The sequence below is a fragment of the Corynebacterium spheniscorum genome (genome assembly GCF_900113445.1).
Classification (GTDB): domain Bacteria; phylum Actinomycetota; class Actinomycetes; order Mycobacteriales; family Mycobacteriaceae; genus Corynebacterium; species Corynebacterium spheniscorum.
This window is the reverse complement of the sequence record NZ_FOPJ01000001.1, coordinates 230,686-288,356: the sequence shown is the minus strand read 5'-3', so window position 1 is coordinate 288,356 and position 57,671 is coordinate 230,686. Positions and strand designations below refer to the sequence as shown.

The following is a 57,671-nucleotide window of genomic DNA, read 5'->3' as shown; positions in this document are numbered from 1 at the left end:
TCCTTCAACAACTCGCGGAGCTGTTTTCTTCCCCGGTGCAGGCGACTCATGACCGTGCCTAAGGGGGTGTCCATGATTTCGGCGATCTCTTTATAGGCGAGGCCTTCGACATCGGCGTAGTACACCACCATGCGATAGTCTTCGCTGAGCTGGTTCATGGCATCGGCGATTTGCTGATCTGGCAGGCGTTTGAGGGCCTCAACTTCTGCGGATTGCAGGCCCGTGGAGTCATGGGAGCTGGTGGTGTACAGCTGGTGGTCGGTGATGTCCTCAGCAGAAGTTTGGGCTGGGCGGCGCTGCTTCTTCCGGTAGTGGTTGATGTAGGTGTTGGTCATGATGCGGTAGAGCCAGGCTTTGAGGTTGGTGCCGGGCTTGAAACTATCGAAGGCTTGAAAGGCCTTGATGTAGGTTTCTTGCACCAAGTCTTCCGCATCGGTGGGGTTGCGGGTCATCCGCAGCGCACCACCATAGAGCTGGTCGAGCAGGGGCAACGCTTCAGCTTCGAAGCGTTGGGCGAGATCAACATCCGCCATAGGTGCTCACAACCCCCTTTTATGGTGTTGAGATGGAGAAAGAATGTGAGCTTATTCTACTGAAGTGGGGTGCGGGGATGATCAGGTGGGGTGTGGGCTTTGGGGTGTGGGCTTTGGGTGGAAGCTGGAGTCGCGGCGAGGCGGTTTAGCTATGCGATGCTTTATTCCCCCCGATACTGCGGATGGAAGCCAGCACCATGTTAATGACCAGTAGGACAATGCTGATACCGATAAGCGAAAGCCCGGCTCCGATACCGTCTTGGGATGCCACCCCAAAGGAGGATGCGAAGGAAAAGGCGGTTGCAAAGCCACAGGCAATGAGCAGCGCAGCGAGTACTGCGGCAGAATATTTCGCTTGCTGTTTCCAGATGAGGAAAAGATCGCCGAGGATCACCATGACAGCGCAGCCGGCACCCTGCCAGTAGGCATAGTCAACATATGCCCCATACGTTAGGAAGTCCCGAAGATCGAAACCAGAGTTGGGACTCCAAGTAAACCAAACTGCCGCACAGATGAATCCCCAAAGGAAAGCCAAGGCACCTAATTTAAGGGGATTGTCGATGGTTTCAGTGCCATTGGCTTTCTTATCCATCCGCTTCGTGGATTTCAAGAAGATGAATAAGGCCACCGCGACGGGCAAAAAGGTCAGTAAAACTGTGCCGCTTAAGAAATCCTGCCAGCGGAAGGTGGAGAGCATGTTCAAAGTCCTAACTGTAGAAGGGCGGAGTCGTAGGAGAACTAGAGTTGTCCCAGGTGCGTCCCAGTCACAACCACCCAGTACGTATCCCTGAGGTCCCGGCACTTATAGCGCGCGACGTCATACGCTGCATAGCGGTCTGTACAGATGGTTTCCATGTCTTCGTGCAATTTGCGGTTACAACCACCGTATTTCCCCGGGCTGGCATCCATGCATAGGTCATGCCTTGCACATGCACCCCTGAAGTTCGCCTTAGTTCCACCCAGAAACACTGCATCCGGAGACTTAGTGCAGAAATCATGGCGAGCGTAGTGTTCGCGATGCTTATAACCGGACTGGCAAGCCCAGTAGTCGTAATGCGCAGGAATAGAGATGCCGCCATAGTCTGGGGTGGTGGAATCTGGAAGTGGGCATTCAGAAGCTGCTAGCTGAGTGTGCTTCAATCGTTGAAGCCCATCCCTCAAGGAAGCTTGGCCAGCGTCATCATCTGCAATGGAAATACCATGCGTTTCTATTACATCGAGCAGGAAGTTGCTTATGGGCTTGCCGTCGACAAGAGTGTCACCGGTATCAGCAATTTCTGCGGTGACGTCCATCGGCTTTTTGAGAATTCTTGGTACGTAGCAATGGGATAGTCATCACGGTGAGCTGCAGAGGAAGTCGGATATCCCCATTGGCCCTGTTCATAGCCACTCTTAGACCAGATGAGTAGGGGGACACCGCTGACGTCATGTGCGCCGTACTGAGGGTGCCAGAAAATCACGCCACCGAGGAAGTTGTTGTACCGCCCGGTTCCGTCAGCTGTGGCGGTCTCGTCATTGAGCGGATAACTAAGTGGTCCCAACTCTGCACCGAGCTCCACCCACTTATCGAAAATCGCGCCGCCGATTGCTGCCATGCCGGCTAAAGAACCCATAATGTGCCAATCTTGGAAGTCCTGACGACGTCCAACACCATCGGCCGCAACGTATTCATCACTGGTGGGGTACCCCATACGCCCGGCTTCCCAACCGTTACGTGCCCACACAGTGGCAAAGTGCGTTGACACGGAATGGGCCCCAGTATCCGGTTGCCAGTAGATGTGGCCGTTTAGAAACTCGTTGCGTCGGCCAACCCCATCCGGAACACCAAGTTCGTTTGACTTCGGCCACGTCAGGAAGCTACGTGGGCCGCCCATAGAGTCATATTTCTCTCTGATCGCACCGCATACCTGATAGGGACTCGGCCAGTAGGTACTGCAATGCGAGGCAGCCGAACGAAGTGAAGGTCCTTCACCAAGTGCAGCAGCTTGCTCTTGCGCTTCCTGGAGCTCCGCTAGATCTGCTTCTTCCTTGGTGAATCCGCCGGGGATCTCTTCCCGGTCAGAGCGCATCTTCCCCGGAATAATTTCGGCCTGCGGCTTTAAAGTCGGGTTCCAGTTCACACCGGCCTGATTATCAACATTGTTTTTATCGAAGCCTGGCTCCTGTGAATTCAAAGTTTCATCAGGTTGAACCTGCAACGAATAGCGATCTGCAAGTGAGACTTGCTCCGCATACGCCATTTGATCAGCGAGACTTTCACCGGTCTGGGCAAAACTAGGGGGCGCCAACGACAGCATCAACACTGATGCGGAAGCCCACACTAGAAGCTTCGGTTTTCCCATAGGGGTTGTTCCTAAAATGAACGATTTTGGATACGGGCAGGGGGTAGTTCAATGAGCATCCAAAAGCTCGATGCTTTAGTGGGCTGGCCACTGAAGAGTATCTGAGTAAAGGAGTATCGTCTATAGCTTTGCAAAACTACCTACCCCCAAATAGGTAAAATCCCGGCCAGAAACCTAAGAAAACTGATCCTCTTCGAGGACACTCCTACCCCCACAACATGAGACATGATGAGGAATAAAGATGAATCAATCCCCTACTTTGAGCTTGTTTATGCAGCTCAGCAAGATATTCATCTCTAAGCAATTGGCAGATACTCTATGATTTCGATTGACTGAAAAAATCGGACAATGGTACTACCTAGCGAATACATTGTTTCGTTTCTCGTACCTGAGAGTTTTCTTCACCCAAGGGGTTCCGCCAATCTCCCGTTCAAAAATGATTATTTAAGCTCCGACCCCCACTATGTCTTTTCTATACACTCCCCTCAGCGACCATTACCCGCTTAGTTATGGCACCAGGATTTTGCGCGATGCTCGTCAGGACGCTCCACAACCAATAGTCCTCGGTGACGAGTGAAGCGATACAAATCAGGCAGAATAGCTACTTATGGCGAAGAAGAAGTCCGGCCGCGCGGCCGCACCCACACAAGCGGTAAGAGTCCTCGTTGAAGCTAATGTGCCGCATAAGCTGCGGCACTTTGATGCTGGCTCTGATCATTTCGGACAACACGCGGCAGAAGCTCTAGCGGAGGAAGGCGTTGTTCCCGAGCAGATCTTCAAGACCCTGGTAATAGATGCGGGGAAGAAGAAGCTTGCTGTGTGTTGTGTGCCGGTCAGTGCGCGGTTGTCCTTGAAGAAAGCAGCTCAGGCATGGGGTGTGCCGAAGGTTGCCATGGCGGATCCGGCTGATGCCCAACGTTCTTCTGGTTATATTCCTGGCGGGATTTCCCCGTTGGGGCAGAAGAATCCCTTGCCAACTTTTGTGGATGCTTCGGCACGGGACTTTCCGATGATTTTTGTTTCCGGTGGGCGCCGCGGCCTTGATATCGCCTTAGCCGCTGATGACCTGGTCAAGCTTTCTCAAGGGGCTTACGCAGACCTCCAGGCTCAATAAAACCCGATCCTCGGGTTGGCCTCTGGGGCTTGGGCGGGGGTTGGAGTTTTTGGTCTTCAGGCACGTAGCTCGCCGGGGTTTCCTATGATGGGAGCCGTGAGTGCCCAAAAGAAGACCAGTGCTGCCCCCTTTGCGGCTCCCCAGGCGCGGGGACCGCTGCGGTGGGTTCAGTCCATCCCAGGGTCGAAATCCATGACCAACCGCGCCCTCATCCTTGCTGCCGGTGCGGCGGGACGTTCGGAAATTTTTGGTGCTTTACGTAGCCGCGATACCGACCTCATGATTGAGGCTCTGCGTTCCCTAGGGGTACGGATCCGGGCGGTATCCCCCACCCATGGCAGTGAAAGTGACTGCTTAATTATTGATCCGCCGAGTGAAGGGGAATATTCCGGGGGAACTGTTGACTGCGGTCTTGCTGGCACGGTAATGCGGTTCTTGCCGCCTTTGGCTGCACATTCGACTGGCACTGTGTTGTTTGATGGTGATCCGCAGGCTCGAACCCGCCCGATGGGTGCAATTTTGGATGCTTTGCGCAAACTCGGTGTGGAGATTGAAGGAGACTCGTTGCCTTTTAGCGTGCATGCGCGGACTGATCACACCCCACGTGGCGGCGAAGTGGAAGTGGATGCTTCTGGGTCCTCTCAATTCATTTCGGGGCTCCTGCTCAGTGCGCCTTTATATGAAGAAGGCATCACCATTAAACATGTGGGTGCTACCCTGCCGTCCTTGCCGCATATTGATATGAGTGTGGCAATGCTCCGGGAAGCTGGGGCGCAGGTAGATGCGAATCTTTTCGAGCACACCTGGTCGGTACAACCAGGTCAATTAGCGGGGCGCACCTGGCATATTGAACCGGATCTTTCTAATGCCACGCCTTTCTTAGCTGCGGCCGCGGTAACTGGTGGCAGTATGCGTATTCCGCATTGGCCGGCTCATACCACCCAAGCTGGTGATGCGATTCGCGATATTTTGAAGGACATGGGGTGCACCATCACCACCGAAACGCATGCTGATGGTCGACGTGACCTGATTGTGGTGGGCCCACGTGGTGGGCATCGGGCATTAAAGCCTGTGGACCTGGATATGTCTGCCATCGGTGAGCTCACACCCACTGTGGCTGCACTGGCAGCCTTGGGTACCGAGCCTTCACGCTTGCGTGGCATTGCGCATCTGCGTGGGCATGAAACAGATCGCTTGGCTGCGCTGAGCACCGAGATCACCAAGTTGGGTGGGCATTGTGAAGAGCTCGCCGATGGCCTGATTATCCGCCCGAAAGTAGAGGCCATGCATGGTGGGGTGTGGCATTCCTATGCTGATCACCGCATGGCCACCGCCGGGGCGATTATTGGCCTGGTGGTTGAGGGGGTGGAAGTGGCTGATATTGGCACAACTGCAAAGACCTTGCCGGGCTTCGAATTGATGTGGGCCACGATGGTCTCAGAAGGTTCACATCCAGAGGCAGCGGATCCGGAGGATCACCGCTAATGGCTGCTCGTCCCACTCATCTTCGCCGGGGCGGCAGGCAGTGGGACGAGTCTGACGTCCGTGTCCGCGCCCCGAAACGCACCCGCCCGCGCACCAAGGATCGCCCCAGCCACGATGACGCCCTGTTTGGGATGGTGATTACTAAAGACCGTGGCCGATGGGGAGTGATCTTGGATGATCGCCCCGAGGGCCCGGAAGTCACCTGCATGCGGGCCCGGGAATTAGGACGCACCGCCATTGTGGTGGGCGACCGCGTGGGCGTGGTGGGTGATACCTCCGGCAAGGAAGGCACCCTAGCTCGAATTGTGAAGCTGGAGGAACGCCACTCGGTACTGCGGCGCACAGCCGATGATAATGACCGCTATGAGCGCATTGTGGTGGCGAATGCGGATCAGTTATTGATTGTTACCGCGGTAGCTGACCCACCACCTCGAACAGGGTTTGTGGAACGTTCTTTAATTGCGGCTTTCGCCGGGAATCTCACACCTATTTTGTGTTTAACCAAATCTGATTTGGCGGATCCGGCGGAGTTCGCTGCAGAGTTTGATGGTCTAGATATTCAAGTAGTGGTGTGCGGAATTGATGATTCGCTCACACCGGTGGCTGATTTATGTTCCAATAAGATCACTGCCCTAGTTGGTCATTCTGGGGTGGGTAAATCTACGTTGGTGAATCGCTTAGTCCCAGATGCTGATCGCGCTACTGGTGAGGTATCTGGGGTGGGTAAAGGCCGGCATACCTCTACTACTTCGGTGGCCTTGCGCTTACCGGAGGAGATTGGTGGCTGGATTATTGATACCCCGGGTATTCGTTCCTTGGGCTTAGCCCATATTGACGCGGAGATGGTGCTGCAGGTATTTGATGACCTGGCAGCCGCTATTGAGGATTGTCCGCGTGGTTGTACTCATATGGGGCCCCCAGCGGACCCGGAATGTGCCCTGGATTTATTAAGCGAGCCCACCTCGCAGCGCCGGGTTGAAGCGGTGCGCCGATTATTGGAGGCTCTAAGAAGTAATGTCGACTGGGAGTAAGCCCACGCGCAATCGTGAAGGCGAGCGTCGTGGCGCCTTCTCCAGGTTGCCGCGCCCAAAATTACCTACCCCTCGGCTGCCGAAGAAGCCGGAGATCCTCAATGAGGATTTTATTGGCGCTGATGCTGAATTAGCGCGCGTTTCGATTAACCGGATGGCCTTGATTGCCGCCGGGGTGGGTGTGGTGACGGGACTTTTAGTTGCGTTATTGAACTGGACGGTTATTTGGACTGAGCGCGCCATCTACGGGGTGGATCATATTAACGCCAGCGCCCCAGCCTTGAACGTTTCCCCTGAACGCACCGGTGCCTCAATGCTGGTGCTAGGTTTTGTGCTGAGTTGGGTGATGTGGGCTTATCACCGCTTCGGCCCCAAAGCTGTGGCCGTTGGTGGGGCGATGAAAGCCCGACGCATGCCGGTGATTAAGACCCTCTCGAGTTGCTTTATCCAAGTAACCTCGGTGGCGGTAGGTGCACCCGTGGGGCGTGAAAATGCACCGCGGTTAGCAGGTGCATTGAGTGCTTCGCGGGCAGCGGATTGGTTGAAATTAGACCGCGAAGCACGGCGCTTAATTGTTGCTTCCGCGGCCGGCGCGGCCTTGGGCGCGAGCTTCCACCTGCCGTTGGCCGGAGCAGTTTTTTCCCTGGAATTGCTCTTGCGGGAATTAACGGCGCGCTCCATTGTGGTGTCGATGATGACTTCCGCTGTGGCGGTAGCTACCACCGGATTATTTGTAGAAAGCCACCCCATTTTCCGCACTGTGCCCTTGGATGAAACCGCCCAAACACTCTTTGCGGCCGGCATCATTGGGGTGGTTGCGGGACTGATCGGGCATCTTTTTGGTCAGGCTGCGCGTGTGGCAACAGAGTATTCTCCGGGACCGGGGAAGAAAATCTTATGGCAAATGCCGTTGGGCTATGTGCTGATCGCCTTAGCGGCGTATTCGGTACCGGAATATGGTGCCAATAATCGTTGGGCAGCAGGCGCGGTATTAGCTGAGGGGCTGCCCATCAAACTGCTGGTGGTGTTGGTGCTGCTGCGGATGTTCACCTATTTGGTGGCGCTGCGGGTAGGCACCATTGGCGGTATGTTGACCCCCGCTTTTGCCAATGGCGCTTTAATTGGGGCAATTATTGGTACCTTATTGCACCCCCTTTTGCCGCACGTTCCGGTTGAAGCTTTTGCGCTTTTAGGTGCCGCGGCTTTTCTTTCCACCGCAATGGTGGCCCCCATGTTTGGGATGATTGCGGCAGTGGAATTTACGGATATGGTGCCCCAAGGATATTTGCCGGTATTTACCGCGGTGGTGGCTGCCGCGGTGGCGGTGCGGATGCTGGGTATTGCGGCGGCACGCCGTGCGCCTTATGTCCAGGGTATGGATCCGGAAGAATCGCGTTCGATGAGTGAAGCGGAGCATAAAATCAGCGAAGATTCCCGCGCTAAGAAACGTAAATCAGAACGCGATAAGGAAGCCGCCCCAAGTTCGCGGGCCACGCCCAGGAAATCCGGGAAGATCGCGACCCGGAAACCTCCCGAGAATTCCCAAGAAGAATAAAAGAGGTGCGGCATGCCGAAGCCCCACGCTTAAGCGGAATAATTTCTGCTCAGCGTGGGGCTTTCGGTCTCGGATAAAGCTTAAATCCTGGTGAAAGAATTAAGCGTCGAGGCGGTGGTGGCGGCGTTCCGGGGTACGGCCGGTGAAGTTAGCGATGGCCTCCATAACGGTGGGGCGCAGACGCTTGAGCAGCACCAACCCGGTAGCGAGACCGCGGCGTTCGCCGTGCTCGTCCTCGCCGATGTGGAGCTGCGCCTCAACCTCGGGGTTGTCGGTGAAGGCACGGTTGGAGCGCACCTCCGGGGCATTATCGGGGCTGGCTGCCAGATATTTATTGGGCAGGGTCAGCTTGAGGAGGGTACGCTGCACCTTGGCGAGCTGCTTGGGGAAGGAATCGACGTTATAAGGAATATCGTATTCCTTGCACAAAGCCTCCACCTGGCGACCAATTTCAGCCAGGCGATTCGAGGGCATATCGGGGAAGATATGGTGCTCGATTTGGTAATTCAGGTTGCCGGACATAATGGTGAGCAATTTGCCGCCACGGAAGTTTGCGGAACCCAGCATTTGGCGCAGATACCATTCTGCGTGGGTTTCATTCTTGTACTGTTCCTTGGTGAAGGTTTCTGCTTCATCCGGGAAGTGGCCGCAGAAAATGACGGCATAAGCCCATACCGAACGAATGAAGTTCGCGGTGGCATTGGCGGCAATGGTGTGCTTGAAATTGGGGCCACTAAGCGCCGGGTAGAGAATATAATCGCGGCTCATTTGGCGGCCGGATTTACGCATTGTTTCCCAGAACTTCGGGGCAGTTTCTTCCCAGGTGGCGCGGCCGGTAGCGAGGCGGCCGAGCTCCACGTCATAAAAACCAACCGCCCACTGGAACATGGAGGCCAAGGTGGCGTTTACAACCGGCTGGAAGGCGTGCAGGGGGCTCCATTTGCGGTCGCGGGTAACGCGCAGGATGCCGTAGCCGACATCGGAGTCCATGCCGATGATATTGGTGTACTTGTGGTGCACATAGTTGTGGGTGTGCATCCACTGACTGGAGGGGCAGACGTTATCCCATTCCCAGGTGGTGGAGTGAATTTCGGGGTCATTCATCCAATCCCACTGGCCGTGCATAACATTGTGGCCAATTTCGAGGTTCTCCAGGATCTTGGAGATACTCAGGAGGCTGACGCCGGCCCACCACAATGGTTTTTTGTGGGAGAAGAGTAAGGCGATGCGGCCGCCGGTCTCAAACATGCGTTGGGTGCGGATAAGTCCGCGGATATAGCGCACATCCTTTTCGCCAAGGTCGGCTTCGACCTCGGCTTTGATGGCGTCTAAGCGGCGCCCGATTTCTTCAATATCATCATCACTGAGGTGTGAATATGCGCGAATGTTGTCAATAGCCATGGTGTGTGTTTCTCCTCAAAGGGGGTATTTTTTAGCGGTTTAGCAGTCGACGGTGACGTCGCCAGCGGCAACGCACACGCAGGTGCGGATGCGGGAACCGGGTTCGTGTGTTTCGTTGGTGCGTAGGTCGTGAACGAATCCGGCAGAAAGCTGTTGCACGCAGGTTTGGCAGATGCCCATTCGGCAGCCAAAAGGCAACATGATTCCCGCTGATTCCGCGGCCTCAAGGATGGTGGTGGCACCATCAGCTTCAACAGTGGTGCTTTTTTGAGCGAAGGTGATCGCCCCACCGGTGGCATCGCTGGCGCGATCCAGGGTGAAACGTTCAGTGCGGAGCTCAATCTCGCGTTCTTCAGCCCAGGTTTCTAGGCCATCGAGCAATGGCTGCGGACCGCAGGCATACACCACGCGTTCCCGAACATCAGGAACCAAGGTTTCTAGATCATCTGGGCTGATGCGGGGGCCATAAGCTTCATCCGTATCCTCGCCGGTGACGCGCAGGATGACCTTGGTTTCTGGGTAAGCGGCGACTTGCTCTAACACTTCGGCATAGAGCAGGTCGGAGCGGTGACGCACTGAATGGATGACGGTTACATCATTCATATCCTCACGGGACATGAGGCTGCGCAGCATGGCCACGATGGGGGTGATTCCGGTGCCCGCGGAAATGAAGAGAATCTTTTCCGGTACGGGCTCGGTGAGGTGGAAATCGCCGGCTGGAGCAGCGAGGCGAATGTGCATCCCCGGTTCGGCGAGGTTCACCAGGTGGCGGGACATGCGACCTTCGTCGATGGCGCGCACGGTGATGGTGAAGATGCCATCGTGGGTTTCGGGGGCGTCGGTGAGCGAGTAGCTGCGCCAAGTGTAGCGGCCGCCGATGAGGACACCGATGCCGATATATTGGCCGGCGTGGAAATCGACGGGGACTCCCCACCCAGGGCGAATGCGCAGGGTAACGGTCTCATCGGTGGGATAGCTAACGGCTTCGATCCGGCCTCTTAGTTCTCGGGAGGACCACAGTGGGTTGATCAAAACCGTGTAGTCATCCGGGAGAAGCGGGGTGGTGAAGCGTCGCAGGAATCCGCGAGTGCGCTTGAGCGCGTCTTTAGACTGCTTGGTCCTAGTGCGAGGTGTGCGGCCAGAGGCTGCCTTTTCGGCGGCGTGGCGCATACTGAGCGTGGACTGCGGCGATGTCTTCTTGGGCTGGGGTGAAGTCATGCGGTGCACCTGCATTTAGTTAGTCGAACAAAGCTTACTCCGGCGTAGCCTACGCTAGCGTAGCTTGCATGTCTAGTGCTTCCGTCCCAGAGTGCGCAAAAAGATTACCCCCAGAGCCCCGGCGCGAAGGCTGTGCGGGGACTGGGGGTTGGTGGTGGTGCGGGGCTCGCAGGTGCTGCTTGGGGCTGGCGGGAGTCTGCTGGTAGGGGCAGCTGGTAGGGGGCTTCTCCCCTAGCCTGCTAGCCCGAGATCCATAATCGCGGCTAATTCGCTGATGTCATACCAGGCCATAAAGTTATCCAGGGCATCTCCAACAATGAACTCGGCGTCTTCATCGCCTAGGTCCGCTGCTTGGATTGCTTCCATTGCTTTGGCGGTTTCGGCTTCGCTTTCGGCAATATCTATGTGCACGCATACGCAGTCTTTAAGCTCTACCTTCGCCGGATCTAGGCTGACCACGGAAATACCGAGGTCTTCCCGAATAGTGGCTTGCTTATTTGGGATGTCTGCTGAGATCACCACGCGACGGTAGGGGTATTCCGCTTCCTTGTTTTCTTCTATATCGCGCTGAAGCAAGCGGATGGAGGCCTCGGAGGCATCCACGAAGGCACCATGTTCAATCAGTTCGATCTCATCGGCGCTGTAGTCGCCCTTGCAGGCCTCCGCAGCGGAGAAGGCATAGCCCGGCGGAATGAGCTCTAATTGCTGCGTCTGAGCAAACTCGCGGAGCATGGTGAAGGTAGCAGGAATATAGATGCGCATAGTGCGGCTAGAACTCCCCTTCAATATCAAAAAGCCCGGTGATTTCTACAACCGCGCGATCGAATTGCTGGTAGTACACACCCACAAGGCCGGCTTCGACTGCGGCGCGCACATTCAAGATGGAGTCATCCACCAGCACGCAATCGTTCATCGGCAGGCCCATGGAATCAGCTGCTGCTTGGAAAGCTGCGGTTTCGGGCTTCTCGGCACCGATTTCGCCGCTGAGCAAAACCGCATCGACAATGCCGCGATATTCCCATTCGCGGATGGGTTCCGCGCTGGGACCGCCCGCATCATTGGATAAAATCGCGGTGCCGACTCCGTTCTTCTTGGCGGCAGCAAAAAGTTCGCGCCAGCGACGCTGGTCTTCTTCATTGCCGTCTAATACACCGACATAGTCGACGATAAGTCCACGCACGTACGTAGTCTCCTCTAATTGAAAATTCTGTTATGACGCTTAATCTTTAGGCTGCGCACCGCAAGAGTGAAATAAAAATTTTCCTTCTACTGCTGGCGCCTATAGCCACGTCCATGCCACAATACTAACTGTCTTTATGCGTTTGCCCAGTGTGCACCCTCTTAGAAAGAGTCCTGCATGCTGCAACAAATCCCGGGTTTCCGCTTCCTGATGGTCATTGATGAAGCCCCCATGCCCGCACCAGGTGCTTCGAGCACCCCAACACCGAGCGTTAGCGGCGGTGTATGTCACCTTGATGGTCAAGCGCAGAACTTGACCATAGTTACCCCCTCAGGGGCATCCAAAAGGCAGCTTCACCGCCTCATCCACCTGGCCTTGGAAATTTGCGTGGGCTTAAAACCGGAAACGAAATTAGCCAGCTTGGAACTTGGTCGCAGTGCGCGGGTGCATATTATGTCTCAGCTGCGGAAGCGCCACCCGAAGCACGCATCAGAGCAGGTCACCATGGTGCATTTAGATAGTTTGCATCTTCGCCCGCACCATAGTCAAGAGCTCCTGGAGGTCTTTGGTACCTGCACCATGGCAATTACCCGCGGCGCGGCAACTGGCCTAAAAACCCAGTCAGCTGCGCTGGGGCGTTCCGTGCATGCCTTTACTGCGACCTTATCCCCGCGGCCACACAGCATTGTTGGCTGGGCGCTATTAAGTTTCCGGGTGTTTTAAGGCGCTGGTGCCCCTACTCCTCCGGTCCGCAGAGCCTGTTCATGGCTACTTATGCGGAAAAAGGGGCCGCGGCGCTACTGTTAGCGTCACAGCCCCCTAATACGTAGCCTCTTGTGCTGCCTTAACTGCAGGGCGGACTAGGAGGGGTGCGCGGGGTGCGGCCACGGCCTCGAGACACGACGGGCCCCAAAGCTCCTAGGCGCCTTAGGCGCCCATCACCTGCTCGCTACTATCGTCCGGGCGCACATCGGTGCTGGTGGTGATCGTCGGGCCGGAGGTCTCCGGGTTATCGAATTGGCGGCGCAATAGGAAGAGCTGGCGAACAGTTTCTTCCTTAATGGCGTCCTTCATGGCATTGAACATATCGCCACCTTCTTTTTGGTACTCCACCAAGGGGTCACGCTGCGCCATTGCGCGCAGGCCAATGCCTTCCTTGAGGTAGTCCATTTCATAAAGGTGCTCGCGCCACTTCTGGTCAATCACCGGCAAGATCACCATGCGCTCCAAGTTACGCATCTGGGCTTCCCCACCAATGGCACTGACATTGCTTTCTAGCTGCGCATACTGCTCGTGCGCATCATCAAGCAAGGCCTGGCGCAGGTCATCGGCGCTCAGTTCACCAGCGGCACCATACTTGTCTTCGGCACGCAGAGTTTCCCAGCTGAAGCTGGGGCCATAGAGCGACTCCAGGGCATTCCAGAGTTCATCCAGATCCCAGTCTTCGACATAGCCCACGGCGGTAGCGCCATCAACATATGCGCTAATGGTCTCATCGATCATGTTCTGGATATGCCCGGAAATATCCTTGGCTTCCAGAATTTCGCGGCGCTCCGAGTAGATCACCTTGCGCTGCTCATTGAGCACCTCATCGTATTTGAGCACGTTCTTACGCATCTCAAAGTTCTGGTTCTCCACTTGGGTCTGTGCGCCCTTAATGGAGTTGGTGACCATCTTCGCCTCAATCGGCACATCATCAGGCACATTGAGGCGGTTCATCATATTTTCCATCGCTTGGCCGACGAAGCGAACCATCAGCTCATCACGCATGGAGAGGTAGAAACGGGTGGCACCGGGGTCACCCTGACGTCCAGAACGACCACGCAGCTGGTTATCAATACGGCGGGACTCATGGCGCTCAGTACCCAACACATAGAGACCACCGGCGTCGCGAACCTCATCAGCTAAAGCAGCGGCGCGTTCCTTCACACGCGGCAGTTCCACATCCCAGGCTTCCTGGTATTCCTCCGGGTTAGCCACAGGATCCAGGCCGCGATGACGCAAGTTAATGTCAGCAATGATGTCCGGGTTGCCACCCAACACAATGTCGGTACCGCGGCCAGCCATATTGGTGGCCACCGTCACCGCACCCGGCAAACCGGCCTGCGCAACAATCTCAGCTTCCTTTTCGTGGTGCTTAGCATTCAACACGGAGTGCTTAATACCGCGGGATTGCAGCAACCCAGAAAGATATTCCGAACGCTCCACCGAGGTGGTACCAACCAGCACCGGCTGGCCATTGGCTGCACGCTCAGCGATATCTTCTACTACCGCAGCGAACTTTGCTTCCTGGGTCTTATAGACGCGGTCGGTGAGGTCTTCACGCTGGTTCGGGCGGTTAGTCGGGATCGGCACCACATTGAGCTTGTAGATCTGGTGCAATTCCGAAGCTTCAGTTTCCGCCGTACCGGTCATCCCGGCGAGCTTGTCATAAAGGCGGAAGTAGTTCTGCAGCGTAATCGTGGCGAGAGTCTGGTTCTCGTTTTTGATCTCTACGTTTTCTTTAGCCTCAATGGCCTGGTGCATGCCTTCGTTGTAGCGGCGGCCACCCAGCACACGGCCGGTAAAGGCATCCACGATGAGCACTTCCCCATTGCGGACGATGTAGTCCTTATCGCGGGCAAAGAGTTCCTTCGCCTTCAGCGCGTTGTTGAGGTAGCTCACCAGCTGCGAATGCTCTGGGGCGTAGAGGTTATCGATACCTAGTTGGTCTTCGACATAGGCGACACCATCTTCAAGCACACCAACGGTGCGCTTGCGGTGGTCCACCTCGTAGTGGATGCCTTCTTTCATGCGCGGGGCGAGCTGCGCGAAGACATTGTAGAACTGCGAGGAGCCATCCACCGGACCAGAAATAATCAGCGGGGTACGGGCTTCGTCAATGAGGATGGAGTCAACCTCATCCACAATGGCGTAGTTGTGGCCACGCTGCACTAATTCATTGAGGGAGCGAGCCATATTATCGCGCAAATAATCAAAGCCCAGCTCATTATTGGTGCCGTAAGTGATATCAGCGTTATAGGCGGCGCGGCGCTCATCCGGGCGCATGGAAGAAAGGATCACGCCCACATCCAGGCCGAGGAAGCGGTGCACACGGCCCATCCACTCAGCGTCACGTTTTGCCAGGTAGTCATTGACGGTGACCACGTGCACGCCCTTGCCGGTGAGGGCATTGAGATAAGCCGGCAGCACACAGGTCAGGGTTTTACCTTCACCGGTGCGCATTTCGGCGACGTTGCCGAAGTGTAGTGCGGCACCACCCATGATCTGCACGGGGTAGTGCTTTTGGTCCAGCACGCGCCAGGAGGCTTCGCGGGCGACAGCGAAGGCATCAAGCAAAAGATCATCGACGTCTTTGCCATTAGCCAGTTCGTCCTTGAACTCCTGGGTCTTTGCCTTAAGCTCTTCGTCGCTTAGGGCGGCGTACCGGTCCTCCAGTGCGATGACGTCGTCGGCGATCTTCTTTAGTCGCTTGACAGTACGTCCCTCACCGACCCGGAGGAGTGTGGAGAGTCCAAACACGAGTTGTCGTCCTTAAAATGTAGCGGTGTTGTTCTAAATGCAGCGCAGGGTTGTGCTGCTCCTAGCGCTTGGCGCACCTCAAACTCAAGAGTCTGAGGGCACGCAAAGCAATCATCCCGCTATTCTACGCACACCACCACCGAGATGATGTGCTGATCCTAGCTAGGGTCACTAAGGCGCAGCTAAAAACGAAGAAGTAGCACTGCCCTCGCGGTCCCCCATGGCTTCCCCCATCACCTCCGCAACAGCTTCCCCAAGCACCCCACGCCAAGGCACCCGCACCTCTCCTTTAAAAACGAGAATCTCCCCCGCAGTGGGGATGGTCCTTGGTAGAGAACCTCCGCGGGGGAGAAAGGCTTCCGCGCCTGATGAACGCCTAATCAGCGCCTCATCAGCGCCACTAGGTCTAAGAATTACTTCTCAGCGTCATTGGTCAGCGCGATCAGGCCATAGTCGAAGGCGTGGCGACGGTACACCACAGAAGGACGACCAGTCTCTTCATCAACGAAGAGGTAGAAGTCGTGGCCCACCAGCTCCATCTCGGAGAGGGCATCATCAACACTCATCGGAGTGGCGGGGTGTTCCTTCGAGCGAACCACGCGGCCCGGCACCACATCATCGACCTTGTCAGCATAAGGATCAACGTCGTAGGGGCTTTGCGCGTTCTTCGCTTCCTGCGCCTCAGCGACCAGGTCAGCGGCAATCTCGCCAGTGGACTTGGGGGCGCGGTGGCCAGAGCGGGAGATGCTGCGGCGGGCCTTCACCTTACGTAGGGAACGCTCCATCTTCGCCAGAGCGGTTTCCAGGGCCGCATAGAAGCTGTCTTCCTTGGCCTCGGCGCGAGCAATGTGGCCCTTACCGGTGGCGGTGATCTGAATGCGATCGGATTGCGCCTCACGGCGCGGGTTGGGCTCATGCTGGAGCTCAACATGGAAGAAGGTCAGCGTGGGGTCGAGTCGGGCGATCTTCGCGAGCTTATTATTTACTCGCTCGGCGAAGTGTTCCGGAACCTCAACATTGCGGCCAGTAATGGAGACTTGGGTCTCCGGGCGCAGGCCTTCATTCTTCTCAGCAGGTGTAGTCACTTGCTTCTTCCTCCCATATTCGGCGGGACTGTGCACTCCCTATGGTACCTGGGTATGAAACATTCTCGCCACGGAGCCCCACTCCCCCCTGCACCCTCCTAATAGGCACCTGAGCTGGCATTTCACCGAGACCACCTGCAGGTTTCAACTACCCCCGCCCCCTTATCTAGGTGTTGAACTTCTAGGGTTTTCCCATACTCTTTCACGCCGAGTTTCGTCTCCCTTGACCTCAGCACCCCCACTTTTATGCCTCACATAGGCTCAACCCCGCCACCACATCCACCCCATGAAACCTCAACATATTCGCCGTCGCCTCCATCGTCGCCCCGGTAGTCACCACATCATCCACAATCACCACGTTCCCCAACTCCCGTGGATCCACCCCGGCCCCCAACCACCGCAGCTGCCCACTAAGGTTCTCCCGGCGCGCCATGACATCCAACCCCACCGAGTCCTTCACTTTTCGGCTATGCCGCACTAATACCTGGGTTTTTATGCCGCTGGCACGACAGCAATCTGTCACATGGTCCCCTCCCCTTGCCTTCATGCTGCTTTTCGAGCTCGGGGCTGGAACTAGGCAAATACTGTGCGGGAGCTCACCGCGGGACTGTAGACGAAGCACTCCCGCCTTAAGTAATGCGCCGACATGCTGCCGGATTCTTCGATGCGCGTTCTCTTTCATCGCCAACACCACTTCCCGGTGCGCATCGTTATAGGGCCCAAAGGCGTAGATGGGGATCTGCGGGTCCACCCTTGGGGTGATGCGCTGTGGAGGTCGCGCCAATACGTGTTGGCAGCGCTGGCATAGCCACACCCCCGCTGTCCCGCAGCCTGCGCATTGTCGCGGAATTATCAGCTCAGCCAGCTCATCGATCAATGCGATACCACCGGGGCTGAGCGCACACCTTGTAGGCCCGGTACTTCGCGCCAGAAGGAGCTATCTCCACCGGCGGCAGATAGTTGCAGCACCGCTCGGCCATCGGTGAGGTAAATGGTTTGGCTACTTGCAGCCACTGCTACCACCGGGGCACTGATATTGCCGCTGGGCAGTGAGCTTAATGCGGAACCATCTTGTTCCACCCGCCAGATGGGGGTTTCTGCTGCTGAGGTTCCTACCAGGATGGAACCATCCGGTTGCCAATCCAGGCTTAGTGCCTGCCCGCTAATATGCGGGGCGACTTCCTGAACGTTGGTGATCTTTCTTTCCCCGGCTTCTGGCCGCGAGATCACTGCGGTAAATACTCGCCCATCAATAATCATTGCTGCCCGCACACCGGTGCGAGATAGCCGGAATACTGAGATATCCCCATCAATGTCTTCTAGCCCGGAGCTATCTACTTCGGTAATGGCATAGCCACCGGTTGCCGAGCGCACTACCCGTACAATCTTCTTGGCATCCACTACGGCCCACACTGCGCTGGGTTCGTGCTCGAAGCTGGGGCGGGTGATGGATTTGCCGCTGAGAATCTCGGTTAATTCCCCATCAAGGGTGCCGCCCATTAAAGCTGAGCTGCCATCAGCGCGGCGCTGTACCGCGGCGATTTTATCCGGCGAGGCAATATCCACGGAGGTGATATTGCCGACGTGTCCAGCATCCCCGGTTACTGGTTCTGCCCCACCACCACTGATTTGTTGCACCGACCCATCCGTTAGCGCGTAAAGCGTGGATACAGATGAGGCTTTGGGGTTAAATTCCGCCACATCATCGGTGGTGAGTTTCGGGGTGTTTTCTAGCAGTGGTGCCCCATCACCTAATACTTGGTAGGGCCCGGGCACATTCGCCATGGCGAGGGTCCACACCAATCGTGCGGCAAAGCGAGTGCGTTCTGCTTCGCTTAGGCCCCCAAGCCCAGTGAATTGGTAAACCCCATCTTCTAAGCCCACAAAGCGTGCTTCCGGTGGGAGCTCATTATCCACTGCCGGGGCTAGCACCGTGGAGGGGCCTTCCATCATCAGTGAGATCAATACCGTATCTAAGGTGGAACGCCCGGCGAATACCCAGCGGCGATCACTTACTAATACCTCATCGGAGGAGTCGAAGAAATACACCTCATGTGGTTGGTATTGGTTGCGCAATTCGGTGCGCTCTAGCACCACCCCGGCAGGTAGCGAGGAGATCCGCCACTGCCCATCCACCATCCGCATTTCTACGGTTGCCTCATACACCCCATTTTCTGGGTGATAGGCCCCTCCGCTTGCTAGTCGCCCAATTACTGTGCCGCGTACCGCGAAGGTGCGTTTCTCGGCGGTGGAACCGGGCTGGGTGTTTAAGTCAATGCGATCGACCACCAGGGTGGATTCACGTGGATCCCACCCTTTAGAGGTTTCCGGTGTTAAAAAGGCGCGGGCTGCCTGAAAATTTTGGGTTGGTATCGCTGCGACCGTATAAAAATCGCGCAGTAGTAGGTCAGCTTCGCGCCCGGGTTCTGGTCCAATGGCGGTTTCTTCCGGGGAGGGCGCCACAAAGGTGCGCAGTACCTGGGCATCGGTATTCCGCGGCAAACTCGTACATGCGCTAAGCCCACCAGCCCCTAGGCTCAGGGCGATCGGCAGAGCCAGGAGGCGATAGTTCTTCATCTTCTACTCGCGTCCTTTCTCTACCTCAAGTAGTTTTTCTTCGGTTTCCGGGTTAGCGATCCGCGGCGGCGCCAAACTCATCCCCGGTGGTGGTTGGAAGATGTCGTGGATGGGGAATCCTTCCTCATCAACTTCTTCGCTGATTTCCAGCGGGCCAGGGGCTGCCAACATCATGGGTTCTTCTGTAATGGTTTCCCCTGGTTCCTTCGGCAGGATCAGCCGGAATTGGGATCCCACCCCAGGGTTGCCAATCGCATCAAGTATGCCGCCATGCAGCAGCGCATCTTCTCTGGCGATAGCTAGGCCCAGGCCGGTTCCCCCAGAATGCCGCACACGGGAGGCATCTGCCCGCCAGAAGCGGTTGAAGGCTAATTCTTCTTCCCCGGGTTTTAGCCCCACCCCATGGTCAGTGACGCTAATGCCCACCGCCCAGGAGTTTTCCGCCAGCCGTACCTCTACTGGGTTACCTTCGGAGTGGTCAATGGCATTGGCCAAGAGGTTGCGCAGGATTCTTTCCACACGGCGGGCATCACCGCTGATATACACCGGGGTTTCGGCAATATCGAAGAACACTGGAACATGCAGTTCCACTGCGAGGTGTTCTACTTGTTGCCAGGCGGCATTAATGGCGGTTCGCACGTCGAAGCGGGTTTCGGCGAGGTCCGCGACACCCGCATCATGCCGGGAGATTTCTAGCAGGTCAGCCAATAATGCTTCGAAGCGGTCGAGTTCGCGGATCATTAATTCCGATGCCCGCCGGGCGCTGGTTTCCAGGGCATCGGGGTCCGCAGCAATAAGGTCTGCGGCCATGCGCACCGTGGTTAAGGGGGTGCGCAACTCATGGGAAACATCGGAGGTGAATTGGCGTTGTAGGTCGCCATATTCTTCCAGCTGGGAGATCTTGGTAGAAAGTGATTCCGCCATGGCATTAAAGCTGGTGGCAAGGCGCGCCATTTCATCTTCACCATCAACCAGCATGCGTTCGCGTAGATGCCCGGCGGCTAAGCGTTGGGCAATGCGGGAGGCAGAACGTACCGGCGCGATGACCTGCTGGGTAGCTAGCCAAGCGATCCCCACCAAAAGCACCACCACGGTCACCCCGGCTGCGGAGAGTAAGCCGCGCATCAGTGCCAGGGTGGCTTCGTCTTGTTCCATGGATAGCACCAGGTACACCTGCAGGTCAGGGATATCTGAGTCACTGGGGCTGCCGATGACGAGCGCATGGTAGCTGGATCCATCGACGCGGTCGACGGTGGTGAATTGATAGGACACCAGCCCTTTAGAGACGAAGCTTTGGAGGCGTTGGGGGATGCGGTAGCCCTCCGGGGAGGTCACCGTTTCAATATCGTCATGGCCGGGTACCAGCAGTACTGGTTCATATACCGCGGCTGCGGCGGAAGCTTCGCTTGATTGGGTGGAGCGATTAGATAGCGCTGCGCGCGCTGAATTTAAACGCACCTGCAGGGAGTTTGATGATCCGGTGGCGTCGATTTGTTGTTCCACGGTGACGCGGGCACGGTCGATCTCCGAGCTGGCGATATCCAATTTGGTGTCCACCAGGCGGCGGGTCACCACCGAGATCATGACGATCCCCAGGATCGTCATGACCACAGCAGCAGCCAAGAGGATGGACCCGATCACGCGGATCTGCAAGGAGGTTCGCCATAGTTCCCAGATCCGGGTGCGGATGCGGTGCGTATAGGAGGAAATGGTGGTTACTCTCCCTGCCCGGTCTTATAGCCCACACCTCGCACGGTGAGCACAATATGGGGGTTTTCCGGGTCCTTTTCAATCTTTGCGCGCAGGCGCTGCACATGCACATTGACCAGGCGGGTATCAGCCGCATTGCGATATCCCCACACCTCGCGCAGTAATTCTTCGCGGGTAAATACTTCCTGCGGGCGCCGCGCCAAGGTGGCCAGCAGGGAAAACTCCAACGGGGTTAGCGAGATCTCTTGCTCCCCGCGCTTAACGGTGTGCCCGGGGATATCGATGGTGAGGTCCCCCACCTCAATAACTTCGGAGGGGTCAGAGTCGCTGCGGCGCAGGCGGGCACGGATCCGCGCGATGAGTTCCTTCGGTTTGAAGGGTTTGGTGATGTAATCATCGGCTCCGGATTCCAGCCCCAGCACCACATCCACGGTGTCGGTTTTGGCGGTGAGCATCACAATCGGCACGGTGGAGTTTTGGCGGATGGTTCGGCAAATATCCACCCCATTCATGCCGGGCAGCATGAGGTCGAGCAGAATGAGGTCGGGTTGTTCGCGCTCGAAGGTGGGGACGGCATCATTGCCATCCATCACAGCGACCGGGTCGAAACCTTCGGCTTCTAAGACGATGGTGAGCATTTCCGCGATGGCGGGGTCGTCATCAACGACGAGAATTTTCGGTGCCATGGGGTGCATCTTCTCCTGAGTGCGTGGGACGTGAGCGACGAAGTTGTCATCTGCTTTATACAGTACGTGTTATCCGCGCAGGTGCTTCAAAATTTCTTCCGCAGAATCGGTAACCAGCCAGGGGCTTAACCAATTTTCTTCGGCGAGCTGGAGGTAGGCCTCAAAGGTGCGGGTTTGCAGGGTGTTGTCGCGCTCATAGGCATCCCGAGATCGTGTGGAATCCGCGGTTTCCCGGTTTCGTGCGCGCTGCGCGGCCGTCTGTGGATCAGTGCTTAGCAGCACTTGGAGGCGAGGAGTCGGCAAAGAAAGCTCCTCGCATTCCAGCTCTTTTACCCAGTTGGCGATCGCCCGATCCCCACTTCGAGCCATAGAGTACGCAGCATTAGAGGCGATATAGCGATCGCATAATAAAAGCTCCTCGCTCTCGGCGTATTTCTGCAAGGTATCTAAGGCCCCGTGGCGATCCAAGGCGAACATGGTGGCCATCCCATAAATGGAGTCCACCAGGTCCCCGCAGCCGCCATGTAGTGCGCGCGAGGCAAGATCAGCGTGGATGGATTCGCCATAGCGTGGGAAGCTCAGCACCTTAATGTCAATATGCGCACTGAGGTTTTTCACCAGGGTGTTTTTCCCGGCCCCATCAATTCCTTCGATGGCGATAATCATCGCGTCCTGCTCTCTTAGTCGCGGGCGTTGGTTTTAGGACAATGCCTCAATATAGAGGTCGATATCGTGCTCGGTTTCCACCGCCTCTAAGATTTCCACGGCGGCTTGGTGGAGCTTTTCACTCCCCTGCCCAATGAGTTCGCGGATAAAGGGGTAGTTATCGGCAACCTCTGCTGCTGAGAAGGGGGCCCCAGCCCAGATGGCGGCCAGCGTGGCGGCAGCTAGCCCATTATTTTCTTCCACGCTGGTGCTGGTTTCACCTTCAGCCAGCAGCACGCACGCATCGGTGACGGTGGCTAAAATATCTTCTTCTTCATAAGTGGTGAGTTCATCGAGGAAGTCGACGTTGTCGTCATTCTCGAACACCTCAATGTCCCAGGCGCCCATAGTGGCTGCACTTCTCCTTCACTAGCTGTGCCGTGTCTGTGTCTTTCATACCTCAGATTAAACAAGGTGTCATCATGCACCCGCGCGTTGTGTGGTGTCCCCTGCGGGTTTCACTCTCCTCGATTCAGCGAAGCATGAACTGCGTAAATGGCATAACACGCCTGGAGGCCCCCTAGATCGGGTTAATTTTTCCTTAATCTATTGTTTTCATAGCAAGAAGACCGTACATTTCTTGCCACAAGAGTCAGGACCACCCGCAACATAGTCGCCCTCTTTTGGGGAGGAACCGCAGTAGCGGGGTTAGTGCAGAGCAGTGATGGAAGTTAAGCAAAGACATGCAGTGATCTTCATTGTGGTCGGCTGCTTGCTTGCCTTAACAATCGGCTGGTTTGTGTGGCGTCTCAGTTCCCCGCCCATAATCCACCAGGCGCGGCATACCCTCGCCGAAAGCAGCCGAAGCTTAAGCACCCACCCTGCCTCCCCGAGCTCGGGAAGCAAAATTTTCAGCACCTCCCATGTTGATATGCCCACCCCGGATCGTTTGGTTGAGGTGCAGCGTGATGATCCTTTTCTAGCCCCTCATGCCTATATTGCGCCGCGCGCGGTGCCCGCGGTTCCGACGCGGTTTTTTCGCCCGCCGAGCCAGGGTGAAGATGGGGTGATTGCTGCGCCTGCGCCAGCGAGCTCCGCGCGTGAGCAGAGTACCTCCGTGGCGCCGCCGCCGGTGGCTTCGACGAGTGCGAGTTCTTCTTCTAAGGTGCCGCTTCCGCCCGCGCCCACGCAGTCTTCCCCGATGGAGCCCACGCCGACGGAGCCTTCTCCTGTGGAACCTTCACCGACCGAGCCAACTCCTACGGAACCTGCGCCGACGGAGCCCCCGGAAACTACCGAGACCACGGAAAGCAGCTCGACGACGACTAGCACCCCGAGTCCGACGCCGAGTGTGAGCCCAAGTGCCACACCAAGCCCAAGCTTCAGTCCGAGTCCGACACCGAGTTTCACACCGACAATGACGACTTCCCCAACGCCGACTGTGACACCGACTGCGAGTGCAAGCCCGAGCGTGACACCTCAGACGAGCTAGGTGGTGGCGATAAAGAGTTCCGCGGTGGTGTCCGCAGCAATGTTTTTCGCCTGCGTTGCGGGGTCGCTGGCGGAAATCCATAGTGATTCGGTGGGCTGAATTTCTTTATCGCCCACACTGATCTGCCCGCGAATGCACAGCGCAATAACGGGGCCGGGGAAGTCGATAGTTAATTCTTCGCCGGGCTTTAAGAGGTGGCGGAAGAGGCGATATTCCTTAGCGGGGACCGGGTATTCCTGATGTGGGTTTTCGCCATCGCGGGCAACAATTGGCTCCGCCATGGAGTGGAAATCCAGGACTTTGACTAATTCCGGGACGTCCACGTATTTGGAGGTAAGGCCGCCGCGTAAAACATTGTCGGAATTCGCCATGATTTCTACACCCATGCCGCGAATATAGGCGTGCAGGTGGCAGGCGGCGAGGTAGACGGCCTCGCCGGGTTGGAGACGCACATGGTTGAGCAGCAGCGCCCCTAATACGCCGACGTCCCCGGGGTAACGCTCATTGAGCTGGATGATGTTGTTTAGGCAAAAGCCCATCCAGTCTTGGCGATCGCGGTGCGGTTGGGCGGCGTTAATGAGTGCCTCGATAAGCCCGTGGCGGACGGTGCCGGGAATGGTGATCCAGGTGGTAAATAGGGCCCGTAAATTCGCGCTCTCGCAGGCTGGGTTTTCTTCCAGCATGGTGAGATAGCGGTCCAATTCGGGGCAATTGAGCAGCTCAAATAGTTCCCGGGTTTTCTCCAAGGGACGGAAACCAGCCATGGCGTCGAATTCGGTTAACGCCACAATTAACTCAGGTTTATGGTTTGGGTCCTTGTAATTGCGATTCGGGGCACTTAGTGCAATACCGGCCGCGTTTTCTCGCTCAAATCCCTCGCGCGCAATGGCACTGGAGGGGTGCGCCTGCAGGGACAGTGGCTCATCGGCGGCCAGAATTTTCAATAAGAAAGGCAGTTCGCCGTGGAAAGCGCCGGCAACATCGCGCCCTAAGTAGTGCACCGGGTCGGTGGCGATCACATCATCAAGGCCGCGGGCCTTTTCCCCTACCCCGAGGGTTGCTGGGGCTGCTGGGTGCGCGCCGTACCAAATCTCAGCTTCGGGTTTTTCAGTGGCGGGTTCGCCACGCAGTCCAGAGATGAGGCTGCGTGAGCCCCAGGGGTAGGCCCGGGTACTTCCGTGCAGCTGCTGCATCTACTTTTCCTCCGCTTCTTCACCATCATAAATTGCCGCGGCGACTCCCCTGACCATCAAGGTCAGCGCTATTGCCAGCGGACTTAAAGCTTGTTCATGTACCTCAGAAGGTATTTCAATGCGGGCTCCTGCGGGAACATGTAATGCTTCCGCACCAGCATCAGCCAACGTCGATGACCAAACAACAACCCTCAACGGTAGCACCGCCGCGGGGCCATCAATCAGCGGATCATAAAAGATGTCATCGACTTCACCACTACGGGAGGCTTCGGCTTCCGCCACTAACACCTCGGATAATTCGACGGGTTCCACCAAACCACAGCTCATCGCCTTAGCCGCCCATTCGGCGGCCACGCAGCGTGCCACCGCCCGCGGGATCTGCGGGCAGCGGGGCTCGAAGGTGTGCAGTACGCGGTGTCCGCTTGCCGCCAAAGCTAATTGGCGTGCTGGGTTAAGAACCTCATCACGGTTGGGGGCGCAGCTTTCTAATTCCTGGTCCACAGCATCCGCGAGCTCACCGTAGTTTTCTTCTGACTTACCGCTGGCCTGGTGAATCAGTTGGTGCACCGCGATGACTACCCGGCTTAGGGAGATCTTTTCGGGGTGAGCGCCTCCGGCGGGAAGTTCGGCGCGCAGCACTGCACTGGGGAGATCATCTTCTGCCAAGCCCTGGCCACAGCCCACTACCACGGTGGGGCAACCGCGCTGCGCAGCGATGCTGATGGCTTGGAGGTGTTCTTCTTGCAGCTGTGGGCCGGCAGCACAGAGCACATCTAGGGGCCCGATATAGTCCGGGAGCGTGTGCGTGATGAGTACCGGGAGCGGGAGAGGCTCGTTAAGACTGATGGCGAGCTCGGCGGCGCGGCGGGCGCGTTCGGAGCTAACTAGGACCACGATGCTGCGCGGGTGGAGTTCCTTGAGGCCGAGGGGGTCACCTGACAGGCTGTTGCTGATGGCGCGGATGTGGGCGCCTTCGTGGGCGAGGTCGAAAAATTGGGCTTCTTCGGCAGCCTTGTGAGAATGGTCCACGGTGATCGGAGAGGTCCCTTCTATAACTTGCTGCGCGAATATCGCTTTTCTGTTTTCTTAACGTGCGCAAGCCCTGGAAGGTTCCCTCATCCGATTGGGTGGCTGGGGGTTGGTTAGTTGCGGATGATCCCGAGAATTTCTTCAACTAGGTGATCGACCTCGGTTTTTGTGGGTGCTTCCACGTTCAGGCGAAGCAGCGGCTCCGTATTGGAGGCGCGGAGATTGAACCAGGCTGGGGTGCCTTTAAGGCTGACGGTGACACCGTCGAGTTCATCGACCTCGGCGATGCGATCAGCAAAAGCATCCAGGACTGCTTGGGTGGCGGCACATTGGTCCGCCACGGTGGAGTTGATCTCGCCGCTGGCTGCATACCGGGTGTATTCGGCCATGAGTTGGGAAAGCTGCTGGGTGCCTTCACCTAGGGCGGCGAGAACATGCAAGGCGGCGATGATGCCGGAGTCGGCGTTATAGAAATCAGCGAAGTAGTAGTGCGCGGAGTGCTCGCCACCGAAGGTCGCGCCGGTTTCGGCCATGGTGGCTTTGATGAAGCTATGGCCCACGCGGGTGCGAATGGCGGTGCCGCCATTTTCGCTAATGATTTCTGGGACCGCTCGGGAGGTAATGAGGTTGTGGATGATCTTCGCGCCGGGGTTAGTAGCTAGGTAGCGTTTGGCCACCAGACCGGTGATGGCGGAGGGGCTAACGGGTTGGCCTTTTTCATCCACCACGAAGCAGCGGTCCGCGTCACCATCAAAGGCAAGACCAATATCGGCACCAACCTCTGGGGTGAATTTTTGAAGATCCACGAGGTTCTTGGGATCTAGCGGGTTGGCCTCGTGGTTGGGGAAGGTGCCATCGAGTTCGAAGTACAAGGGCTTTAGTTCGATGGGTAGGCCACGGAATACTTCCGGGACGGTGAGCCCGGCCATGCCATTGGCGGCATCCACGGCAACAACCAGCGGGCGGATATTCTGCAGGTCCACCAGTTCGCGGAGGTGCTGGGCGTAGTCGCTGAGGATATCGGAGCTGGTGATATTGCCCGGCTCCACATCAAGGTCATCAAGGCCTTCGACCAGATAGTTGATGATTTCTCGGAGGCCGGATTCTTGACCGACTGGGGTGGCTCCAGCGCGGCAGAGTTTGATGCCATTGTATTTGGCTGGGTTGTGGCTGGCGGTGAACATGGCGCCGGCGCTATTGCGGCTACCGGCGGCATAGTAGAGCTCATCTGTGCTGGCTAGGCCGATGATATCGACGTTGAGTCCACGTGCTGCGGCTCCTTCGGCGAAGGCTTGCGCGAGTTCCGGGGAGCTGGGGCGCATGTCATAGCCGATGCTGAGGTTGGTTTCTCCTTCGTGGCGGAGGAGCTCACCATAGGCTTCGCCGAGGTCTCGGACGAAGGGGACGGTGATGTCTTCTCCTACTACGCCGCGAACATCATAGGCTTTGATGATGCGCTGCAGTTCATCGCGGGTATAGGTGCCGGCTGAGATACTCATGGAGCGTGTGCTGTCCTTAAATTTGGGCCGAGAATAGTGTGGGTGAGATCAGGCGTGATTCTATCCTTGGCAGAGCAAAGCGCTGGTACTGCGTACTGTGGATTCAATAATCTCACAGTGAACTCCCAGTGCCAGCGCTTAAATAGGTGTGAGTTTTAATCTTCGAGATCTTCGGTGCGGATGAGCCTGAGGTGTGCGCGGCGGGCTTCTTTCTTGCGCTCGCGATACACCGGGTGGCGGCCGGGATCTGGGGTGGCTTGGAAATCATGGGGTTCCATGAGCCCTGAACCGTGGCGTTGGGGGCCAAGGCCGGCTTCACGGACGGCTTCGGCTAAGGCGGTGAGGTCATCATCATCGTCTTGTTGGATGGTGTCTACCCGCAGCATTTCCCACCCCAGCGGTGCGGTGATGCGCTGTGCGTGTTCTTCGCATAGGTCCCAAGAGTGCGGATCAGATTGGGGTGCCAAAGGGCCTACGACGGCGGTGGATTCAGCGTAGGCGTAGGTCAGTGTTGCGACGGCGGGTTTACCGCATGCGGGACGAGAACAGCGACGAAATTGACTCACGAATCAGAAGTCTAGATGTTAACTTGAGGTTTTTGTAGCCCACCCCCGGCGCGGCACCTTAAGTGCCTGGCATCGAGCGCCTAATCTAGGCCGCATGCACACCAGGGCTTTTCGGGATAAACGCGGGCGCGGTCTTCGGGGTCCGTTGCTTCCGGAAGGAGTGCCGCGGCGGCGCACCAGGGCACAGGCTTTTGACCGTGCGGTGTTGGAGGCCTATGCCCCGATCTATCACATGTTCCCGGAGCAATTAGCCGCTTTGGATATTGCGGTGGATACCGTCCCGCGGATGCGTTTGCGCGCTGATATGACGGTGCTGCCGGATGAGATTTTTGCGGATGGTCCGGTGCCTTTGGGCCGGATTATTCCGGCGGGGATTGATCGCCATAACCGTCCAACGCGGGCGCGTTTGGTGGTTTTCCGGATGCCTGTGGAAGAACGCGCCGCTAACTCAGCGCAGCGCGCTGAGCTTTTGCATGTGGTGATGACCTCTTTAGTGGCGACCCATTTGAACCTGGATCCGCGGGATATTGACCCGGATTTCCAGTGGTAGGGGATAGTTTTTAGCCTAGGCGACGCTTGAGGCGGCGGCGTTCACGATCAGAAAGCCCACCCCAGATACCGAAGCGCTCATCATGCTCTAGGGCGTATTCCAAGCATTCATCGCGGACTGAGCATGCTTGGCAGATGCGCTTTGCTTCACGGGTGGATCCTCCCTTTTCTGGGAAGAATGCCTCTGGGTCGGTTTGTGCACAGAGGGCTTGGTCTTGCCATTCTTGTTCCACTGCCCCGAAGAGATCGTCGAGGCTTAATTCCATGGCAGAGCCACTACGGATAACGGCGTTGTCAGCCATATCTTCCACGCCATCATCCTTTCCTTGGGGGCCTGCAAGTAACACTGGTGTGATTACACACCGATCCACTAGATATCGTCAACCCAATTGGGTGATCTTGGGGTGAGAAAATCAGAAAGAGCACGTCAATATTCACACCAGTCACACCACTTACATCAACCACTCTTCGGGGGTAAACAAAGGGGGTACTACATGTAGTGGTGTGCCTATGTTTTCATAACAAGGTCGGCGTGTCGCTCCACCTAAAAGCTAGGCATCTGAACTAAAGCGAATGCCGGTATCCGGGATGACCACACCCGGCCAAATGCGCATCCCGGCGCGCAGTTCGCAGCGTGCCCCAATCTGGGCGCCTTCGCCGATCACGCAGTCACTAATACGACAATTCGCGCCGATGGTGACCCCGGAGGCAATGATCGAATTTTTGATGATGGCGCCGGGTTCGATGGTGACTCCATCGAAAACCACCGTGTCATCGAGACGGCAGCCAGCACCGATCTCAGTTCCGCGGCCAACGGCGGTACCGCCCACGAGAATCACGCCATCACGAATGCCGGCGGTTTCATCAACAAGGGCTTCACCAGTGCGTCCACTCAGCAGCGGGGAACGTGCAATGCCGCGCACCAAGTCGGAGCTTCCGCGCACGAAGTCTTCCGGGCGTCCCATATCCCGCCAGTAGGCGGCATCGACATGCCCGAAGACTCGGGCACCTTCGACGAGGAATTGCGGGAAGGTTTCGCGCTCCACCGACACGACGCGGCCGGTGGGGATCTTGGCGATCATTTCTTTGCGGAAGACATAGCAGCCGGCGTTGATTTGATCGGTCGGCGGATCTTCGGTTTTTTCCAGGAAGTCGGTGACGCGGCCTTCGCTATCGGTGGGTACGCAACCGAAGGCGCTGGGGTCCGCTACGCGCACAAGGTGCATGGTGACATCGGCTTGGTGGGCCTCATGGGTGGCGAGAATGCCGCTGAGATCTGTTCCCGCCAACACGTCACCATTGAAGATCATGGCGTTGTCATAGCGCAGTTTGTCATAGACATTGCGGATGGCTCCGCCGGTGCCGAGGGCTTCTTTTTCTACGACGTATTCAATCTCAAGACCCATATCGGAGCCATCTCCGAAGTATTCTTCGAAGACTTCAGCCCGGTAACTGGTGCCGAGGATGACGTGGGTGATTCCAGCTTCGGCGATGCGGGCCAGCAGGTGCTTGAGGAAGGGGTAGCCGGCGGTGGGCAACATCGGCTTTGGGGTGTTGACCGTCAGGGGACGCAGTCGCGTGCCCTTGCCGCCGACCAGGATGACGGCGTCAGTGGTGTGTGCAGAACTCATCTCGGATTAATCCTCTTCCTTCTTGGCGCGGCGCTGCTTGGCGCAGCTCACCGCAATCAGGCCACGAACTTTCAGGCCCACCCATAAAGCGGCGCGCACTGGGGCTAGATACCAGGCGCTGAGTCGGTCAGCTTGGTAGCGATAGGCGCTGGCGTGGTGGGCGGGCAATACTACTTCCGGGTGTTTGCCTGCAGAATGTCCCTTGTCGTGACTAATTTCAGCGCGTGGGCAATACACATTGCTATAGCCTGCGCGCCCTAAACGATCTCCGAGGTCCACGTCCTCCATGTACATGAAGTAGCGCTCATCGAATCCGCCGATTTCCTCGAAGGCATCCCAGCGAAGCAATAAACAGGATCCGGAGAGCCAGCCACAGGTGTGCTCGCTATCCATATCGTGTTCGGCGAGATACGCCTGCGAGAAGGGGTTGCTCTTCCACACGGCACCTAAAAGGGCATGCCCGATGCCGTTTTTGAGGTTGGGAAGGTTGCGTGCTGAGGGATAGATGCTGCCATCAGCTTCCCGGATCAGCGGCCCGACGGCGCCAGCTTGTGGGTGGCGGCGGGCACAGGCAATTAGTTCCTCGACGGCGCCTGGGGTGAAGACGACGTCGGGGTTGCTGACTAAGAAGAACTCGGGATCGACCTGCCGCTGTTCTTTGAGGAATGTGGCGGCCATGTTAATTGCGGAGCCATAACCGATATTTCCGCCGGTGGGCAGGAAGGTGATATTCGGGCGGTCGGCTGCTTCTTTTTCTGGAACCCCGTCGGTGGAGCCATTGTCAGCGAGGATGATCTCCACATCGGTGGGTAGGGAGTCCAGGAAGGCACGCAGGTGCCGGCCGGGCGAGTAGGTCACCGTAATGACACCCAGGGGTTGCTGGGTACTCGATACGGGTTCTGGCTGAGGGGTAGTCACAACCTTCAGAGGGTACCGGTCACAGCCCGGAAAACCCCATTACGCCACTCTGGCAGAGCCCGTGAGGAGGCTAGAACTGACCAGGCAGGCCGGGGCGCCGCGGTGGGATATTCGGCGGTGGAGATGGGGCGAACGCGCTGTGGATCCGCGCCGATGGCTTGGAAGATTTCACGGGCTAACTCGCACCAGGTAGCTTGGCCGCTACCGACGAGATGCAGCAGCTCAGCGCTATTTTCCTCAGCTACTAGATCCCAGAGGGCGCGGGCTAAGTCAACCACGTAGGTGGGGTTGCCGTATTGGTCATCCACGACGGTGATTTCTTGGGCTGGGTCGCCGGTGGCTAGGCGGATCATGGTGCTGAGGAAGTCACGGTGATCTGGCAGCAGATTCCCGGAATATACCCAGGCGGTCCGAATGGTTGTGACCTCGGGGCGGCCGCGTAAGGTCAGTTCTCCGGCTAGTTTGCTGCGCCCATAAACGGTGGCTGGTAACCCAGTGGGGTCTTCTGGTTTTAGGGGGCGTTGAGGTTGCTCGGGGCCGAAAACATAGTCGGTGGAAATATGCAGGAGCCGGGCGCCGATGGTTTCGCAGTGTTCGGCAAGCAGTGCTGGGCCGATGGTGTTGACCGCTACGGCAGCCGGGATATTGCTTTCGGCTTGGTCCACCGCGGTATAGGCGGAGGCATTAATAACAACATCGCACGGGGTGATGGCTGTAAGTTGCTCGCGGTCGCTGATATCTAATTGTTGGTGCGTGTAGGCGCGGATATGAGTGTGTGGCGGCGCGCAAAGCTGTAGGGCTGTGCCGAGTTGGCCGGAGGCACCGAGAATGCTGACCTTCATAATGTGTGTTCGCGGCTCCTCAGAAAATGGTGGCAAAAGCTTCGCCGGTGGATCTGTGACTTAAGGATAGTGTCAAGGATTTTCGCTCCGGGTGCCACGCTAGGACTAAACTTCCCCGTGATGAGCTCACTTCACTATCGTTTTTTAGCTGCGCTCTAGTACCCACACCTAGCTCATATTCTCCCTAGGGAAGACATCTGTGACGAACCGATACCGTAACGCCCGCGAGATTCAGGCCCCGCCAGTCCCCCGCGCGGAGACTGCACAGGCCGGCCCTGCGTTCCTTAAAACCCTCATGGCGCTCTTAGCTGTACTCGTCATGGGTGTCAGTGGCCTGGGCTATTTCTCGGTTGGGCGGATCGGTAATGAGGTCACCAGCTCCGGAAAGCTGGAGTTGGGTGCTTCCGGCAAAGGCACGAAGGGACAAACCCTTGATGGTGCCGTGGATATTTTGTTGGTGGGTAGCGATTCGCGTTCTGATGCGCAGGGCAACCCGCTGACCCCGGAAGAGATTGAGCAACTACGTGCCGGTGATGAAGAAGGTATCGACAACACCGACACCTTGATGGTTATTCGTATCCCCAATGACGGGAGCTCCGCCACCGCCATTTCCATTCCCCGTGACACCTATGTGCACGAAGAGGGCTATGGGAATATGAAGATCAATGGCGTCTATGGGGTGCATAAGCATGCTCGCGAAGAAGAATTAGTCGCCGAGGGGAAGCTCACGGATCGCCAGATCCAATTAGAAGCCAAACGCGCTGGCCGCCAGGGCTTGATTCGGGCTATTGATAAGCTCACCGGCGTTTCCATCGACCACTATGCCGAGGTTGGACTTTTGGGCTTCGTGCTTCTTACCGACGCTGTGGGTGGTGTCGAGGTGTGCTTGAACGAGCCGGTAGAAGATGAGTTCTCCGGCGCTAATTTCCCGGCGGGCCGCCAAACCCTCAATGGTGCTGATGCTTTGTCCTTCGTGCGCCAACGCCATGGTCTACCCCGCGGGGATTTGGATCGTATTGTGCGCCAGCAGGCGTATATGGCTTCGCTGGTAAACAAGGTGCTGGCCGCCGGTACGTTGACCAATCCTTCGAAACTGTCGGATATGGGTGCCGCGGTGGAGCGCTCGGTGGTCATTGATGAAGGCTGGGATGTGCTGTCCTTTGCCACGCAATTGCAAAACCTTGCTGGCGGCAATGTCACCTTCACAACTATCCCGGTGACTTCGATTGATGGTGTCGGCGACTATGGCGAATCCATCGTGACTGTGGATAAACACGAGGTGCATCGCTTTATGAAGACGCTGCTGGGTGAGGATGATCAAGCCCAAAGCGCTGCTGATAAGAAGAAGGCTGCCGAAGATGCCAAGGATGAAGCACTACGCAGTGCCTTGGCGGACAAGTCGCTGCATGTGCTTAATGCCGGGACTACCCCAGGTACCGCAGGCCGAATCGCTGCGCACCTTCATGACAAGGAGCTCTCGATAAGCGCCATCGCCAACGCTGAACCTGGTGTTTATACCAAGAGCCAGGTGGTAGCGGCTAGCGCCAGCGATCCGGCGGCGAAAGCTTTGGCGGATTATTTGGGTGTTTCGGTGACCACGAATGCTGGTTTGGATTCACAGACCTTGATTGTGGTGGCTCATGATGATTACCAGGGCCCATTGGGGGATCAGGCCATCGATGAGACTGACCTGCAAGCGGAACGCGATGAAGTTGGGCAGCCTGGTACTGCCGGTGCGGTGGAGCCTGGCCCGAAGATTGATGCTGGCGGCGACGGGCCCCGCTGCGTGAATTAACTGCCTACGATGGGAGGGCATGGACTTGCTTTCCCATCTACTTAAGGCCGATCCTTCTAGTCCCCGTCTGACCATTTATGACGAGAAGGTGGGGGCGCGCCTGGATTTTTCCGCATTGACGCTGGATAACTGGGCGGCGAAGGTCGGCAATATGCTCAATGAGGAATTCGACCTGGAAGAAGGAAACCGGATCCTCATTGATCTGCCGGTGAATTGGCACACCGTGGTGATTGTTTTGGGGGCGCTTGCTGCCGGCGTGGACGTGGATTTAACCTCCCCAGCATCACATACCGAAAGTGATGCTGAAGTGGTGTTCACGAGTTTGGATCGCGCAGATATTTATCAGGATGCGGAGCTGGTGATTGTCACCGAGGATCCCTTCGGCCGCGGCGTGGTAGAAACCGGGGGTACCTTGCCCGAAGGTGCGGTGGATTTTGGCCCTGGGGTGCGCTTCTTCGGAGACCAATACCCCTACCCCACTGCGAAGCTCCCAGAGATCCTCAATGGACCCATCGAAGCAACCGAAGGTGCTCGGGTGCTGGGAACTGGCTGGTCAGAATGGGCCGGGTTTAGGCGGCAGGTATTAGAGCCGCTTGCGGTTGGTGGGTCCACGGTGATTGTGGCTGGCATGGTGGGCACCGAGCGGCTTAGCGAAATTGCCGAGGCGGAGAAGATCGATATCAGGCTGTAGCAAGGGGTGTGTTGTGGGGGTTATTGGCGCCGCCTTGCTGTGAGGTGCACTGGTAGTCTTCGAAAGCATGGCAACGGTCACCTATGAGAATGTCAGCATCCGCTACCCCGGCGCGGAAAACCCCAGCGTAAGTGAGCTGAATCTGGAGATCGCTGATGGCGAGTTCCTGGTTCTAGTGGGGCCTTCAGGTTGCGGCAAGTCCACGACCTTGCGTGCTTTAGCTGGGTTGGAGGCTGTGGAGTCCGGGCGCATCCTGATTGATGATCAAGATGTCACCCGGATGGAACCAGCGCAACGAGATATTGCGATGGTCTTCCAAAACTACGCCCTCTATCCACACATGACGGTGGCCAAGAATATGGGTTTTGCATTGAAGCTGGCGAAACTGCCGCAGGCGGAAATCAAAGCGAAAGTGGAAGAAGCCGCTGAGCTTTTGGGGTTGACCGAGTTTTTGGATCGTTTGCCGAAGGACCTTTCTGGTGGGCAACGCCAGCGTGTAGCGATGGGCCGTGCGATTGTGCGTAACCCCAAGGTCTTCTTAATGGATGAGCCGCTATCTAACTTGGATGCGAAGCTGCGCGTCCAGACCCGCGCTGAAGTGGCTGCTTTGCAACGCCGTTTAGGAACCACCACCGTGTATGTGACCCACGACCAGGTGGAAGCTATGACCATGGGTGATCGGGTGGCGGTGCTTAAAGATGGAATCCTGCAACAAGTGGCCCCACCGAAGGAACTGTATTTGAAGCCGCGTAATGAGTTCGTGGCTGGGTTTATTGGTTCCCCGGCCATGAATCTCTTCCCCGCTGAGAACCTCACCTTGGGGGTGCGACCGGAACACATGGAGATCCTGCAGCATGGCTCCGATGCCCCAGCTGGGTGGCGGGATCTGCAGGGGACCGTGGATATCGTGGAGGAATTAGGTTCCGAAAGCTATGTCTATGCCACCTGTGAGCTAGAAAATGGCGGTAGTGCGCGGCTGGTTGCTCGGCTCAAGGATGCGGACAGCCCGGCGCGCGGGGATCAGGTGCGTTTTGCTTATGATCCGGCGGTGGCGCACCGTTTTGACCCCACAAGTGGGGAAAGAATTTAGGATTTAGGAAAGATAGGGCAGCCTATTCAATCCCCAACAAGAGGGTGATGTGGGCAACATCTTTCCCAGAATGGCTGGCATCGTCACTAGATGTCACTAGATTGAAGTCACCGCGTCCATATTGAAAGGTGTTTAACTCCTATGACGTACTCTCTCACCCGCTCCAGCCGTATGCGCCGCACCGGCGCCGCCCTGGCCGCCACTGCTCTGGTTGCCACCGTGGGTCTGGCTGGTTGCTCCTCCGATGACTCCGCTTCCGGCGATAAGTCTGCTGATAAGAGCACTGCTGCCAAGTCCGATAAGAAGGATGATGCTGCGGGCGACCGTGGCCCCATCACCTTCGCCATGGGCAAGAATGACACCGACAAGATCATCCCGGTGATCGAGAAGTGGAATAAGGCCCACCCGGATGAGCAGGTAACTCTCAATGAGCTTGCCGGTGAAGCCGATGCCCAGCGTGAAACCCTGGTGCAGTCCCTGCAGGCCGGCAATGATGACTATGACGTCATGGCCCTGGATGTTGTGTGGACCGCGGACTTCGCTGCCCACCAATGGTTGGCTCCGCTGACCGATGACCTGAAGGTTGATACCTCTGGTCTGCTGCCGGCCACCGTGGAATCTGCCACCTACAACGGCACCCTCTACGCCCTGCCGCAGAACACCAATGGTCAGCTGCTCTTCCGTAACACCGAATTGGCCCCGGAGGCCCCCGGTAATTGGAAGGAATTGGCTGACTCCTGCGCTTCCGTTAAGGATGCCGGCAAGGATTGCTTGACTGTTCAGCTCAAACAGTACGAAGGCCTGACCGTGAACACCGCTGGCTTCATTGAAGGCTGGGGCGGCCACGTCCTGGATGCCGATGGCAAGCCTGCTGTTGACTCTGCCGAAGCCAAGGCTGGTCTGCAGGCCATGGTTGATGGCTACAACGACGGTGTGATCTCCAAGAACTCGGTGTCCACCACTGAGGAAGAGACCAACCTCGCCTTCGTTGCTGGTGACACCGCTTATGCCATCAACTGGCCCTACATGTTCACCAATGCTGGGGAGGACACCTCCGCAGTCAAGGGCAAGTTCGAAGTCCAGCCGCTGGTCGGTAAGGATGGCGTGGGTGTTTCCACCTTGGGTGGTTATAACAACGGCATCAACGTGAACTCCAAGCACAAGGCCACTGCCCGTGACTTCATCGAGTTCATCATCAATGAGGAAAACCAGACCTGGTTCGCGGATAACTCCTTCCCGCCGGTGTTGGCTTCCATCTACGATGATGCCTCCCTGGTCGAGAAGTACCCCTACCTCCCGGCTCTGAAGGAATCTCTGGAAAACGCGGCACCGCGTCCGGTGAGCCCCTTCTACCAGTCCATCTCTAAGGCCATCCAGGACAACGCCTATGCTGCCCTGACCTCCGGTAAGAGCGTCGATGATGCCACTGCCGATATGAAGGCAGCTATCGAAAACGCCTCCTAGATTCGCCCCTAGAGAAAAGGCTCTTACACCCTGATGCCTAAGCAAGCCAGATCCGCTGGACTCCTGATTGCCCCCGCCTTGCTCGTGTTGGCGGTGGTGATCGGTTATCCCATCGTCCGCGCGATCTGGCTTTCTTTTCAGGCAGATAAGGGCCTTGACCCGACCACCGGCATGTTCGCCGAAGGTGGCTTCGCCGGTTTCGACCACTACCTCTATTGGTTAACCCAAAGGTGCATGAGCCCATCTGGGAAAGTCAGCACCTGCCCGCCCGGGGTGTTATCAACTGACTTCTGGCCGGCACTAAGAATCACGCTTTTCTTCACCGTGGTGACCGTTACCCTAGAAACCATTTTGGGGATGGCGATGGCCCTGGTGATGAACCGTGAGTTCCGGGGCCGCGCGCTGGTGCGTGCCGCGGTGCTGGTGCCCTGGGCGATTCCTACCGCGGTGACCGCGAAGCTCTGGCAGTTCATCTTCGCGGACCGCGGCATAGTGAACTCTTTATTAGGCACCCAGATTTCTTGGACCACTGATCCGGTGTATGCGCGTGCCGCGGTGATTGTGGCGGACGTGTGGAAAACCACGCCCTTTATGGCGCTGCTGATTCTGGCGGGATTGCAGATGATCCCTAAGGATGTGTATGAAGCAGCGCGGGTGGATGGGGCCTCTGTTGTGCAACAATTCACCAAAATTACGTTGCCGCTGGTGAAGCCAGCGCTGATGGTGGCGGTGCTTTTCCGCACCTTGGATGCGCTGCGTATGTATGACCTGCCGGTGATTATGATTTCGGCTTCCTCCAACTCCCCCACTGCCACGATTTCGCAGTTGGTGGTGGAGGATATGCGCCAGAATCACTTCAACTCGGCTTCCGCGCTATCAACCTTGATCTTCCTGCTCATCTTCTTCGTGGCCTTTGTGATGATCCGCTTCTTAGGTGCTGATGTGGCTGGGGATCGCGCGAAGAAGAAGCAAGCTAAGCGCAATGACCGCGAGGCTAAGAAGAAGATCATGGCGCCCGGTAAAACCCCGGAGCCGGAGTTGATTCTGGCGCAGGATTCTCAGGAGGGGCAGTCGCGATGAGCCATAAGGTCCGGAGCTTTATTGCCAACTATCTTGGGCTCATCCTGATTTTGGTGTGGGGTTTGGCGCCCTTTTATTGGATGGTTATTACCGCCCTGCGCCATAAGGACTACACCTTTGATACTCGCCCCTACCCGGTGCATGTGACCTTAGAAAATTTCCAGGATGCGCTGGCAACTGATAAGGGCAATGACTTTTTGGCAGCTATTGCTAACTCGCTGCTGATTGGGTTGGTGACGACTTTCTTGGCAGTCATGGTTGGGGTATTTACCGCCTATGCCCTAGCCCGCCTGGATTTCCGCGGTAAGGGCATTGTGACCGGCATTGTGTTGGCGGCCTCAATGTTTCCGGGTATTGCGTTGGTGACCCCGCTTTTCCAGCTCTTTGGTGACCTGGGGTGGATTGGTTCCTACAAGGCGCTGATTATTCCGAATATTTCTTTTGCGTTGCCGCTGACGATTTATACCTTGGTGAGTTTCTTCCGCCAGCTGCCTTGGGAGTTGGAGGAAGCAGCCCGGGTTGATGGTGCTAGCCGTGGGCAGGCGTTTAGGAAAGTACTCTTACCGCTGGCGGCGCCGGCATTATTTACCACCGCGATTTTGGCTTTCATTGCTACCTGGAATGAGTTCATGTTGGCCAAGCAGCTATCGACTACGGATACTGAACCGGTGACGGTGGCGATTGCGCGCTTCTCGGGGCCGAGTTCCTTTGAGTTCCCTTATGCCTCGATTATGGCGGCGGGATCTTTGGTGACTATTCCGCTGATCATTATGGTGTTGCTCTTCCAGAAGCGGATCGTTTCGGGCCTGACGGCTGGCGGTGTTAAGGCCTAAGGTTGCGCTGCTACCCTAGGTGTCTATGTCGCGAAAAGAACCTCAGGATGTGGACCACAGCGCTTCGCGGCGCCGTGAATTGCAATGGGATGCGGCATTGGGGTTCTCGGGGTTTTTCACGGTGGTAGCGGTAATCCAAGCAGTGCTGAATTTGCTGCAGCCAGAACCGGCGTTATGGCCCGCTGTTCTCGCTTTAGTGATGGTGGTGTGTCAAACTTCCCTGTGGAGATATACCCGCAGCAAAAAATAACCGCCCAGCCACCGGGTCTCGAGTAAAGCAAAACTCCCAGGACGAATGCCCTGGGAGTGTGCTGTGTGCGGAGAATTATTTCTCGGTGGCGGTCATGACGGTTTCGCCGGCGGCAGCGTCCATGGAGAGCTCGCTGGTGGCGAATTTCTGGCCATTGGAGACCACCACGATGGTGGCCAGGGAAGGAACCTTGGTGGCGGTTTCTTCGCGATTATCGAGGCGGACGACCGGTTCGCCAGCTTCGACGCGATCGCCCTGGGCCTTGATCTTGGTGAAGCCATCGCCCTTGAGGCTGACGGTATCGACACCGATGTGAACGAGGACCTCTACCCCGGAATCGGCGCGCACCGCGAAGGCGTGGCCGGTGGGGAAAAGAACGATGATGTCGCCGGAAACGGGCGAGCAGATTTCATCACCGGCGGTGTCCACAGCGAAACCTTCGCCGAGGGCGCCACCAGAGAATGCGGGGTCTGGGACCTCGCTGAGCGGCAGGATTTTACCTGCAGTGGGCGAAACGATCGCCGTACCTGCAGTTTTCTTCTTCTTGCCGAAGCCGAACATTATTCCTCCAAATCGAGATGGTTGTGCGCGGATTAGTCGTCTATTCCGAGGATATCCGCAATGGTGTTCTTGTACAGGACGGCCTTAGCGCCATAGACGGCCTGCACGCCGCCGGAGACATCGAAAACATCCGCGGCACCGAGCCCCTTGAGGCGATCGCGATCGACCTGTGCGGAGTCACGGACGGAGACGCGCAGGCGGGTGATGCAGGCATCAATATCCTCAATGTTTTCCGGGCCACCCAAGGCGGCGAGGATCTGCTCGGATTCAGCGCGCAGAGCATCCTTCTTGGGGGTGCTGGCGGAAGAAGCAGCGGTGGCGGCAGCCCCGGAATCTGCTTCGGTGTCGCTGAGGTGGCCGGGGGTAGCAACCTGGAAGCGGCGGACATACCAACGGAAGACCACGTAGTAGAGCGCGAACCAGAAGATGCCGACCGGGATGACATACATCCAGTGGGTCTTGTCTTGGCCTTGGAAAACACCGAAGAGCAGGTAGTCGATCAAACCGCCGGAGAAGGTATTACCGATGCGGATTTGCAGCAGATCAGCGATGGCAAAGCTGAGGCCATCGAAGAAAGCGTGGACCACGTAGAGCACCGGGGCAACAAAGAGGAACATGAATTCCAGAGGTTCGGTGATACCGGTGATAAAGGAGGTCAGGGCGACACCGAGGAAAAGGCCGGCGTAGCGGCGGCGACGTTCCTTAGGCACGCAATGGTACATAGCCAGCGCGGCACCGGGTAGGCCGAACATCATGGTGTCGAAGCGGCCGGCGAAGTAGCGGGTGCCTTCGGTGAACAGGCCCTGGTGTGCGGGGTCGGCGAGCTGGGCGAAGAAGATCTTTTGGGCACCGACCACGGATTGGCCGGCAACTGTTTCTACGCCACCGAGCTCGGTGTACCAGAACATGGGGTAGATGGTGTGGTGCAGGCCGACCGCGCCGGAAAGGCGGAGCAGGAAGCCATAGAGGAAGGTGCCGACCACACCGAGGGAGGCCATGCCTTCGCCCGCGATGACCAGCAGGTGCTGGAAGGGCGGCCAGATGAGGTAGAAAGCGGCGCCGATGAGCAGGGCGGAACCGGCGGTGACAATGGGGACGAAGCGGGAACCGCCGAAAAAGCCAAGCACCGCGGGTAGCTGAATATTGTGGTAGCGGTTGTGCAAAGTAACCGCCACGGCACCGATGACCAGGGCGCCGATGATGCCGGTGTCGATGGCTTGGCCATCGGGGTTGAATACCTTCAGCAGGGAGGCGGTGGTGCCGGTCATCACCAGGTAGCCGACCACGCCGGCGAGGGCCGCGGTGCCTTTATCGCGCTTGGCGAGGCCGATGCACAGGCCGATGGACAGCAGTAGTGCGAGGTTGGCGAAGATAACGCTGCCGGCATCCGCCATGACGGTGAAGACCCCCTGCAGGGCGGGGTTATCGAGCACCGGGTAGGCGGCGACAGTGGTCGGGTTAGAAAGTGCGCCACCAATACCGAGCAGGAGACCTGCGGCCGGCAAAATGGCGATCGGGAGCATGAAGGCCTTGCCGACCTTCTGCATTGTTTTGAAAGCCTTGCCCTTAGGTACGGGACGTTGCGGGGCGGAGGCGGTGGCGGTTGAGTCTAGAGGCGTGGGGCCAGTGTTGGTCCCGGTTGTAGCACTCATGACGGGGGCAACTCCTCTGATCCGAGGTGAAAAGGGGGATGCGATATGCGCAACGCTTAACGCAGCGCGGTGGGCTCAGCGAGAAGCTCGGCGTTTAAGGTGTGGGGCCTTGAGGTCTGATGCCTTGGGCTTGGGGCGTGTGGGCCTTTGCTGAGCGTCGGCGATGCGAGAATCGTTTCCGCTATTCACCTTTAAACACTACACATCAGATGTCCTCAGGGATAGATCCCAAAGGGAGCATTAATGCAGGAAAAGGGAAGTTTGCCGGGATGTTTGCCGGAAGGATGGAAGGTCCTCGGTGGGATGAGGGTAGCTCATGGCGGTGCGGCACCGGTGGCAGGGGTGCGGTGGCCGTGGCGTAGCAGCCAGCAGCGCGGTAGCTACTCCCCCATGAGGCGCTTTCTTAAAGCTTCTTCTTTTTGAGCCACCTGAGTTTTAAGGTCCTCTTGGTATTGCACCATCTGCTCACGGATGTTTTCATCTTCTGCGCCTAAGATGCGAAGTGCCAAAAGGCCAGCATTCTTGGCACCATCAATGGACACCGTGGCGACCGGGACGCCGGCTGGCATCTGCACGATGGAGAGCAAACTATCCAAGCCATCAAGGTTGTCGAGTGCGCGTGGCACGCCAATGACCGGCAGCGGGGTTGCTGAGGCCACCATGCCGGGAAGGTGGGCTGCTCCACCTGCGCAGGCGATAATGACTCTGACGCCATTAAGGTGCGCATTTTTGGCGTAGGCCAGCATCTTTTCGGGGGTACGGTGCGCAGAAACCACAGCGACCTCGAAGGGCACTCCGAATTCAGCGAGAACTTCGGCGGCAGGTTGTACTGTTGGCCAATCAGAATCTGACCCCATAATCAGGCCCACACGCGGCGTCATTTTGAACTCCTTAAATCATGAACGTACTTGTCTTAAGCCTAGCTTCCAGGTGCTTTAGCTGGTGATTTAGCTAGCTTGGTCAGCGTCTTGGTCAGCCCAGCGGGCATGAACGAGGAAGCCTGCGGCTAGCTGCGCATTATGGCGTGTTTCTGCCACATCTTCACCACATAGGTTGACGTGTCCGATCTTCCGTCCGGGACGATGAGTCTTGCCATAAAGGTGCACTTTGGCTTGGGGGAAACGTTGGTGAACATGGGCAACGCGTTCTGACATGGGCATGTCTGGATCCTCGGCAGCACCTAGTACATTCGCCATGACGGTGACTGCGGCAGTGGCATCGGTAGCGCCTAAGGGTTGATCCAAAACGGCACGGAGGTGTTGCTCGAATTGGCTGGTGATGCAGCCATCTTGGGTCCAGTGACCGGTGTTATGCGGGCGCATGGCGAGCTCATTAACAGAGATCTCCCCAGCGGCTTCGAATAACTCCACCGCCAGTACACCGGTAACACCTAAGCCTTCGGCTACCTTCAGTGCAATCTCGCGGGCTTGGGCTTCGAGCTTCTCATCAAGACCTGGGGCAGGCGCAATAGCTTCAGCGCAGATGCCATCACGCTGGACAGATTCCACTACTGGCCAGCCTCTTACTTCTCCGCTTTGGCGACGGGCGACCATGGCGGAGAGTTCGCGGTCTAATGCGACCTTGCGTTCCGCCATCAGTGGGGCATCTTTGGCTGTTAATTCGCTAACGAGCTGGCAGAATTCTTCTTCGGATTCGGGGAACCACACGCCGTGGCCGTCATAACCACCGCGCCGGGTTTTTAGGCACACCTGGCCCTCGGTTTTTGCCCAGAAGGCGCTGGCATCTTCGGTGGAGGTGATCTCCGCAAAAACCGGAACCGGGACTCCGAGTTCTTTAAGGCGCTGGCGCATGAGCAATTTATCTTGGGCGTAGATCAATGCGCTGGGGCGCGGTTCTACGGCAATGCCATTGGCGATGAGGATATTGAGATGCTCATTGGGGACGTGCTCATGGTCGAAGGTTAAGGCATCGCAACCTTCAGCTGCCCGGCGTAGGTCCGCTAAGTCCTTATAGTCGCCCAGCACCACGTCGGCGCACACTTGGGCGGCGGATGCATCTGGGGAACCGGCCAAAAGACGAAGGGATTGGCCCAACTCGATGGCGGCGGTGTGCATCATGCGGGCTAGTTGGCCGTCACCAATGACGGCGACGGTAGCGGAACCAGGGGCATGAGCTGAAGGACGACCGAATTCATCCGGACGCGGTTCGGAGACAGGGCGAGGAGTCATGGCGCTGATATTAGCTAGCGTGCGGAACACACTCCCCCTACCTAGGTACCCCCTCATGCCCCCTTAGGGAGTACCGACCCCGGTTAGTGAGCTGATTCTTTCGCATACTGCTTTGGCTTTGGGCACCCGATAAAAGGCTAGGGGTTGGGGCCGGTTGATGATCCAAATATAGACAGTGGACCGCTTGCGACGCACCGCGCTGATCCATTCCAGCGGGATGGATTCCATGCGGGTGCCTAGCTTGCCGCCGCGGGTAATAATGCGGTGATCTGTGACCCGGAAAATCTCGCGACGGTTGTGGATATAGGGCAGCAGAAAACGCCACGCAACCAGCACTAACCAGAGAATGAGCACCAGTGTGCGATGCAGCTCTGGGCTGCCTTGTTGGAATAGCCAGCCAAGGGCTATCCAACACAGGCCGGTCCATAGCACGAGCTCCATCGCGGGGTATAGCAATCGGCTGAGAGGCGCGCTGAGATCCACCTGCAGGCTTTCACCGGTTTCGAGTTTGGGCGGTGCCATGGTGCGCGGGGTTCCCCTCCTTGTGGGTGCTGGGTCTAGCTTGAAGTGTAATTGCCACCATCGGCTGGGCGAAGATGCTCAACATCGCCAGCAGATAGCGAGTGCTCCTGCCCAGCGTGATCGCGGACCAGGAGGTGCCCGGCATCACCGATGCCGCTGACAGTGCCAAAAAGTTCGCGACCGCGCGGGAGGCTGACTTTTACATCAGCGCCGATGCTGCGGCAGACCCGCCGATAATCAGCCATGAGTGCTTCGGGGTTTTCTTGCCATTGGGTGATGCGGTGATGCAGCGCGCGCAGCACAGTGATGGCGAGTTCTTCACGCGGCGTGCTGATGCCGGCGAGACGAAGAGAGATGGCGTGCGCAACGGGAAGTTCTTCTTCGGTTAAGGAGACATTGATGCCGATGCCAAGCACCACGGTGGGGTTGGTATCGAGGTGGTTAGCTTCGGCCAAGATACCGCAGAGTTTTCTTCCTTGAAGGAGCACGTCATTGGGCCATTTCAGGGAGGTTCCGGGGATGACATCGGTGATTGCTACCCCGGCGGCAAGTGGCAGCATCCCAACGCGCTCTAAGTCTCGCAATCTCAGCAATAAGGAGAATGCGAGTTGGCTACCTTCGGGAGCCTCCCAACGCCGTCCCAATCTCCCGCGACCTGCAGTTTGGATCTCGGAAAGCAGCAAGCTACCGGAAGGAGTGCTCTCATCGGCGGCTAAAAGCTCAGCATTCGTAGAACCCACCTCTGATTTGTGGAGGATGCGGGGATAGAGTTCGCCTAGTGCGCTGCGAAGGTGTTCGATGTTAAGCGGCGAGCGATCGGTGGCGGGCGTGGAGTGGGTGTGGGCGGTGGTGGAATTCTGCTTCACAGACGCACATAGTACGCATGACCTAGGTTCAGGCGGTATGTTTTTCGGGAACTCTCAGCTAATTGATATCTGTTTAGCTGGGAAAACAATCATTCGCCGAAAATTTTTGGTGTTTTGTTGTGGAAACTAACGCCTCCGTAGTCTACGCTGCCAAACATGACCTTTTCCTCACCTTTGACGGAATCTCCCGTAGATTCCACCTCCGCAGCCCCGGAAAACGCCTCGGTAGACGCTCCGAAGAGTGCGTCTGAAGCCGCGCCTGATTACAGCACCGCAGGTCGGATTGCTGACCTTAAAGCCCGGCGCGCCGAAGCCCTTGCCCCCATGGGGGAGCAAGCTTTTGCGAAGGTGCGTGATGCGAATCGCCTGACCGCGCGCGAGCGCTTGGCGTATTTGCTTGATGAGGGATCCTTTGTGGAGACCGATCAATTAGCGCGTCACCGCACCACCGCTTTTGGGATGGATGCACGCCGACCTGCCACGGATGGCATTGTGACGGGTTGGGGCACCATTGATGGCCGCGAGGTCTGCATCTTTTCCCAGGATGGCACCGTTTTTGGTGGTGCTTTAGGTGAAGTTTATGGCGAAAAGATGCTCAAGATTATGGAGCTGGCTGTGACCACCGGACGCCCGCTGATTGGTCTTTATGAAGGTGCGGGTGCGCGCATCCAAGACGGCGCGGTATCGCTGGATATGATCGCGCGGACTTTTTGGCACAACGTGAATAACTCCGGTGTGGTGCCACAGATTTCCGTGATTATGGGCGCTTGCGCGGGCGGTAATGCTTATTCGCCGGCGCTGACCGACTTTGTGGTGATGGTGGATAAGACCTCCAAGATGTTCGTGACCGGACCGGATGTGATTAAGACCGTGACCGGTGAGGAGATCACGCAGGAGGAATTAGGTGGCGCCTCAACCCATATGGCGACCGCTGGTACCACGCACTACACCGCAGTAAGCGATGCTGAGGCACTGGACTGGGTGCATGACCTGCTGACTTTCTTGCCCTCTAATAACCGTTCTTATGCGCCGCGGGCGGATTGCATTCCGGAAGAGGGTGCGATCGAGGACAATATCTCCGAGACAGACCTGACGCTGGACAGCATTATTCCGGACTCCCCCACCATCCCTTATGATGTGCGCGATGTGATTGAAGCACTCACCGATGATGGTGAGTACCTGGAGATCCAGGCGGATCGCGCGGAGAACGTGGTGATTGCCTTTGGCCATATGGAAGGCGAATCGGTGGGGTTTGTAGCCAACCAACCCACACAATTTGCTGGGTGTTTGGATATTGACTCCTCGGAGAAGGCGGCACGCTTTGTGCGCACCTGCGATGCCTTTAATATCCCGATTGTGATGCTGGTAGATGTACCAGGCTTCTTGCCGGGCGCTGGCCAGGAATATGAAGGTATCCTGCGGCGCGGGGCGAAGCTGCTTTATGCCTATGCCGAGGCGACCGTACCGAAGATCACCGTGACCATGCGCAAGGCCTATGGTGGTGCGTACTGCGTGATGGGTTCGAAGGGCCTGGGCGCGGATATGAACCTGGCCTGGCCGACCGCGCAGATTGCGGTGATGGGCGCTAAGGGTGCGGTGGGATTCATCCACCGTAAGGAATTGGCTGCTGCATCGAAGGAAGGCTTGGATGTGGAGGCACTGGCCGCAGAGTTTGAGCGCGCCTATGAAGACACCATGTTGAATCCTTATTTGGCGGCCGAGCGCGGCCTGATTGATGCGGTGATCCTGCCTTCGGAGACCCGCGGTCATATTATTCGCAACTTGCGCCTGTACCGGGAGAAGAAGGTTCATCGCCCGGCGCGGAAGCACGGCAATATTCCGCTTTAGACGGGGTGTGGGGTTGGTGGCTTTGTGACTAGTGGCTTGGTGTGGGCCTGTGGTGGGCCTGTGGCTGGCGGCTTGCTGAGGCCTCTGCCTTCGTGTCCAGCCCCACCGAGGCTCCATCTAGGGGCCGTGACACCCCCATATATAAATCCAATAGGTACGACCGTCTAGGTCGTGTATGTTTGTAGACCTACGAAAGCTCATGGAGGAGCACTCACTATGGCACCGATGTTTAAAGTTGTTAGCGGTAATCCGGCCCCCGAAGAATTGGTTGCGCTCGCGTTGCTGCTGAGCAGCGAAGGTCAGCACGAAACTTCGGATGGCAACGCTGGAGCTGCTGGCGCGGGCCGTACCCGTCCGGACGAGCATTTCATCGGGTTGAACCACAGCCCCGCTATCCCGCACGTCACCTTCAGCTAGACCTTCCGTCAGCAGACGGGCCCCGGAGGCGAGATGCTGAAGCCCTGTTTATGGGGGTGTCAAGCGGCTCGGCATCTCTGAGGGTCCCGCGCGGCCAGGAGCCTATGCGCGACCAGGGGGCGGTGTGCGGTCAGGGGCGGTGTGCGGTCAGGGGGCGGTGTGCGGCTAGGGCCCTATGCGTGGTTGGGGGCATTGTTGCGCTGGCGTTTGCGCCGATAATGCCCGCGGGCCGTTCGGCTTCATCGCTCCCCTATTCCTTCACTTCTTCTTAAGCTCTGCGCTGCGCGCCCATGGATGCGTATACGGCAGCCCCTCCGCCTGCTTCTCATGAGCACGAAGGCTCGTCGGGCAGTTTTTCGCTTCCCACCGCGCCACGCCCTATCATTAACCCCTATGACAGATCTCTCCACAACCGCCGGGAAACTCGCCGATCTGCGCGCACGTCTAAGTGAAACGGAAGCGCCGCTTGGTGAGGAAACCCAAAGCCAACGTCACTCCGAAGGGTTGATGACGGCACGCGAACGTATCGGAGAGCTGCTCGACGAAGGTTCCTTCGTCGAGATTGATGCTTTAGCCCGCCATCGCGCTACCGACTACGGTATGGACGCCACCCGCCCGGTAACCGATGGTGTCATCACCGGTTATGGCACTATCCAGGGCCGCAAGGTCTGTGTTTACTCCCAAGACGCCACCATTTTTGCTGGTGCATTGGGTGAGGTTTATGGCGAAAAGATGGTCAAGCTCATTGAGCTGGCTACCCGCACTGGCGTGCCGCTGATTGGTTTTAGCGAAGGCGCCGGCGCCCGTGTTGCCGAAGGGCTTCTACCCCTGGGCATGTTTGCTCGGATTAGCCGTCTGCTCACCCAAGCTTCCGGCATCATTCCTCATATCTGCGTCCTCAGCGGTGAAGCTAGCGGTGCACATGTCATCGCCCCAGCTCTCGCTGATGTACTGGTGATGTTGGAAGGCAGCAGTGCGCTGCAGCTCACCCCGAATGATGTGGTGGCCTCGGTGACTGGCATCGAAGAAGCCAGTGTTGAGCTCGCCGGTGGTTCTGTGCATGCCCACAAGTCTGGGTTGTGCCACCGAGTGGTCAGCGATGATCATGCGGCGATCCGCTTTGTCCACACTCTCTTTGGCTACCTGCCGCAGAATAACCGTGCTGAAGCTCCGCGCACCGATGCGGAGATTATGCAGGGCGCCATTAATGCGAATATCACCCCGCGCGATCGCGAGCTGGATGAGGTTATTCCGGACTCAATCAACCAGCCTTTTAATGTGATGCAGCTGATCGACCGCCTGGTGGATAATGCTGAATTCCTGGAGATCCAGGACAGCTACGCACCCAACGTTATTTGCGGTTTTGCTCGGGTGGAAGGCCGTGCAGTCGGAATTCTTGCCAATCAGCCAGAGCAATTGGCTGGTTGCCTCGATTCCAAGGCATGTCGGAAAGCAGCGCGGTTCATTCGCACCTGCGATACCTTCAACCTGCCGATCATTGAAATCGTTGATGTTCCGGGATTCCTGCCCGCCAAGGAAGAGGAACAATCCGGCGTGCAAGCGCGCGCAGCGGCATTGGCCTACGCCTATGCTGAGGCCAGCGTCGGGAAGATCACGGTGATTGTGCGCCGCGCAATGGGTGCAGCCTATACCGTGATGGGCGCTAAGGACCTGGGCGCTGACCTGGTGTTTGCCTGGCCAACCGCAGAGATCGCAGCAGCTGATGCCACCATCGCCAGCACGGTGCTGAATACCTCCGAGGAGGATTACAGCGAGAAGCACCTCAACCCCTATCGTGCGGCAGAGTTAGGCATGGTGGATGCGGTGATTCCTCCGGCAGAAACTCGTGGTCATATTATTGAGGGGTTGCGTCTATTGGATCGCAAGACCATGACCCCACCCGCCCGCAAACACGGCAACATGCCGCTCTAGTGATAGCCACACCCTAACGCCATGACTGACTCCCCCACTCCGGACCGCGCCTCGCAGGAGAACTATGCGCAGAGCACCTCTGCGTCAGAAGGCTCTACCTCGAATACCTCGGCACCGAACTTCAAGGTGGTCAAGGGCAACCCCAGTGCCACTGAGATCGCCGCAATCCAGCTTGCCCTGGATACCCTGCAGGCAGAAGCTAAGCAGCGTTACAAGGCCACTGAGCGCAACCAATGGGGTGGAGTAGATGAGATGCTCAACCAGATTGCGCGCCAGGTCTTTAACCCCAACGCTTACTCGACCAGTACCTATCACTAATGGCAGCTAACACTCCTCCGCAGATTGTGCTGGCTTCGGCCAGCCCTTCGCGGCGCATGGTCCTCAATTCAGCGGGCATTGAGCCTCTCATCCGCCCAGCAGATATTGATGAAGATACCGTGCGGGACCATCTTGGGGCTGCCAGTCCACAAGAAGTTGTTGAAGCCTTAGCGAAAGCCAAAGCCGAAGCTATAAATGCTGAGGCTGAAGAGATCGTCATCGGCTGCGATTCCATGCTCCTGCTCAACGGGGAATTGCAGGGCAAACCACATACCGTGGAAGAAACTATTCGACGCTGGGAAGCTCAACGCGGCCAGGTTGCCGAATTGATTACCGGGCACTGCGTGCGTAGTCCTGCTGGCACGGTCAGTGGGACAACGTCGACAAAGATTTATTTTGCTGAGGTCAGCGATGCGGATATCCGCGCCTATGCCGAAAGCGGAGAGCCCTGGGAATGCGCAGGTGCTTTCACTTTGGAAGCTTTAGGTGGTTGGTTTATCGACCGCATTGAGGGCGATCCCTCTTCGGTGATCGGAATTTCCCTACCGTTTATCCGCCGAGTGCTCTATGACTTGGGGTATTCGGTTTCAAAATTTTGGTGATTTCGCTGAAGAAATGTGGCCTGCGCCCTATGCTGGGGACGCATGAAGATCAATGACATGATGGCGCCATCACCGGTTCGACTCCCGGCAGCCGATCTGCCCGATAAGATCACCGCTGATACGGCCCTGAAGTTCCCGGCCGAACCCGCTGTGTGGGCTACCTTGGCGGAAGAACATCTTGCCAGCCAGGACAATTCTTCGGAGCATCTGGCACAGACCTATGCCCTCGCCCGCACCGGGTACCACCGCGGTTTGGATCGGTTGCGCGGTAATGGTTGGAAGGGTTGGGGTCCCGTTCCGTGGTCCCATGAACCTAATCGCGGGGTGCTGCGTGCGATCGCTGTGCTGGCCCGTGCAGCCCAAGCAATTGGCGAGACCGAGGAATACGATCGTTGCCGTCAGATGCTTTCTGATGCGGATCCAGAGTGCGTGGCAACTCTCTTAGATAAACCGGCTGCCCGCTACCCCGAGGATTCCCCGGCGATTAGCGATACTCCTTCAGCGGCAGACCCCGGGCTGGAATAAAAATCTCCCCTTCGGGCACCTGATGTGGTGCGTAAAGGGGAGAACATTTAGTTGCGGGGAAGGAGTTGATCCTCCTCCGCAGCCAGCAAGCCGCTGAGCGGCACCTCTCATGAGGCTGAGCGTCTTGGGAAGGTGCGGCGAACTAGGAGAGCTGAGGCAACTACTTTAAGCTGCCGCAGCTCTTTGCTTAGTGCGCGGCTGTAAGCGTGCTTGCTTAAGCGTGCTTCGCTTCCACGCGGGAGATAGCTTCCTTGGCGACCTGCTCCTGGATACCCATATCCAGTTCGGAGGTGAAGCCCACGCAAGAGCAGTTGATCTCGCCCAGCACGTAGGTGTCTTTTCCATCCGGGCCATCGTCCAGCATGAAGTCAGCGGTCCAGATCAGCGGGATGTTGTCGCCACCGAGTTTCTCGGCGATGATCGGGCGGGCCTCAGCGAACTGGTCGATCAGGTCTTGCCACGCCTCGGGCTTGTCGTAGGTGTACTTAGCACCGGAGAACAAGGTTGCGGAGAAGTTATCGCCGCCGGCTGCCGGCTTCTTATGCACCACGAAGACGGGGTGCGGGCCAACCAGCAGAATTCGGATTTCACCTTCGACGATGCGCGGCATGAAGCGCATATCTACGAGCATGCCGTTGTCACCGATGATGTACTGGTCGCAGAAGTCCATGAACTCGCCGAGTTCGCGGACTTCGGTGTGGTTATCCACAGCTTCGGTGCACTTGAGTTTGGTGTCGAGGGGCAATTCGGTGCCCGGCTCAACATTCTTGGCAACCTCGGGGTCCTGGATTTGGACGCGCCAGATGCCCGAGCCGGTGGAACCACGGTTCTGCTTCAGCACGCGCTCACCATAAGAGATGGAGCTGGGGAAGGTCTTGTGGAAGGTCTCTACGTCGTAGTAGGCGTAGGTATCATCCGGAACAAGATCCGTGTCAGCAAGCTTGACCAGTGCGTCTTTGGCGCCATAGGCCATCATCTCGGTGGGGGTGGACATACCCACGAGGCCGGCTTCAGAAAGACGGTTGAGGAGCTCAAAGTAGCCCTTTTCGCCGCCGGGGATGTTGCCGGGGTTAACGCGCGAAATATAAGCGTCAAAATTCTCGGACACATAGGTGAAGAGGTCGTCGCTCCATTCCGGACGGTAGAAAACAACCTCGGAGTTCCAGCCGGCGTCCTGGATGGATTTCACGATCGGCATGGTGTCCCGACGGTGACCATCGATGAACTTGTCGGAGCCGCCTTCAACCTCGAAGACTACGATTCCTTTGTGCACGTTTTTCGCCTTTCCGCGATACTTTTGTGGGTGCCTGTTTAGGTCTTACTCATATGCTTTACGTGGGTGCTGGGGTTTAGAATTCAAACCTTTCACTCAGAAGCTAATGCCTCGGAGGTCGGTGGCCGAGGAACCCGAGGTTGAATAACCTTGGACCCGCGGACCGATGCGCTCGGAAGCCATTAACTGCAAAGCTTGTGGCTACAACACCTTCGCTCATGCATATTTCTTAAGGATATGCGAGCATTTGAGGCCCGCGCCGCTAAACGGGGCCCAGCGTTAGCAATCCCACAAATATTGTTACGAGTGAACATATAGACCCTTTTCCGCGTTAGAGTGAAGCGAAGCATTTACTCGCAACATCCCTTAAGTCTGTGAAAGGCAAAGCTAAAGTTGGCAGCCCCGCTTGATCCCCTCCCCCATTTCCAGGACTACGCACACCCCGAAGCATTAGTCTCTGCAGCCTGGCTATCCGCACGTCTAGGAACCCCGGGCCTCAAGGTGGTGGAAGCTGACGAGGACCGTCTGCTCTACGATATCGGCCATATCCCCACTGCAGTACGCATCGATTGGCACCATGACCTGGCAGATCCGCTAACCCGTGACTTCATCGACGGGCAAGCCTTCGCTGAACTGATGCACGAGAAGGGTATCTCCAAAGACGACACCGTGGTGATCTACGGAGATCGCTCTAACTGGTGGGCCGCTTATACCTTCTGGGTCTTCAAACTCTTCGGCCATGAAGACGTACGACTGCTCGATGGCGGTCGCGACGCCTGGATGTCGGAAGAGCGCGACACCTCCTTCCTCGTACCGGACCCCACCCCCGGTAACTACCCCACCGCGGTGCGCCAGGAAAAGAATCTTCGGATCCGAGTTTCGGAAGTTCGTGCCGAACTAGACGACACGCCGATTGTTGATGCGCGATCTGAAGAAGAATTTGTTGGCCACGCTTTGGAAGGCATGGAATGCCCAGCCACCCAACGTGGTGGCCACATCCCGGGTGCCATGAACTATCCATGGTCGGAAGCAGTTGACCCCAGCGGCCGCTTCCTGCGTCGTGAAGCGCTAGAACAGCACTATGCCCACCTTGACCCAGCTGAGCGCACAATTGTTTATTGCGGCTTGGGTGATCGATCGGCTCACACCTGGTTCGTGTTGACCTATTTGCTTGGGTTCCGGGAGGTCTTAAACTACGACGGATCCTGGGCCGAATGGGGCAATATGATTGGCATGCCCATCGCTACGGGATCTGAGTAATTCTGACCAAAGCTCAACTGCGACTAGCCTGGGAGTGTTGGGTCGCGTGACACACGCGTTGGTTTTGTATGCAAGAATAGTTTTTTGTTCATAACAAAACTCGCCCACGCTCCGCACCTACGTACAGGAGGCTCACCCTAGTGTCTGCAGCAGCCGCCACACCCACAAACACTGGCACCCCGCGCACCAAGATCACCAAGGTACTGATCGCCAACCGCGGCGAAATTGCCGTCCGCATTATCCGTGCTGCTCGCGACGCCGGCATCGCCAGCGTCGCGGTGTACGCCGAGCCTGACGCCAAGGCCCCCTTCGTCGCCATGGCCGATGAGGCTTTTGCGCTCGGCGGAAACACTTCCGCGGAGTCCTACCTCGACGTGGAGAAGATTATTGGCGCCGCCACTAAGGCCGGCGCCAATGCTATTCACCCGGGCTACGGCTTCCTCTCCGAGAACGCTGACTTCGCTCGAACAGTCATCGACGCTGGCCTGATCTGGATCGGCCCAAGCCCGGACTCCATCGCCGCACTAGGCGATAAGGTTCTTGCCCGGCACATTGCCGAGAAGGCCAACGCCCCGATGGCCCCAGGCACCAAAGACCCGGTTGCTTCTTCCGAAGAGGTCGTCAATTTCGCGAAGGAACATGGCCTACCGATCGCCATTAAAGCTTCCTTCGGTGGTGGCGGCCGCGGCATGAAAGTCGCCCACACCTTGGAAGAGGTCGCTGACCTCTATGACTCCGCCACTCGGGAGGCTAAGACCGCTTTTGGTCGCCCGGAGTGCTTCGTCGAGCGTTACCTCGACAAGGCACGCCACGTAGAGGTACAGGTACTTGCTGACCAACACGGCAATGTCGTAGCGATGGGCACCCGCGATTGCTCTTTGCAGCGCCGCTTCCAAAAGCTTGTTGAAGAAGCTCCCGCACCCTTCCTCACAGATGACCAGCGTGAGCGGCTCCATGAGTCAGCGAAAGCAATTTGCCGTGAAGCTAACTACTACGGCGCGGGCACCGTAGAGTTCTTGGTCGGCGCGGATGGCCTGATTTCCTTCTTGGAAGTCAATACCCGCCTCCAGGTGGAACACCCGGTCACCGAAATGACCACAGGCGTGGACCTAGTCCGGGAGCAATTCCGCATTGCCGAAGGCGAGGAATTGCACCTTAAGGAAGACCCCACTCCCCGCGGTCACGCCATTGAATTCCGCATTAATGGCGAAGATGCTGGCGCTAACTTCATGCCTGCCCCAGGAACCATTACGGCTTATCGAGAGCCGGCGGGCCCCGGTGTGCGTGTTGATTCCGGTGTCACGGAGGGCTCCGTCATCGGCGGTCAGTTCGACTCCATGCTGGCGAAGCTCATCGTCTATGGAGAAACCCGCGAAGAGGCCCTACAGCGGGCTGCCCGAGCTTTGGATGAGTTCCACATCGAAGGCATGCCCACGGTCATCCCCTTCCACCGCCACATTGTGGACAATAAGGCCTTCATTGGCGATGGCGAGAAATTCGATATCTACACCAAGTGGATCGAAGAAGAGTGGGATAACCCGCTGAAGCCCTGGAGCGATCCGGTGGCTGACCCGGAGGAAGAAGAATCCGCACCTTCTAAGAAGGTTGTTGTCGAGGTCGACGGTCGTCGCGTTGAGATCGCGTTGCCGGCTTTCTTCGGCTTCGGTTCCGCACCCAAGCGTAAGCCCAAGAAGCGTCGCTCCGGTGGCGCTAAGGGCGCAACCTCTGGCGATGCAGTGGTTGCACCCATGCAAGGCACTGTCATCAAGGTGAATGTCGAAGAAGGCGCCGAGGTTGCCGAAGGCGATACCGTTGCTGTACTCGAAGCCATGAAGATGGAAAACCCAGTCAAGGCCCACAAGGCCGGCAAGGTCACTGGGCTTGCCGTTAAGGAAGGCGAAGGCATCACCAAGGGTGCCACGCTCATGGAAATTAAGTAGCGCCCACTTAGCTTTCAGCCCCCTGCCACCCTGTGTCAGGGGGCTGAAGCGTGCCTCAAGCAGGACGCTCCCCAGGGGCTAGGTGGCGCGCTCACTACTGCTCCGTAACTATCAAGGTTCGGTACAGCACTGCGCAGGGAACACCCCACCAACACACCCATTGGTTCCCCACTGAGTCGATCCAGCCTTTCTTCGTCCATACACCGACAAATTCCCACCCTGACCTCGGTCTTTGCTTGCGTCGCAGCCTAAAAGGTAATTTTCGCTGCGGGAAAACTCTCAACCATCAACCTTGTCAGGGGAGGAAGTGTGCATGTCTTTGGTCGTCAACAAGTTGTGGAACAACCTCAGCAAACCAGCCCAACGATCGAAGGCGGTGCGCTGACCTTCAAGAATGTTCGCAAGGTTTTCGCTGAGCATGAAGCCTTACGCAGCTTCAACCTAGAAGTCCACGCAGGAGAATTCCTCTCCCTGCTGGGCCCATCTGGCTGCGGTAAAACCACTCTCCTGCGGATGATCGCCGGGTTCGAGGAACCCACCGAAGGGCAAATCTTGCTCGACGGTAAAGATCTCACGACACTACCAGCGCACCGTCGCCCGGTGAATACGGTCTTCCAGTCCTATGCCCTATTCCCGCACATGAGTGTCGCCGATAATGTCGCCTATGGGCTAAAGCGCGGGAATGTGAAGCTCCACCGCTCAGAGATCACTCGCCGTGTATCCGAGGCCTTGGAAATGGTGCGCATGGATACCCACGCGCGCCGTCGCCCACAGGAGCTATCGGGAGGCCAACAACAGCGTGTCGCCCTAGCCCGCGCCTTGGTAAACCGCCCTCGCGTATTGCTCCTCGATGAGCCCATGAGCGCTTTGGACCGCAAGCTGCGCGAAAACATGCAGCTAGAACTCATCCGCCTACACACCGACCTGGGCCTCACCTTCATCTTTGTTACCCACGACCAAGAAGAAGCGCTGGCTATGAGCAACCGCATCGTGGTGCTCAATAATGGGGTCGTCCAGCAGGTCGGAGAGTCCGAGGAGATCTACTCCTGCCCGGCCAACACCTTTGTTGCCGGGTTTATCGGGAAGCAGAATTTCGTTCCCGCGGTGGTCGAAACCCTCGGAAATCCCGCAACTGGGCAACCAACGGTCTTACGTGCCGCCCGCGAGTTCGTCGAAGTACACAGCACGCGACCAGTGCACAGCACGCGGCCATTGCAGGTGGGAGAAGAAGTCCTGGCCACCATCCGTCCAGAACTCATGAGGGTTCGCCCCGGCTCCTGCCCAGATATGTCTACCAATGAGATCACCGGTGTGGTGGTGGGCGAGTCTTTCTTAGGCGATGTGGTCCAATACCTCGTCCGGCTTCATGATGGCCACGAAGTCATCGCGCGAGTAAGTACCGTCGAAGCCCCGGAGGTCAGTGAAGGCGACACAGTCACGGTGTCCTGGTCCCAGCGCGCCGCCCAGGTATTCCCCAAAGAGGCGCAGCCATGATCCGCATTCTCGCTGATAAAACACTCAGCCGCCGCGAATTCCTCACACTCAGCACCCTCACTTCCCTCGGTCTCGCGGGAGGCCTGAGCGCCTGTAGCTCTGCTACTGAGAGCACGTCGAAGCATTCCCGCATGGCGCCTGAGAATCATCCTGATGGCGAGATGGAGTCCTCGCTGAATCTCTATTCCTGGGGTGACTATGACGATCCGGACTATATCCGCGAGTGGGCCAAGACCAATTCCTGCGTGGTCCAAGTCGATGCCTATGGCTCCAATGAGGAACTCATCGCCAAATTAGGAGCCACCCGCGGAACTTCCGGCTATGACCTGGTGGTCCCCTCCGGGCTGATGATCCCTCAGATGGTGGAACATAATCTGCTTCAGCCTCTAGACCACAACTTGTTGCCGAATTTCAATAACCTGGACCAGCGCTTCCAGGGATTGTCTTTCGACCCCGGCAATAAGTGGAGTGTCACCAAATGCTGGGGCACTAGCGGCTATGTCTATGATCGCTACGCCCTACCCGGCGAATACCACACCTGGACTGATTTCCTGGAGCTCGCCAAGGGACCCTGCTCCGGCAAGGTCGCTTTGCTCGAGGACGCCTGGGAGGTCTGCGCCATCGCCTTGGGCTCCATGGGCGCTGACCTCAACACCCGCGACCCACAGGAGTTAGCTGCCTGCCGCCGCATCCTCATTGAGGAATTAGCCCCGCATGTAAAGGCCTACTATGGCAATGCTTCCACCGCGGTGATCCAGGGCAGTTTCCAACTCATGATGGCATTTAATGGCGATGCCCGCCAAGGAATCATGGCCTCCCACGACCCCGATCGTTGGGCTTTTGTCTTCCCCACTCCAACAGCCAATCTGTGGATCGACAATTGGTGCATCGCCCGCGGCGCCCCACACCCGGATGCCGCCCATGCCTTCATCAATGATGTCCTCGCCCCGGAAGCCTCCGCCCAAGAAGCTGACTACATGGGCTATGCCACCGGTGTCGCCGGCATTAACTCCGCTGATTTCGAGTACCCCGATCTCATCTTCCCCAAACCCGAGATCCTCGATCGCCTCACCGAAGGCGTCAATGACCCCACCATGCAAGATCGCGTGGATATGTTCCTCGAAGCTAAGACAAGGAGCGGAGTATGAGCACCAACTCCAGCCGCAGCTACCCACAGCTCATGGCCCGCCTCATGGGAACCGGCGCGCTTGCCTTCCCTACGTGGGCGTACACCCTTTTCTTCTTCCTCATCCCCGTGGCGATGGT

General features: G+C 57.4%; 54 protein-coding genes and 1 pseudogene (2 of these 55 only partly in view). 24 read left to right on the top strand and 31 right to left on the bottom strand.

Going from position 1 to position 57,671, the window contains the following annotated elements; genetic code table 11:
- From BMZ01_RS01325 to BMZ01_RS01315, 3 genes are all read right to left on the bottom strand, one after another.
- Positions 1-533 carry the 5' portion of a sigma-70 family RNA polymerase sigma factor gene (locus tag BMZ01_RS01325; protein WP_092283610.1) on the bottom strand. 91 nt of this gene lie to the left of the window's left edge, so 533 of the gene's 624 nt are visible here — the first part of the coding sequence; it begins with the start codon at positions 531-533; its stop codon lies off the left edge, out of view.
- Positions 534-678: 145 nt separating this feature from the next.
- Positions 679-1,230 carry a hypothetical protein gene (locus BMZ01_RS01320; RefSeq protein WP_092283608.1) on the bottom strand — a complete coding sequence of 184 codons (552 nt, stop codon included), beginning with the start codon at positions 1,228-1,230 and terminating at the stop codon, positions 679-681.
- A gap of 535 nt (positions 1,231-1,765) precedes the next feature.
- A complete protein-coding gene (locus BMZ01_RS01315) occupies positions 1,766-2,875 on the bottom strand; it encodes an LGFP repeat-containing protein (protein WP_223845848.1) in 1,110 nt (369 codons plus the stop codon).
- A gap of 607 nt (positions 2,876-3,482) precedes the next feature.
- Here BMZ01_RS01315 and ybaK point away from each other — a divergent pair.
- From ybaK to BMZ01_RS01295, 4 genes are all read left to right on the top strand, one after another.
- On the top strand, positions 3,483-3,989 hold the full coding sequence (ybaK, locus tag BMZ01_RS01310) for a Cys-tRNA(Pro) deacylase (RefSeq protein ID WP_092283606.1): 507 nt from the start codon (positions 3,483-3,485) through the stop codon (positions 3,987-3,989).
- 96 nt (positions 3,990-4,085) lie between these two features.
- Complete coding sequence (gene aroA / locus BMZ01_RS01305) at positions 4,086-5,474, top strand: 3-phosphoshikimate 1-carboxyvinyltransferase (protein ID WP_223845847.1); 1,389 nt, start codon at positions 4,086-4,088, stop codon at positions 5,472-5,474.
- On the top strand, positions 5,474-6,505 hold the full coding sequence (rsgA, locus tag BMZ01_RS01300) for a ribosome small subunit-dependent GTPase A (RefSeq protein ID WP_092283604.1): 1,032 nt from the start codon (positions 5,474-5,476) through the stop codon (positions 6,503-6,505). The genes aroA and rsgA overlap by 1 nt, the downstream gene beginning before the upstream one ends.
- Positions 6,489-8,060: a chloride channel protein gene (locus BMZ01_RS01295; protein WP_223845846.1), complete on the top strand. Its 1,572-nt coding sequence runs from the start codon at positions 6,489-6,491 to the stop codon at positions 8,058-8,060. The genes rsgA and BMZ01_RS01295 overlap by 17 nt, the downstream gene beginning before the upstream one ends.
- Before the next feature lie 99 nt (positions 8,061-8,159).
- Here BMZ01_RS01295 and BMZ01_RS01290 read toward each other — a convergent pair whose 3' ends face one another.
- From BMZ01_RS01290 to BMZ01_RS01275, 4 genes are all read right to left on the bottom strand, one after another.
- A complete protein-coding gene (locus BMZ01_RS01290) occupies positions 8,160-9,461 on the bottom strand; it encodes a fatty acid desaturase family protein (protein ID WP_092283602.1) in 1,302 nt (433 codons plus the stop codon).
- Between the two features lie 39 nt (positions 9,462-9,500).
- On the bottom strand, positions 9,501-10,631 hold the full coding sequence (locus BMZ01_RS01285) for a ferredoxin reductase (protein WP_092283600.1): 1,131 nt from the start codon (positions 10,629-10,631) through the stop codon (positions 9,501-9,503).
- Positions 10,632-10,910: 279 nt separating this feature from the next.
- Positions 10,911-11,441 (bottom strand): DUF6912 family protein, encoded by a 531-nt coding sequence (locus tag BMZ01_RS01280; protein ID WP_092283598.1) that lies wholly within the window; start codon positions 11,439-11,441, stop codon positions 10,911-10,913.
- Positions 11,442-11,448: 7 nt separating this feature from the next.
- Complete coding sequence (locus tag BMZ01_RS01275) at positions 11,449-11,859, bottom strand: HAD family hydrolase (protein WP_092283596.1); 411 nt, start codon at positions 11,857-11,859, stop codon at positions 11,449-11,451.
- Positions 11,860-12,036: 177 nt separating this feature from the next.
- On the opposite strand from BMZ01_RS01275, the gene BMZ01_RS01270 reads away from it, so the two are divergent.
- Entirely contained in the window at positions 12,037-12,582 is a 546-nt protein-coding gene (locus BMZ01_RS01270; protein WP_092283594.1) for a hypothetical protein, read from the top strand.
- A 204-nt stretch (positions 12,583-12,786) separates the two neighbouring features.
- On the opposite strand, the gene secA is transcribed toward BMZ01_RS01270, so the two are convergent.
- The 13 genes from secA to BMZ01_RS01200 all read right to left on the bottom strand — a co-directional run bounded on the left by secA (position 12,787) and on the right by BMZ01_RS01200 (position 27,863).
- Positions 12,787-15,381 (bottom strand): preprotein translocase subunit SecA, encoded by a 2,595-nt coding sequence (gene secA, locus BMZ01_RS01265; protein ID WP_092283592.1) that lies wholly within the window; start codon positions 15,379-15,381, stop codon positions 12,787-12,789.
- 413 nt (positions 15,382-15,794) lie between these two features.
- On the bottom strand, positions 15,795-16,466 hold the full coding sequence (hpf, locus tag BMZ01_RS01260; RefSeq protein WP_092283590.1) for a ribosome hibernation-promoting factor, HPF/YfiA family: 672 nt from the start codon (positions 16,464-16,466) through the stop codon (positions 15,795-15,797).
- Positions 16,467-16,710: 244 nt separating this feature from the next.
- The gene (locus BMZ01_RS11330) at positions 16,711-16,989 is read right to left on the bottom strand and encodes a hypothetical protein (protein ID WP_223845844.1); all 279 of its coding nucleotides are present in this window, start codon (positions 16,987-16,989) and stop codon (positions 16,711-16,713) included.
- A 350-nt stretch (positions 16,990-17,339) separates the two neighbouring features.
- Positions 17,340-19,043: an MtrAB system accessory lipoprotein LpqB gene (lpqB, locus tag BMZ01_RS01250; protein WP_092283588.1), complete on the bottom strand. Its 1,704-nt coding sequence runs from the start codon at positions 19,041-19,043 to the stop codon at positions 17,340-17,342.
- 3 nt (positions 19,044-19,046) lie between these two features.
- Complete coding sequence (mtrB, locus tag BMZ01_RS01245; RefSeq protein WP_280513517.1) at positions 19,047-20,732, bottom strand: MtrAB system histidine kinase MtrB; 1,686 nt, start codon at positions 20,730-20,732, stop codon at positions 19,047-19,049.
- A 26-nt stretch (positions 20,733-20,758) separates the two neighbouring features.
- Positions 20,759-21,439, bottom strand: a complete 681-nt coding sequence (gene mtrA, locus BMZ01_RS01240) for an MtrAB system response regulator MtrA (protein WP_092283586.1) — start codon at positions 21,437-21,439, stop codon at positions 20,759-20,761.
- A 69-nt stretch (positions 21,440-21,508) separates the two neighbouring features.
- Positions 21,509-22,105 carry a dTMP kinase gene (locus tag BMZ01_RS01235; protein WP_092283584.1) on the bottom strand — a complete coding sequence of 199 codons (597 nt, stop codon included), beginning with the start codon at positions 22,103-22,105 and terminating at the stop codon, positions 21,509-21,511.
- A gap of 33 nt (positions 22,106-22,138) precedes the next feature.
- Positions 22,139-22,492: a DUF4259 domain-containing protein gene (locus BMZ01_RS01230; RefSeq protein WP_092283582.1), complete on the bottom strand. Its 354-nt coding sequence runs from the start codon at positions 22,490-22,492 to the stop codon at positions 22,139-22,141.
- Between the two features lie 585 nt (positions 22,493-23,077).
- The gene (locus tag BMZ01_RS01220) at positions 23,078-23,494 is read right to left on the bottom strand and encodes a hypothetical protein (protein WP_092283578.1); all 417 of its coding nucleotides are present in this window, start codon (positions 23,492-23,494) and stop codon (positions 23,078-23,080) included.
- A gap of 78 nt (positions 23,495-23,572) precedes the next feature.
- A complete protein-coding gene (gene manA / locus BMZ01_RS01215) occupies positions 23,573-24,769 on the bottom strand; it encodes a mannose-6-phosphate isomerase, class I (protein WP_092283576.1) in 1,197 nt (398 codons plus the stop codon).
- Positions 24,770-25,798 (bottom strand): hypothetical protein, encoded by a 1,029-nt coding sequence (locus BMZ01_RS01210; protein WP_092283574.1) that lies wholly within the window; start codon positions 25,796-25,798, stop codon positions 24,770-24,772.
- Between the two features lie 113 nt (positions 25,799-25,911).
- The gene (locus BMZ01_RS01205; RefSeq protein WP_092283572.1) at positions 25,912-27,297 is read right to left on the bottom strand and encodes a phosphomannomutase/phosphoglucomutase; all 1,386 of its coding nucleotides are present in this window, start codon (positions 27,295-27,297) and stop codon (positions 25,912-25,914) included.
- Positions 27,298-27,452: 155 nt separating this feature from the next.
- Positions 27,453-27,863 (bottom strand): DUF3499 domain-containing protein, encoded by a 411-nt coding sequence (locus BMZ01_RS01200; RefSeq protein WP_092283570.1) that lies wholly within the window; start codon positions 27,861-27,863, stop codon positions 27,453-27,455.
- A gap of 94 nt (positions 27,864-27,957) precedes the next feature.
- Between BMZ01_RS01200 and BMZ01_RS01195 the strand changes: the two genes are divergently transcribed.
- The gene (locus tag BMZ01_RS01195; protein WP_092283568.1) at positions 27,958-28,413 is read left to right on the top strand and encodes a metallopeptidase family protein; all 456 of its coding nucleotides are present in this window, start codon (positions 27,958-27,960) and stop codon (positions 28,411-28,413) included.
- 10 nt (positions 28,414-28,423) lie between these two features.
- Here BMZ01_RS01195 and BMZ01_RS01190 read toward each other — a convergent pair whose 3' ends face one another.
- From BMZ01_RS01190 to rfbD, 4 genes are all read right to left on the bottom strand, one after another.
- Positions 28,424-28,678: a WhiB family transcriptional regulator gene (locus BMZ01_RS01190; RefSeq protein ID WP_177180012.1), complete on the bottom strand. Its 255-nt coding sequence runs from the start codon at positions 28,676-28,678 to the stop codon at positions 28,424-28,426.
- 285 nt (positions 28,679-28,963) lie between these two features.
- On the bottom strand, positions 28,964-30,043 hold the full coding sequence (gene manB, locus BMZ01_RS01185) for a mannose-1-phosphate guanylyltransferase (protein ID WP_092283564.1): 1,080 nt from the start codon (positions 30,041-30,043) through the stop codon (positions 28,964-28,966).
- Between the two features lie 6 nt (positions 30,044-30,049).
- Positions 30,050-30,970: a glycosyltransferase family 2 protein gene (locus tag BMZ01_RS01180; protein WP_092283562.1), complete on the bottom strand. Its 921-nt coding sequence runs from the start codon at positions 30,968-30,970 to the stop codon at positions 30,050-30,052.
- Positions 30,967-31,803: a dTDP-4-dehydrorhamnose reductase gene (gene rfbD, locus BMZ01_RS01175; protein ID WP_092283560.1), complete on the bottom strand. Its 837-nt coding sequence runs from the start codon at positions 31,801-31,803 to the stop codon at positions 30,967-30,969. The genes BMZ01_RS01180 and rfbD overlap by 4 nt, the downstream gene beginning before the upstream one ends.
- 199 nt (positions 31,804-32,002) lie before the next feature.
- Here rfbD and BMZ01_RS01170 point away from each other — a divergent pair, with 199 nt between their 5' ends.
- The 7 genes from BMZ01_RS01170 to BMZ01_RS01140 all read left to right on the top strand — a co-directional run bounded on the left by BMZ01_RS01170 (position 32,003) and on the right by BMZ01_RS01140 (position 39,006).
- Positions 32,003-33,598 carry an LCP family protein gene (locus tag BMZ01_RS01170; RefSeq protein WP_092283558.1) on the top strand — a complete coding sequence of 532 codons (1,596 nt, stop codon included), beginning with the start codon at positions 32,003-32,005 and terminating at the stop codon, positions 33,596-33,598.
- A 19-nt stretch (positions 33,599-33,617) separates the two neighbouring features.
- Positions 33,618-34,289, top strand: a complete 672-nt coding sequence (locus tag BMZ01_RS01165) for a TIGR03089 family protein (RefSeq protein ID WP_092283556.1) — start codon at positions 33,618-33,620, stop codon at positions 34,287-34,289.
- A 67-nt stretch (positions 34,290-34,356) separates the two neighbouring features.
- On the top strand, positions 34,357-35,379 hold the full coding sequence (locus BMZ01_RS01160; RefSeq protein WP_092283554.1) for an ABC transporter ATP-binding protein: 1,023 nt from the start codon (positions 34,357-34,359) through the stop codon (positions 35,377-35,379).
- A gap of 141 nt (positions 35,380-35,520) precedes the next feature.
- Positions 35,521-36,843: an ABC transporter substrate-binding protein gene (locus BMZ01_RS01155; protein ID WP_092283552.1), complete on the top strand. Its 1,323-nt coding sequence runs from the start codon at positions 35,521-35,523 to the stop codon at positions 36,841-36,843.
- Positions 36,844-36,876: 33 nt separating this feature from the next.
- The gene (locus BMZ01_RS01150; RefSeq protein WP_092283550.1) at positions 36,877-37,923 is read left to right on the top strand and encodes a carbohydrate ABC transporter permease; all 1,047 of its coding nucleotides are present in this window, start codon (positions 36,877-36,879) and stop codon (positions 37,921-37,923) included.
- Entirely contained in the window at positions 37,920-38,756 is an 837-nt protein-coding gene (locus BMZ01_RS01145) for a carbohydrate ABC transporter permease (protein WP_092283548.1), read from the top strand. The genes BMZ01_RS01150 and BMZ01_RS01145 overlap by 4 nt, the downstream gene beginning before the upstream one ends.
- A gap of 25 nt (positions 38,757-38,781) precedes the next feature.
- On the top strand, positions 38,782-39,006 hold the full coding sequence (locus BMZ01_RS01140) for a hypothetical protein (protein ID WP_092283546.1): 225 nt from the start codon (positions 38,782-38,784) through the stop codon (positions 39,004-39,006).
- Between the two features lie 75 nt (positions 39,007-39,081).
- Here BMZ01_RS01140 and BMZ01_RS01135 read toward each other — a convergent pair whose 3' ends face one another.
- From BMZ01_RS01135 to BMZ01_RS01110, 6 genes are all read right to left on the bottom strand, one after another.
- On the bottom strand, positions 39,082-39,567 hold the full coding sequence (locus BMZ01_RS01135) for a PTS sugar transporter subunit IIA (protein ID WP_092283544.1): 486 nt from the start codon (positions 39,565-39,567) through the stop codon (positions 39,082-39,084).
- A 32-nt stretch (positions 39,568-39,599) separates the two neighbouring features.
- Positions 39,600-41,219 carry a PTS transporter subunit EIIC gene (locus BMZ01_RS01130; RefSeq protein WP_092283542.1) on the bottom strand — a complete coding sequence of 540 codons (1,620 nt, stop codon included), beginning with the start codon at positions 41,217-41,219 and terminating at the stop codon, positions 39,600-39,602.
- 380 nt (positions 41,220-41,599) lie between these two features.
- Positions 41,600-42,100, bottom strand: coding sequence for a 5-(carboxyamino)imidazole ribonucleotide mutase (gene purE, locus BMZ01_RS01125; RefSeq protein ID WP_092283540.1), 501 nt, complete (start codon positions 42,098-42,100; stop codon positions 41,600-41,602).
- Positions 42,101-42,166: 66 nt separating this feature from the next.
- The gene (locus tag BMZ01_RS01120) at positions 42,167-43,408 is read right to left on the bottom strand and encodes a 5-(carboxyamino)imidazole ribonucleotide synthase (protein WP_092283760.1); all 1,242 of its coding nucleotides are present in this window, start codon (positions 43,406-43,408) and stop codon (positions 42,167-42,169) included.
- Between the two features lie 63 nt (positions 43,409-43,471).
- Positions 43,472-43,930: a PH domain-containing protein gene (locus BMZ01_RS01115; RefSeq protein ID WP_092283538.1), complete on the bottom strand. Its 459-nt coding sequence runs from the start codon at positions 43,928-43,930 to the stop codon at positions 43,472-43,474.
- Positions 43,931-43,965: 35 nt separating this feature from the next.
- On the bottom strand, positions 43,966-44,796 hold the full coding sequence (locus BMZ01_RS01110; RefSeq protein ID WP_092283536.1) for a biotin--[acetyl-CoA-carboxylase] ligase: 831 nt from the start codon (positions 44,794-44,796) through the stop codon (positions 43,966-43,968).
- Positions 44,797-44,952: 156 nt separating this feature from the next.
- Here BMZ01_RS01110 and BMZ01_RS01105 point away from each other — a divergent pair, with 156 nt between their 5' ends.
- The 6 genes and pseudogenes from BMZ01_RS01105 to BMZ01_RS01080 all read left to right on the top strand — a co-directional run.
- Positions 44,953-46,644, top strand: a complete 1,692-nt coding sequence (locus BMZ01_RS01105; RefSeq protein WP_092283534.1) for an acyl-CoA carboxylase subunit beta — start codon at positions 44,953-44,955, stop codon at positions 46,642-46,644.
- Between the two features lie 216 nt (positions 46,645-46,860).
- Complete coding sequence (locus tag BMZ01_RS01100; RefSeq protein ID WP_092283532.1) at positions 46,861-47,061, top strand: acyl-CoA carboxylase epsilon subunit; 201 nt, start codon at positions 46,861-46,863, stop codon at positions 47,059-47,061.
- Positions 47,062-47,454: 393 nt separating this feature from the next.
- The gene (locus tag BMZ01_RS01095) at positions 47,455-48,993 is read left to right on the top strand and encodes an acyl-CoA carboxylase subunit beta (RefSeq protein WP_092283758.1); all 1,539 of its coding nucleotides are present in this window, start codon (positions 47,455-47,457) and stop codon (positions 48,991-48,993) included.
- Positions 48,994-49,014: 21 nt separating this feature from the next.
- A complete protein-coding gene (locus BMZ01_RS01090) occupies positions 49,015-49,311 on the top strand; it encodes an acyl-CoA carboxylase subunit epsilon (protein ID WP_092283530.1) in 297 nt (98 codons plus the stop codon).
- Positions 49,311-49,913 carry a nucleoside triphosphate pyrophosphatase gene (locus BMZ01_RS01085; RefSeq protein ID WP_092283528.1) on the top strand — a complete coding sequence of 201 codons (603 nt, stop codon included), beginning with the start codon at positions 49,311-49,313 and terminating at the stop codon, positions 49,911-49,913. The genes BMZ01_RS01090 and BMZ01_RS01085 overlap by 1 nt, the downstream gene beginning before the upstream one ends.
- A gap of 42 nt (positions 49,914-49,955) precedes the next feature.
- Positions 49,956-50,357, top strand: a pseudogene (locus BMZ01_RS01080) (DUF3151 domain-containing protein); the annotation flags it as partial.
- A gap of 295 nt (positions 50,358-50,652) precedes the next feature.
- On the opposite strand, the gene BMZ01_RS01075 reads toward BMZ01_RS01080, so the two are convergent.
- Positions 50,653-51,711: a Cj0069 family protein gene (locus BMZ01_RS01075; RefSeq protein ID WP_092283524.1), complete on the bottom strand. Its 1,059-nt coding sequence runs from the start codon at positions 51,709-51,711 to the stop codon at positions 50,653-50,655.
- Between the two features lie 393 nt (positions 51,712-52,104).
- On the opposite strand from BMZ01_RS01075, the gene BMZ01_RS01070 reads away from it, so the two are divergent.
- The 5 genes from BMZ01_RS01070 to BMZ01_RS01050 form a co-directional block, all read left to right on the top strand.
- A complete protein-coding gene (locus BMZ01_RS01070) occupies positions 52,105-52,971 on the top strand; it encodes a sulfurtransferase (protein ID WP_092283522.1) in 867 nt (288 codons plus the stop codon).
- Positions 52,972-53,111: 140 nt separating this feature from the next.
- Positions 53,112-54,911 carry an acetyl-CoA carboxylase biotin carboxylase subunit gene (locus BMZ01_RS01065; RefSeq protein WP_092283520.1) on the top strand — a complete coding sequence of 600 codons (1,800 nt, stop codon included), beginning with the start codon at positions 53,112-53,114 and terminating at the stop codon, positions 54,909-54,911.
- Between the two features lie 309 nt (positions 54,912-55,220).
- Positions 55,221-56,405 (top strand): ABC transporter ATP-binding protein, encoded by a 1,185-nt coding sequence (locus BMZ01_RS01060; protein WP_244887549.1) that lies wholly within the window; start codon positions 55,221-55,223, stop codon positions 56,403-56,405.
- Complete coding sequence (locus tag BMZ01_RS01055; RefSeq protein WP_092283516.1) at positions 56,402-57,553, top strand: polyamine ABC transporter substrate-binding protein; 1,152 nt, start codon at positions 56,402-56,404, stop codon at positions 57,551-57,553. The genes BMZ01_RS01060 and BMZ01_RS01055 overlap by 4 nt, the downstream gene beginning before the upstream one ends.
- Positions 57,550-57,671, top strand: partial view of an ABC transporter permease gene (locus tag BMZ01_RS01050; RefSeq protein WP_092283514.1) — the beginning only. The gene runs 808 nt beyond the window's last position; only the first 122 of its 930 coding nucleotides appear in the window; its start codon is at positions 57,550-57,552; its stop codon lies off the right edge, out of view. The genes BMZ01_RS01055 and BMZ01_RS01050 overlap by 4 nt, the downstream gene beginning before the upstream one ends.

Excerpts from the sequence above, each read along its gene's own strand:
- BMZ01_RS01320 (WP_092283608.1), bottom strand. The coding sequence starts at position 1,230 with ATGCTCTCCACCTTCCGCTGGCAGGATTTCTTAAGCGGCACAGTTTTA.
- BMZ01_RS01315 (WP_223845848.1), bottom strand. The coding sequence starts at position 2,875 with ATGGGAAAACCGAAGCTTCTAGTGTGGGCTTCCGCATCAGTGTTGATG.
- ybaK (WP_092283606.1), top strand. The coding sequence starts at position 3,483 with ATGGCGAAGAAGAAGTCCGGCCGCGCGGCCGCACCCACACAAGCGGTA.
- rsgA (WP_092283604.1), top strand. The coding sequence starts at position 5,474 with ATGGCTGCTCGTCCCACTCATCTTCGCCGGGGCGGCAGGCAGTGGGAC.
- BMZ01_RS01295 (WP_223845846.1), top strand. The coding sequence starts at position 6,489 with ATGTCGACTGGGAGTAAGCCCACGCGCAATCGTGAAGGCGAGCGTCGT.
- BMZ01_RS01290 (WP_092283602.1), bottom strand. The coding sequence starts at position 9,461 with ATGGCTATTGACAACATTCGCGCATATTCACACCTCAGTGATGATGAT.
- BMZ01_RS01285 (WP_092283600.1), bottom strand. The coding sequence starts at position 10,631 with ATGCGCCACGCCGCCGAAAAGGCAGCCTCTGGCCGCACACCTCGCACT.
- BMZ01_RS01280 (WP_092283598.1), bottom strand. The coding sequence starts at position 11,441 with ATGCGCATCTATATTCCTGCTACCTTCACCATGCTCCGCGAGTTTGCT.
- BMZ01_RS01270 (WP_092283594.1), top strand. The coding sequence starts at position 12,037 with ATGCTGCAACAAATCCCGGGTTTCCGCTTCCTGATGGTCATTGATGAA.
- lpqB (WP_092283588.1), bottom strand. The coding sequence starts at position 19,043 with ATGAAGAACTATCGCCTCCTGGCTCTGCCGATCGCCCTGAGCCTAGGG.
- mtrA (WP_092283586.1), bottom strand. The coding sequence starts at position 21,439 with ATGGCACCGAAAATTCTCGTCGTTGATGACGACCCCGCCATCGCGGAA.
- BMZ01_RS01235 (WP_092283584.1), bottom strand. The coding sequence starts at position 22,105 with ATGATTATCGCCATCGAAGGAATTGATGGGGCCGGGAAAAACACCCTG.
- BMZ01_RS01230 (WP_092283582.1), bottom strand. The coding sequence starts at position 22,492 with ATGGGCGCCTGGGACATTGAGGTGTTCGAGAATGACGACAACGTCGAC.
- manA (WP_092283576.1), bottom strand. The coding sequence starts at position 24,769 with ATGCAGCAGCTGCACGGAAGTACCCGGGCCTACCCCTGGGGCTCACGC.
- BMZ01_RS01205 (WP_092283572.1), bottom strand. The coding sequence starts at position 27,297 with ATGAGTATCTCAGCCGGCACCTATACCCGCGATGAACTGCAGCGCATC.
- BMZ01_RS01195 (WP_092283568.1), top strand. The coding sequence starts at position 27,958 with ATGCACACCAGGGCTTTTCGGGATAAACGCGGGCGCGGTCTTCGGGGT.
- BMZ01_RS01190 (WP_177180012.1), bottom strand. The coding sequence starts at position 28,678 with ATGGAATTAAGCCTCGACGATCTCTTCGGGGCAGTGGAACAAGAATGG.
- manB (WP_092283564.1), bottom strand. The coding sequence starts at position 30,043 with ATGAGTTCTGCACACACCACTGACGCCGTCATCCTGGTCGGCGGCAAG.
- rfbD (WP_092283560.1), bottom strand. The coding sequence starts at position 31,803 with ATGAAGGTCAGCATTCTCGGTGCCTCCGGCCAACTCGGCACAGCCCTA.
- BMZ01_RS01165 (WP_092283556.1), top strand. The coding sequence starts at position 33,618 with ATGGACTTGCTTTCCCATCTACTTAAGGCCGATCCTTCTAGTCCCCGT.
- BMZ01_RS01160 (WP_092283554.1), top strand. The coding sequence starts at position 34,357 with ATGGCAACGGTCACCTATGAGAATGTCAGCATCCGCTACCCCGGCGCG.
- BMZ01_RS01155 (WP_092283552.1), top strand. The coding sequence starts at position 35,521 with ATGACGTACTCTCTCACCCGCTCCAGCCGTATGCGCCGCACCGGCGCC.
- BMZ01_RS01150 (WP_092283550.1), top strand. The coding sequence starts at position 36,877 with ATGCCTAAGCAAGCCAGATCCGCTGGACTCCTGATTGCCCCCGCCTTG.
- BMZ01_RS01145 (WP_092283548.1), top strand. The coding sequence starts at position 37,920 with ATGAGCCATAAGGTCCGGAGCTTTATTGCCAACTATCTTGGGCTCATC.
- BMZ01_RS01140 (WP_092283546.1), top strand. The coding sequence starts at position 38,782 with ATGTCGCGAAAAGAACCTCAGGATGTGGACCACAGCGCTTCGCGGCGC.
- BMZ01_RS01135 (WP_092283544.1), bottom strand. The coding sequence starts at position 39,567 with ATGTTCGGCTTCGGCAAGAAGAAGAAAACTGCAGGTACGGCGATCGTT.
- BMZ01_RS01130 (WP_092283542.1), bottom strand. The coding sequence starts at position 41,219 with ATGAGTGCTACAACCGGGACCAACACTGGCCCCACGCCTCTAGACTCA.
- purE (WP_092283540.1), bottom strand. The coding sequence starts at position 42,100 with ATGACGCCGCGTGTGGGCCTGATTATGGGGTCAGATTCTGATTGGCCA.
- BMZ01_RS01120 (WP_092283760.1), bottom strand. The coding sequence starts at position 43,408 with ATGACTCCTCGCCCTGTCTCCGAACCGCGTCCGGATGAATTCGGTCGT.
- BMZ01_RS01115 (WP_092283538.1), bottom strand. The coding sequence starts at position 43,930 with ATGGCACCGCCCAAACTCGAAACCGGTGAAAGCCTGCAGGTGGATCTC.
- BMZ01_RS01105 (WP_092283534.1), top strand. The coding sequence starts at position 44,953 with ATGACCTTTTCCTCACCTTTGACGGAATCTCCCGTAGATTCCACCTCC.
- BMZ01_RS01100 (WP_092283532.1), top strand. The coding sequence starts at position 46,861 with ATGGCACCGATGTTTAAAGTTGTTAGCGGTAATCCGGCCCCCGAAGAA.
- BMZ01_RS01095 (WP_092283758.1), top strand. The coding sequence starts at position 47,455 with ATGACAGATCTCTCCACAACCGCCGGGAAACTCGCCGATCTGCGCGCA.
- BMZ01_RS01090 (WP_092283530.1), top strand. The coding sequence starts at position 49,015 with ATGACTGACTCCCCCACTCCGGACCGCGCCTCGCAGGAGAACTATGCG.
- BMZ01_RS01085 (WP_092283528.1), top strand. The coding sequence starts at position 49,311 with ATGGCAGCTAACACTCCTCCGCAGATTGTGCTGGCTTCGGCCAGCCCT.
- BMZ01_RS01055 (WP_092283516.1), top strand. The coding sequence starts at position 56,402 with ATGATCCGCATTCTCGCTGATAAAACACTCAGCCGCCGCGAATTCCTC.